This window comes from Bradyrhizobium sp. 149, assembly GCF_023073915.1.
Taxonomy (GTDB): Bacteria; Pseudomonadota; Alphaproteobacteria; order Rhizobiales; family Xanthobacteraceae; genus Bradyrhizobium.
In genome coordinates, this window is sequence record NZ_JADPKK010000022.1 from 725,169 (window position 1) to 782,839 (window position 57,671).

The following is a 57,671-nucleotide window of genomic DNA, read 5'->3' on the forward strand; positions in this document are numbered from 1 at the left end:
CCGAGAAGCTCGGTTTCCATCAGGGTCTGCGCGAAGCCTATCGCAAGATCGCGGCGGACGATCCCGCACGTTGCGTGCTGATCGACGCTAATTCCGATCCCGACACGGTCGCCGGACGCGTCTGGACCGCGCTGCGCGATCGCCTCCTTCCGACGCCGGCATCGGTGGTGTCCTTATGAGCCCGCGTCAGACCGAGCGCGAAACCGCCATTCCTCATCCGCGCGAGACGAGCCTTCTGTTCGGCCATCGCGAGGCCGAGACCGCGCTGCTTGCCGCCTATCGCAGCGGACGCATCCCGCATGCCTGGCTGATCGGCGGGCCGCAAGGCATCGGCAAGGCCACGCTGGCGTATCGGATGGCGCGCTTCGTGCTCGCTCACAGCCAGCCGCTGGCGCCTTCCGTGCAGCGCGCCGAAGACCTCGCAATCAATTCGGACCATGCCGTGGCGCGGCAGGTTGCGGCCAGCTCGCATGGCGGCCTGCTGACGCTGGAGCGCACCGCGAATGACCGCGGCGTGATGCGCACCGTGATTACCGTGGACGAGACGCGCGAGACGATTGGCTTCTTCGGCTCGACTGCAGCGGCCGAAGGCTGGCGCGTCTGCATCGTCGACACAGTCGACGAGCTCAATCCGAACGCAGCCAACGCGCTGCTGAAGATTCTCGAGGAACCGCCGCAGCAATCGCTGTTCTTGTTGGTGAGCCACGCGCCCGCACGCGTGCTCGCCACGATCCAGTCGCGCTGCCGCAAGCTGCGCCTGCGCGCGCTCGCGACCGACGACGTGATCGGTGCAGCCGCCGCAACCTCCGATCTCAACCCGAACGATCCGGCGTTGCGCGAGGCGGCGGAGGCCTCCGAGGGCAGCGTCGCGCGGACACTGACGCTGCTCGGCGGCGACGCCCTGAAGCTCCAGCAACGCACGGCCGCACTGCTCGCGCGACTGCCGCAGGTCGATCCGCGCGAATTGCACACGCTCGGCGAGTCACTTGGCACCAGTGACCGCGTTGCGCTTGCCGCCTTCATCGACGGCATCGATCGCTGGATCGCGGAACGCCTGCACGCCGACGAGGCCAATGCCAACCAAAACCTGCCGCGCCTTGCGCGCCTAGCTGAGGTATGGGAAAAGATCGTCCGCGCCGCGCGCGATACCGAAATCTACAATCTGGAGCGAAAGCCCTTGGTTTTCTCGGTGTTCGGCTGGCTGGCGGACGCAACGCGCTAGAGCATGATCCGGAAAAGTGTCCAGCGGTTTTCCGATGGGATCATGCTCAAGACAATAAACTAACGCAGGTTCGTTTCCAAATTTCGAGAAGCCGGTAAAGGAATTTGTCGTGGCAACGCGAGCTAAGAAAAACGCTAAAGGCAAGAGCAGCAAGAAGAAGGCTGCCAAGAAGCCCGTAAACAAAGCCGGGAAAAAGGCTGTGAAGGCGCTCGCGCGCAAAGCTGCCAAGAAGGTCAAGAAAGCCACTAAGACCAAGAAGACGGCCGCCAAGAAGGCAGTGAAGAAGAGCGCTGCAAAGACGGCAAAGAAGGCCGGCAAGAAGGTTGCGAAGAAGGTCGTTGCCGAGAAGACGGTGAAGAAAGCAGTCAAAAAGCCAGCCAAGGCTTCGGCGAAAAACAAGGCTCCTGCGAAGAAGGTAACCAAGAAGGCGAGGGTGGCAGCGCCTGCCGTGACCGCCGCACCGGCTCCTGTTGCCACGCCGCCAAAGGCTGCGAAGCCCAATGTATTGAAACCCAAAGTCCTCCGCGCGCCGAAGCCGGTCGTAGCGCCGCAGGCCAGCACGCCCGTGGCCGCTCCCGCGCGTGACAACGTCTTCTACATCACGACTGCGATCGCCTATCCCAATGGAAGCCCGCATATCGGCCACGCCTATGAGGCGATCGCCACCGATACGTTGGCGCGCTTCGCGCGACTCGACGGCAAGGATGTGTTCTTCCTGACCGGCACCGACGAGCACGGCCAGAAGATGGTGCAGACCGCGGCCAGCGAAAAAATGTCCGTCTCGGAGCTCGCCGCCCGCAATGCCGACCGTTTCAAGCAAATGGACGAGCGCCTGAACGTGTCGTTCGATCGCTTCATCCGCACCACCGAGGAGCAGCATCACCGCTCCAGCCAGGAGATTTGGCGGCGCATGGAAGCGAACGGCGACATCTATGCCGACACCTATGCCGGCTGGTATTCCGTGCGCGACGAAGCCTATTACGCCGAGGACGAGACGCGCCTGAACGACGACGGCGTGCGGCGCGGGCCGCAGGGCACGCCGGTCGAATGGGTCGAGGAGAAGAGCTACTTCTTCCGCCTGTCGGCCTATCAGGACAAGCTGCTCAAGCTCTACGCGGATCGCCCCGATTTCATCGGGCCTGACTCCCGCAAGAACGAGGTGGTGAGCTTCGTCAAGGGCGGCCTGCGCGATCTCTCGATCTCGCGCACGACGTTCGACTGGGGTGTCAAGGTGCCCGGCGACGAAGAGCACGTGATGTATGTCTGGGTCGACGCGCTCACCAACTACATCACCGGCGTCGGCTTCCCCGACGAGAGCGACGAGAATTGGCGCTACTGGCCTGCCGATGTGCACATCATCGGCAAGGACATCATCCGCTTCCATGCGGTGTACTGGCCCGCGTTCCTGCTGTCGGCCGGGATCCCACTACCGAAGCGGGTCTATGCGCATGGCTTCCTGTTCAGCAGGGGCGAGAAGATGTCGAAGTCGGTCGGCAACGTGGTCGATCCCTTCAACCTCGCCGACCAGTACGGCGTCGACCAGATGCGCTATTTCTTCCTGCGTGAGGTGCCGTTCGGTCAGGACGGCAACTACAATCACGAGGCCATCGTCGCGCGCATCAATGCCGATCTCGCCAACGATCTCGGCAACCTCGCGCAGCGTTCGCTGTCGATGATCGCCAAGCAGCTCGGCGGCGTGCTCCCGGAGCCCGGCGAGTTCAGCGACAACGACAAGGCGATCTTGGCGATGGCCGACGGCATGATCGCCGCGTCACGCGAGGCCATGGCCAGCCAGCAGATCCATCACTGGCTCAATGCCGTCTGGGCCGTGGTCGCCGAAGCCAACCGCTATTTCGCGGGCGAGGCGCCGTGGGCGCTCGCCAAGACCGATCCTGTCAGGCAGAGGACGGTGCTCTACGTCGCCGCCGAAGTCGTGCGCCAGATCGCGATCCTGGCCCAGCCGGTGATGCCGACCGCCTCGGGATTGCTGCTGAACAGCCTCGGTATCCCCGAAGGGGAGCGCAACTTCGCCGCACTCGGCGGCGCCACGCGCATCGCGCCAGGCTCGACGCTGCCCGCGCCGACGCCGGCCTTCCCGCGCTACATCGAGCCGGCAGCCTAGAGGCGTTCGCACCATGCTGGTCGACAGCCACTGCCATCTGGATTTTCCGGACTTTGCGGACGATCTCGACGGGATCGTGTCGCGTGCACGCGCGGCCGGCATCGGCCGCATGGTCACGATCTCGACGCGGGTGAGAAAGCTGAACCAGCTTCTCTCCATCGCCGAGCGCTACGACGACGTCTATTGCTCGGTCGGCACCCATCCGCACAACGCGGATGAGGAAGACGGCATCGCGCCGGACGAGCTGATCGCGCTGACGCAGCATCCCAGGGTCGTCGCGCTCGGGGAGGCCGGGCTCGACTATTTCTACGACAACGGCTCGCCGGAAGCGCAGGCGAGGGGCTTTCGCGCCCACATCGCCGCCGCCCGCGCCACCGGCCTGCCGCTGGTGATCCACACCCGCGAGGCGGACCAGGATTGCGGCCGCATCCTTGAGGAAGAGGCTGCGAAAGGATCGTTTCGCGCCGTACTGCATTGTTACACCGGCGGGCGCGAGCTGGCGCTGAAGGCGGTGTCGCTCGGGTTCTACATCGGTTTCACGGGCATCCTGACCTTCAAGAAGTCCGAGGCCCTGCGCGCGCTTGCGGCCGAACTGCCGTCCGACCGTATTCTGGTTGAAACAGACTCGCCCTACCTTGCGCCCGGCAAGTTCCGGGGCAAGCGCAACGAACCTGCCTACGTGGTCGAGGTCGCAAAAGTGCTCGCCGAAACACGCGGTGTGTCGTTTGACGAGATCTCGCGCCAGACAAGCGAAAATTTCTTTCGCCTGTTCTCCAGGGTGAAAGCTTAGGATTGGGAGCCGCATGACGCTGACGCTGACAATCCTGGGTTGCGGCTCCTCCGCCGGCGTGCCGCGCCCGGCACTCGGCTGGGGCGCCTGCGATCCCAACAATCCCAAGAACCGCCGCCGCCGCTGTTCGTTGCTGGTCGAGCAGACATCGGCCGACGGCACCACGCGCATCGTGATCGACACCTCGCCGGACCTGCGCGAGCAATTGCTCTCGACCAATGTCGACCACATCGATGCAGTGTTCCTGACCCACGAGCACGCCGACCAGACCCACGGGATGGACGATCTGCGTTCGGTCGTGATGCACATGCGCCGGCGGATTCCGACCTATCTCAACCAGACGACTGCGAACGACATCATGTCGCGATTCGCCTATTGCTTCGTCTCGCCGGCGGGCAGCGACTACCCGCCGATCCTGACGGCGCAGTCGATCGAGGCCGGTGAAAGCCAGACCATCCATGGGAAGGGTGGGGCGGTGACGATGACGGCTTTCCTGGTGCAGCACGGCAACATTCCCGCGCTCGGCTATCGTATCGGCGATGCCGCCTACACGCCCGACCTCAACGACATCCCGCGCGAGAGCTGGGGTGCGCTGGAAAATCTGGACCTCTGGATCGTCGACGGCTTGCGATATACCAGCCATGTCAGCCATTTCAGCATCAACGACGCGTTGTCCTGGATCGAGCGCTTCAAGCCGAAGCGCGCGGTCATCACCAACATGACCGCCGACGTCGATTACGAGGTGATCCGGCAGTCGCTGCCGGCGGGAGTAGTACCCGCCTATGACGGGCTGCGGCTGGAGACGCGCTGAACCTGCGGGGGGAATTTCCGGCACAGGCCGGCATACTCCTTGCTTGCGCCGGCCCCATCATGTTGATCTAACGTCTGAAAGACAGGCGCTAGGGCAGGGGCGATATTCAAGCAGGACTGGCACGCGATCTGTAATGGCCAGGACCGTTTGAATCGCCTCGTGTGAGGATGGGGATCGCGTTGGCAGCGGACGATGTAACGAACCGGCGACTGGTGCGACGCGCCCTGGATCTCCTCTATCTCGGTGCGGGCTACGCCGCCGGCGTCTTCATGGTTGCGATCTTCGCAATCATGATGATCATGTCGGTCGGGCGCCAGTTTGCGGTCAACATTCCCGCCGGCGATGATTTCGCGTCCTGGTGCATGGCCGCGATGGCTTTCCTCGGGCTCGCTCACACCTTCAAGCGCGGAGAGATGATCCGCGTCGGCCTGCTGCTGGAGCGTCTGCGCGGGCGCACCAAGCAGGTCGCGGAGGTCGTGGCGCTCGGGATTTCCACCGCCTTCGTTCTCTATTTCACCCGGCATGCCGTGCAGATGACCTACGATTCCTGGCGCTTCAACGACGTGGCGCAGGGCGTCGTCGCGCTTCCACTCTGGATTCCGCAGCTCGGCTTTGCCGGCGGTCTTGTGATCCTGTCGATCGCGCTCATCGATGAAATGATCAGTGTCGTCGGCGGCAACCGGCCCAGCTACGAGAAGGGCTCGCCGGATGAGACACCGGACGAATTCATCGAGCGCATCTCGCAGGGCGGCGGAGGTTGACGATGGCCAATCTCGGCATGATCGAGCTGTCGTTCGTCCTGCTCGGCGTCATGATTCTGCTGCTGGGAAGCGGCATCTGGATCGCGGTCTCTCTCGGCCTCGTTGGATTCGTGGCGATGGCGCTGACGACGAGTCTGCCGCTCGGCGCGGTGCTCGCGACCACAACATGGAGCGCCAGCTCGTCGTGGACACTGGCCGCGCTGCCGCTGTTCATCTGGATGGGCGAGATCCTGTTCCGCACCAAATTGTCCGAAGAAATGTTTCGCGGCCTGTCGCCCTGGGTTCAGTGGCTGCCCGGGCGCCTCACCCATGTCAACGTGATCGGTTGCGGCATCTTCGCGGCGGTGTCGGGCTCGTCGGCGGCGACCTGCGCGACCATCGGCAAGATCGCGCTGCCCGAGCTCGACAAGCGTGGCTACGACAAAGGCTTAAGTCTCGGCTCGCTCGCGGGCTCCGGCACGCTCGGACTCCTGATCCCGCCGTCGATCCCGATGGTGGTCTATGCGGTCACGGCGAATGTCTCCGTGCTTCAGGTCTTCCTGGGCGGTTTTCTGCCGGGGGTGCTCGTGATGGTGCTTTATTCCGGCTACATCATCATCTGGTCGTTGTTGAACCCGAAGAAGATTCCGCCGCGCGATCCCCCGATGCCGCTTCGCCAGAAGCTGCGCGAGTCGGCCAGGCTTGCGCCCTGCCTGTTGCTGATCCTGGCGGTCTTCCTCTCGCTCGTGCTCGGCTTTGCGACGGCGACGGAATGCGCCGCGTGGGGTGTCACGGGCGCGCTGCTGCTGGCGTGGTGGAGCGGCACGCTTACGCGCAGGAACTTCCTCGAAAGCATCATGAGCGCGACGCGCCTGACCTGCATGATCATGCTGATCCTGGCGGGTGCGGCCTACACCACGGCTGCGATGGCCTATACGGGCATTCCGGCGGCACTCGCCACCTGGGTCCAGGGCCAACAGCTCACGCCGGGCATGCTCGCGCTGTATCTGAGCATCATGTACATCATCCTGGGATGCCTGATCGACGGCATTTCGATGATCGTCCTGACCGCCGTGATCGTGCTGCCGATGGTCCGGCAGGCCGGTCTCGACCTGGTCTGGTTCGGCGTCTACCTTATCATCCATGTCGAGATGGCGCAGATCACGCCGCCGGTCGGCTTCAATCTGTTCGTGCTCCAGAACATGAGCGGGCGCGACACTTTCACTGTTGCGCGGGCGGCATTCCCGTTCTTTGTCCTCCTGCTCGGCGCCGTGTTCATCATCACGGAGTATCCGCAGATCGTTCTGTTTCTGCCCAAGCTCGCTTTCCCCGACTGATCGCGCCAAGTTTCAAATTGACCGTGAGGAGAAGTCCGATGAAGTCTCGTTTAGCCGCAGGCCTGATAGGCGGTGTCATGCTGGCCGCGACACCCGCTTTGGCTCAAACCAAATGGAATCTGCCGGCAGCGTATCCCGCCGACAATCCGCACTCGGAGAATCTGGTCGCGTTCGCCAAGGACGTCGAAGCCGCCACGTCCGGCAAGCTCCAGATCACAGTTCATCCCGGCGCCTCGCTGTTCAAGGCGCCCGACATCAAGCGCGCGGTGATGACCGGGCAGGCGCAGATGGGCGAAGTATTGCTGTCAATCCACGAGAACGAGGATCCGGTATTCGGGGTGGACGTGGTGCCGTTTCTGGCCACCAGCTTCCCGGACGCGATGAAGCTGTATCAGGCGTCGAAGCCGTTGATTGCCAAGAAGCTCGATGCGCAGGGTCTCAAGCTCCTGTTCGTCGTGCCGTGGGCGCCGCAGGGCGTCTACGTCGGCAAGCCGCTTGCAATGATCGAAGACATGAAGGGCCTGAAATGGCGGGCCTACAACGTTGGAACCGCGCGCATTGGCGAGCTGGTTGGCGCGCAGTCCGTCACCATCCAGGCCGCCGAGCTGCCGCAGGCACTTGCGACCGGTGTGGTGAACTCCTTCATGTCGTCGGGCGGCACGGGCTACGACGCGAAGGCATGGGAGTCGCTGAAGTACTTCTACGACGTGCAGGCCTGGATCCCGAAGGACTACACCTTCGTCAACAAGGCCGCGTTCGACGCGCTCGACAAGCCGACCCAGGAGGCCATTCTCAAGGCCGCCGCGACCGCGGAAACGCGCGGCTGGAAGGCCTGGCAGGACAAGAGCACCTGGTACATCGACCAGCTCAAGGCCAAGGGCATGACTGTCGAGCCGCCGACGCCCGCGCTCAAGGCCGGCTTCCAGAAGATCGGCGAACAGCTCACCGCCGACTGGCTCAAGAAAGCAGGGCCCGACGGCCAGGCGCTGATCGACGCCTACAAGAAGATGTAGCGGCGCAGAGGCCTTTCGCCCGCCGCCTTCGGGCGTGCGGGCGTCTGAGCCCGGACAGACTCAGGCCGAGATCGCCTTCGCCGATCCCGCTGCGTTGCGCAGCAGGAATTTCTGGATCTTTCCCGTCGACGTTTTCGGGATCGGCCCGAACACGACGGCCTTTGGCGTCTTGAAGCCGCTCATATGCGAGCGGCAGAAGGCGATGATCTCGGCTTCGCTCGCGCTCGCGCCATCCTTCAATTCGATGAAGGCGCAGGGCACTTCGCCCCATTTCGGATCGGGCTTTGCGACCACGGCGGCGAACAGCACGGCGGGGTGCTTGTAGAGGATGTCCTCGACCTCGACAGAGGAAATGTTCTCGCCGCCGGAAATGATGATGTCCTTGGAGCGATCCTTGATGATGACATAGCCGTGCGCGTCGAGCACGCCGAGGTCGCCGGTGTGAAACCAGCCGCCCTCGAAGGCTTCCTTCGTCGCCTTTTCGTTCTTGAGATAGCCCTTCATCACGATATTGCCGCGGAACATGACCTCGCCGATGGTCTCGCCGTCGCGCGGCACTTCCTTCATGGTCTGGGGATCGATGACGGTGACGCCTTCCTCGAGCGGATAGGACACGCCCTGCCGCCGCTTCAAGCTGGCGCGCTCGGCTGCGGGCAGATCGTCCCAGCCGGGCTGCTCGGCGCAGACGGAGGCGGGGCCGTAGACCTCGGTCAGGCCGTAGACGTGTGTCAGCTTGATCCCGATGCTCTCGGCCCCTTCGAGCACCGCGACGGGCGGCGCGGCACCGGCGATCAGGCCGACGACGCGGCGCGCGGCGGCGCCCTTCGGTGCGTCGGGCGCATTGATCAGCGTGTTGTAGACAATCGGCGCGCCGCACATATGCGTGACGCCATGCGTCTTGATCAGCTCGAAGATCTTGGTCGGCTCGACCTTGCGCAGGCAGACATTGATGCCGGCGGCGGCCGCGATAGTCCAGGGGAAGCACCAGCCGTTGCAATGGAACATCGGCAGCGTCCAGAGATAGACCGGATGCTGGCCGAGATTGCCGGCGAGGATGTTGCTGACCGCATTCAGATAGGCGCCGCGGTGATGGGTGACGACGCCTTTTGGATTGCCCGTCGTGCCCGAGGTGTAGCTCAGCGCGATCGCGTCCCATTCGTCGCCCGGCAGGATCGCCGCGAAGTCAGGATCGCCTTGCGCGAGCGCGGCCTCGTATTCGATCTCGCCGATGCGCCGGCCGCCCTTGAACGCGGCATCGTCGACGTCGATCACGAACGGTTTCGGGCCACTCATTTGTGACAGCGCATCGGTGATGACGCCGGAAAATTCGGGGTCGACCAGAATGATTTTTGCCCCGCCATGGTCGAGCTGAAACGCGATCGAGGGCGCATCGAGCCGGATGTTCAGTGCGTTGAGCACGGCACCCGTCATGGGGACGGCGAAGTGCACCTCGTTCATCGCCGGAATGTTCGGCAGCATCGCCGCAACGGTGTCGCCGACGCCGATGCCCTTGCCGGCAAGGTACGAAGCAAAGCGCTTGCAGCGCTCATGCGTCTGGCGCCAGGTGAAGCTGCGCCCCTCGTAGACCGCGCTGACATGATCGGGATAGACGGCGGCGCTGCGCGCGAGGAAGCTCAACGGGCTCAGCGGCACGTAGTTGGCCGGCGTCTTGTCCAGGCCGATATTGTACTGGTTCTGCCGCTCGCTCATCGACACCTCCCTTACGCGCCGGCTTACAGGAAACCAATCGAGATCCACGGAAACACGGCGACGACGATCAATCCCGCCAGCAGCGCCAGCAGATAGCCCCAGATCGGCCTGATGCCCTCGGCCGGATCGACGCGTCCGATGGCGCAGGCGGCATAATAGCCGACGCCGAAGGGCGGTGCGAATAGTCCGATGCCCATGGCGAGAATGATCACCATGGCATAGTGCACCTCGTGCACGCCGACGGCCCGGGCGATCGGAAACAGCAGTGGCCCGAACAGCACGATCGCCGGAATGCCCTCCAGCACGCTGCCGAGGATGGTGAAGGCCACGATCGAGACGGCGATGAAGGTCGCTGCGCCGCCCGGCAATCCGGTCATGGCGGACGCCAGCGAGCGCGAGAAGCCGGACTGGGTCAGGCCCCATGCCATGCCGGTGGCCGTGCCGATGATCAGCAGGATCGCGCCCGACAGCGCCGCGGTCTCGACCAGCATCGGAAACAGCCGCCGCCAGTCGAAGCGGCGGTAGACGAGGAGGCCGACCAGGGCTCCATAGACGATGCCGATGGTGGAGACTTCGGTTGCGGTCGCGATGCCTTCGACCACGGCGTAGCGGATCACGAAGGGCAGCGCGAGCGCGGGCAGGGCGATGACGAAGGTCTTGCCGATCTCACTGGGGCTGGCGCGTCGGACATGGCTCATGTCCTCGTGGCGATAGCGCCACCGCACCAGCGTGCACAGCGTGATCGCGAGCACCACGCCGGGCAACAGGCCGCCGGTGAACAGCGCGGCGATCGAGACGCCGGTGACCGAGCCGATCGTGATCAGCACGAGGCTCGGCGGGATGGTCTCGGTCTGCGCGCCCGTGGCCGCAAGAAGTGCGACGAGATCGCCGGGCTTGGCGCCGCGCTGCTTCATCTCCGGAAACAGCACAGGCGCGACCGCCGCCATGTCGGCCGCCTTGGCGCCCGAGATGCCGGAGACCAGGTACATCGCGCCGACAAGGACATAATGCAGCCCGCCGCGGACATGGCCGAGCAGGCTCGCCAGGAACGCCACCATGGCCCGCGCCATGCCGGTCATCTCAATCAGGAGGCCCAAAAATACAAACAGGGGAACAGAGAGCAAAATGAGGTGGCTCATGCCCTCGTCCATCCGCCCGACCAGCACCATGACCGGCGTGCGCGTGGTCAGCGCCAGATAGCCGAAGATGGCGAGCCCGAAGCCGAACGCGATGGGAACGCCGGCAAAGACGCAGAAGCCGGCGACGCCGACGAAGAAGATGACGAGGTTCAGGTTGCCGAGCGGTCGCAGATAAGGCTGCGCCAGCCAGAACAAACCGACGACGACAACAACGGACACCATGGCCGTCAGCACCGTGCGGTAATCGGCTGCGCGCAGCAGCCGCAGCAGCGCGAACGCCGCCATCAAGCAGATGCCGGCCGGCAGCGCCGCGGCGCGCCACATATTGGAGATCTGCAGCGCCGGCGTGGTGATGAAGCTTTCCTCGTAGGCGTAGTCGCAGGACGGCCAGACGATCAGCCCCAGGAAGGCCAGCGCCGCGCAGGTCGCGACCAGATCGAGCCACGCCCGCATCGCGGGCTTGGCGCTGGCGACGACCGCGGTCATGCGCATGTGCTCGGAGCGGCGGAACGCCACCGCCGCGCCCAGCATGGCGAGCCACAGGAACAGGATCGAGGCAAGCTCGTCCGACCAGATCAACGGGCGGTGCACGCCGTAGCGCGCGACCACGCCGGCAAACAGGATCACGATCTCGGCGACCACCAAAATGGCCGCCGGGATTTCGACGAGCAGGCCGAGTGCGCGCTCCGTTGAGGCCAGCAACGAAGGTCGGCGAGGGGGCCGAACAGTCGCCTCGCCCGCCACTCCGCTCACCTCGACCTCGATATGAGCCATGACGGCTCCAACGCGTTACGACAGCTTGCCGACGGCCTTTTCCAGCAGGTCCCAAGCCTGGTCGCCATATTTGCCCTTCCACTCGGCATAGAAGCCGGCGGACCGCAGCTTGTCGCGGAACGGCGCGACCGCGGGCTGGTTGAAGGTCAGGCCCTTGGCTGCGAGCTCCTGCTGGAGATTGGCATTGAGCTTGGCGGTGTCCTCACGTTCCCTAACCGCCGCGGCATTGATGTTCTTGGCGACGATGGTGCGCACGTCCTCGGGCAGGCTGCTCCACGCCCGGCGGTTGGCCAGGAACCAGAAGCCGTCCCACATGTGGTTGGTCAGCGAGCAGTATTTCTGCACCTCGTAGAGCTTGGCGGTCGAGATGATCGCCAGCGGGTTCTCCTGGCCCTCGACGATCCTGGTCTGCAGCGCGGAATAGACCTCGGCGAAATTGATCGAGGCGGGCGCCGCATCGAACGCCTTGAACATCGAGGTCCACAGCGGCGACACCGGGACGCGGATCTTGAAACCCTTGAGATCGTCCGGACCGGTGATCGGCTTGCTCGACGACGTGGTCTGGCGGAAGCCGTTGTCCCAGATCTTGTCCATGACCTCGAGCCCGGCCTTCTTGATCTCGCCGCGGACGAAGGCACCGAGATCGCCGTCCATGGCCTTCCAGACCGTGTCGTAATCCGGGAACGCGAAGCCGATGCCGTTGATCGAGGCCGCAGGCACCAGGGTCGACAGGATCAGGCCCGACAGCGTGAAGAACTCGACGCCGCCGGAGCGGATCTGGCTCAGCATGTCGGTGTCGGACCCGAGCTGGTTGTTCGGGAAGATCTGGAGGTCGAACTTGCCGTTGGTCTCGGCCTTGATCGCCGCGGCCATCTCCTTGGCGCGCACGTTCAGCGGATGGGTGTCCGGCAGGTTGTTGGCGTATTTGTAGGTGAACTCGGCGCTCTGGGCGCGGGCCACATGGGGCGCACTGAGGCCGCCCAGGACCGCGGTCGCGGCGGAGGCCTTGAGAAGCGTGCGACGGGAAAAGCTCATGGGTCTGCTTCCTCGGAGTTTGTTGTTGTTCTGAGATGCAAACCTATACGGACGGAAGGTCAGAAGGTCATCTGCGATCTCGCGAAGCTTCGCTTATTGCAGCCGGACATCGTCACGGCAATATCGGCTTTCGGAGGCATCGGCCGGATTCAAAACTGCGAAAACAACCCCATGCACAGTACCCGTCGAGACGTGCATGGCCGAACCGAAAACCGGCGGTGAGCGAAGGCTTGGTGGTAGGAATTCCACCTAAACAACTGATCTGATTGTATATAAATATATTCCATAATATAGCTTATGCGAATCACGGATATGGCCGTGCAGATCAGGCCAGATAAATCCGCACCTACCCAGAACCCCTCTCTCGGATCACACTTGCAGGCAGCAAGGTCCGGGCAAACCGACGCAGCGGTTGAGGCCACGGCAGCATTGGGAGGTTCGACATGCAGGAGAACGTCGCCCGCGCAGACCGCTCGCGCGCCATTCCATTCGACGCCGCCAAGCTCGACCGTCTGATGGAGGCCGCCGGCCTCGACATTCTGGTCGCGACCTCCAAGCACAATGTGCAGTACCTGCTGGGTGCCGAGCGCGCGATCTTCTTCGACTACATGGATGCGCTGGGCGTCAGCCGCTATCTACCGGTCCTGGTCTATCCCAAGGGTGCGCCGGAGCATGCGGTCTATGTCGGGCATCGGCTGGAGACCCATCAGCGCGCCGTTGCGCCGCCATGGGTGGCGCAGGTCCGGACCGAGTCCAACGGCTCGGTCGATGCGATCACGCGGGCCGTAAGCCTGATCCGCGACGCCGGCGTGCCCTTGAAGCGGGTTGGGGTCGAGATGGCGTTCCTGCCGATGGATGCCGGTCGGGCGCTCAGTGACGCCCTGCCCGGCGCCGAGCTCAAGGACGCGCTGCTGGTGCTCGAGCGGCTACGCGCGGTCAAGTCGGCGGACGAGCTTGCAAAACTCAAGACGGCGTCCGAGCTCGTCATCGCCTCGATGCTGGAGGTGATCGCCGGGCACGGGCCGGGCACGACCAAGCAGCAATTGTCGGACGCCTTGCGGATCGCCGAAGCCAATCGCGGCCTGACCTTCGAATACTGCCTGCTCGCCTGCGGCAACAGCCACAACCGGGCGCCGTCGGCCCAGCGCTGGGAGCAAGGCGACGTGCTGTCGCTCGATTCCGGCGGCAATTATCACGGCTATATCGGCGATCTCGCGCGCATGGCCGTGCTCGGCGATCCTGATACCGAGCTCAGGGACTGTCTGGCCGAAATCGAGGCGGTCCAGCGCGCCGCCTTCGCCGCGGTCCGGCCGGGCGCGTTGGGCGGCGACATCTACGTCGCGGCCGAGCGGCAGCTCGCGAAGCTTACCCAACGGGACTGCACGGAGTTTTTGGCCCACGGCATGGGCCTTGTCAGCCACGAGGCCCCTCGCCTGACCGCCAAAGGTCCGGTTCCCTACGACGATCCCGACGCCCGCCTGCCGCTCGAAGCAGGCATGGTGGTGTCGATCGAGACCACGATGAAGCATCCGAAGCGCGGCTTTATCAAGCTTGAGGATACGGTTGCAGTGACGCCGACGGGCCATCAGATTTTCGGCGAGGGTGGCCGCGGCTGGAATTTGGGGCGCAGCGCGCTATAGGTTGGCACCACCCGCCGCGCTTACAGGAGACATTTCGCCCTCGGCCCGAGCCCAGGCCGGGTCGTCAACGCCCTGACCTACACCGTCATGACCTAGACTTCCGCGGAAGCAGTAGCTCGCGGCATTCGCATGACTTGCTCAAGGGCGTGCCGGTGCTTCAGCACGGCAAGGGTCTCGCGTGCGCTGAGGCTGCTGACGACTTCCTCGAAATCATCGCTCTGCTCAATCTTGGCACGGGCGATCGCGAGGTCTATGTCGATCTGGCCCGATTTGCGAGGCGGCGTTTCGAGGGACTCAATGTGCGGTCCCAGCAACGCGCGGTTCTGCCTAAGCTCGATCAGAGCCCCATGGGCTTCGATCCGATCCAGGCCCGCAAGCACTCTCGCCCTCTGCAGCAGCGCCGGCGCGCGATTGTCCTCCGGGGTCGCAAACAGGTGCGCTATTCGCGGTGATGTCGATGTGACGATACCGATCGGAATGGCACAAACCAGGCCGATGATCACCGGCGACATCCAGAGCAGCAGCGGAAGCGACACGGCGTAGGCGCTTGCCGCCATTGCCAGACCGCATAGGGTCGGCAGCGTGAATTTGCGATAGACTTCATCGCGCGTGATCCTGCCATCGCTTCGCCGTTGCACTTGCCAGCCCGCGTCACGGCCCAGCAGGATCTCCGCAACGGCGGTGGATTGAAAGATCATCATGGATGGGGCGATCAAGGCGGCAAGCAGGCTCTCGGCGACCACCGCCAGCAGCACGCGAAATCCGCCGCCGAATCCTTGCCGTTCCGCGCGCCTGGTGAGCAGGACGAGGTAGGCCAGCAATTTGGGCACGATGAGGAGGCCCATTGTCGCGGCGAAGACCCAGGCGGCAAGCACGGGATCCTGTGCGGGCCAGGTAGGAAACAACGAAAAGCCCTTGGGAAAGTACTCCGGCTTGACGAAATAGGCCTGCAACGAGATCAGGATTCCGAGCAGTAGAAACAGTAGCCAAAGCGGGGCGGTCAGGTAAGAGCCGATCCCGGTCAACAGGTGAAGCCTGGAGACCCAGTGCAGGCCTCGGGCCGGCAGAACGGCAAGATGCTGGAGATTGCCCTGACACCAGCGACGGTCTCGCGCCGCGAAATCCAGCAGGGACGGTGGCACCTCTTCGAAACTCCCGCCGAGACCCGGGGCCATGAAAATCCCCCACCCCGCGCGTCGCATCAGTGCGGCTTCCACAAAGTCGTGGCTGAGGATGTGCCCGCCGAAAGGCTTCCTCCCGCGCAATTCGGGCAAGCCCGCCTCTTGCGCAAAAGCCTGCACCCGGATGATTGCATTATGTCCCCAGTAGTTGCCCTCGGAGGCATGCCACCAGGCGTTCCCGGCCGCAATCAGGGGACCGTACAGACGACCCGAGAACTGCTGAAGCCGGCTGATCAGGGTCCGCGCATTGACGACGATCGGAAGCGTTTGAATCAGCGCGGCTTGCGGATTTGCTTCCATCGCGCCCGCCAACCGAACGATGGTCTCCCCGCTCATCAGACTGTCCGCGTCGAGAATGATCATGTAGTCGTAGGCGCCCCCGAACCGCCTCACCCATTCGGCGATGTTGCCGGATTTTCGGGCGGTGTTGTCGGATCGGTGACGGTAGTACAGGTGGCCGGGGCCGCAATTGCGCTGCAGTTCCAGGAATGCAAGCTCCTCAGCAATCCAGATGTCCGGGTCTGTCGTGTCACTGAGCAGAAACCAATCGAACAATTGTGCCTGTCCGGTTTCGCCGACCGACTCGTACATGGCGCGGAGTCGCGCCATCAGATGGTGCTGATCCTCGTTGTAGGTCGGTAACAGCATGGCTGTTCGGCCGGAGATCGCTGGCAGTGGACCGTCGCTGTCAATTGGAAGCACATCCGGCCGGCCCCGTAGGAGCACAAAAAAACCAGCCAATGAAGACACGAACGAAAACGCGATCCAGGCGAGCAACACGAGAAACAACCCAAACACCATGCCTTCGAGGACTGTGACCCCACCAACCTTGAGAACATCGTACATCTCAAGGGCGCCCGCAGCGGTAATCGCGACCGTTCCGCCGAGAATGAACGCGCGCCGCGCTGCAACGGCTAAGGTGGTCCGCAGTCGCGCCGGATCGGCACTGTTGGTCCTGTCCAAGCGGCAAGGCCGCATCGGGAGAGGCGTTTCATCGGGAAGATAGCGAACGCCAAGGTCAGGCGAGAGCGCAGGCGACGTCGTCAAGGCGCCCATCGGTAAACCCAGACTTCGGATATGGCTTGATCGCCCTGCATCAAGACCGCCCTCAACTCGATCGGTGCATCCTTCACGGCGCATTGGAAACTCAGGCGCCAGCCGCCGGTTTCCGGGTTTGGCTGTGTGACGACGTTCTTGATCTCGGATTTGTCGGCGCTGACGGCCCCCCTCACCTTGTCAGGATCGACCTCCTTCAATCTGTCGCCGGCGAGTTCGAGCACGAACAATTTGCTGTCGTCGCCGCGCGCGCCAACGCCTGTGCGGGTGAACCGGGCCAGCGAATTGGGCTTCGGCGCGTCCGGACCCCAGTGCAGACGATAGGTGTAGTTGTTTTCGCTCTTGGCCTGGAGAGCCGTTTTCGGGCGCCAGAAGGCCGCGATGTTGTCGTGAACTTCCTCCTTGGTCGGGATCTCAAACAGGACCACGCTGCCCTCTCCCCAATCTCCGATCGGTTCGACCCAGAGGCTCGGGCGACGCTCAAAGCGCGATTCGATGTCCTCGTAGGCAAAGAAGTTTCTCTCCCGCTGCATCAGGCCGAAGCCGCGAGGATTGAGGTCATTGAATGTGCTGGCCTGCAGATCGCGTGGATTGTTGAGAGGACGCCAGAGTTGCTCGCCCTTTCCATTGAACACGGCAAGCCCATCGGAGTCGTGCACCGCGGGGCGGAAATCGTCGACATCGTGTCGGTCGTTCGGACCGAAAAAGAACATGCTCGTCATGGGCGCCAGGCCGGCATGTTGCAGTTCGACCCGCGGATAAAGCGACATTTCCACGTCGAAGACCGTCGGTGCGCCCGGCCTGATCGTGAAGCGATAACTTGCCGCGGCGCTCTTGCTGTCGAGCAGCGCATGGACCACGACGGATGTGGCGCCCGGCGCGGGCTTCTCCAGCCAGAAGGCCTTGAACACGGGAAATTCTTCTCCCTTGCTCTCACCGGTATCGATCGACAGACCGCGCGCGGACAGGCCGTAGGTCTCGCCTTTGGCAACGGCACGGAAGTAGCTGGCGCCAAGAAAGGCGCAAACCTCGTCGTAATAGTCGGCCCGATTGATCGGAGCGTGAATGCGAAAGCCGGCAAATCCGAGATCGACGTCCGGTACCTGCCCGATCTCGCCGCCGAATGCAAAATCATCGCGCCGGTACCTGATCGGTACGGCTCGTCCGCCGGAGACCTCGTAGATGTCGACCCTGCTTTTATAGAAAAAGCCACGGTGGAAAAACTGGACCTCGAAGGGCAGCTTCTCGTTGCGCCAAAGCGCGCGCTCCGGCAGAAAGCGGATTGAGCGGTACTGATCGTAGGTGAGATCCTTGAGCGCGTCCGGGACCTTTTCCTCTGGTGGCGCAAAGGGCTTGCTCGCCAAATTGCGGGCAAGCTCGCGGACATAGGACGGGCCGAACGGCAACTCCGCCGCCGATGCCGCAGAGACTGCGCCAGGTAGTAATGTCGCCAACGGCGTCAATGCCGAGGCTTCCAGGAATTGTCGGCGATTCAAGTGTTCTACCCGTTCGGTTCCAACCGCAATGCAACCCCCTCGTCGCGATCGAGTTCCACGGGCGTTGCCGAATCCGAGCATTGCGTGCCGACGACCTCGTCGATGCGGACCTGGGGCAATATCGCGCTGCTCCGGCCTTGGTCGCGTCTGCAAGAAAAGGTGCAATTTCCGATTGCGCATTCTTGGACCATGGCGCGCCGCGCAACGCTGTAGGGCTCAAGCAACAGGATGATCGCGTTAGGGCAGCGGCAGCAGCTCCAACTGGCTCTGCGCCTTGTTGACGACCGCTGCGAACCAGCTCTGGCTTGGCGCTCCTTGGCAAAGCACAGGGTGAAAGCCGTCATTGCGATGTCTTCGTGGGTCATGTCGCCGCGCGGGTCCTTGTTGTCGATCGACCTCGCCATCATCTGCGTCCAGACTTTTTCGCAGGCCGGGATCTCGACGGTCTTTGCGGCGTCGCTTGCAGCGATGAAGAACACTTTCTCGCCCTGGATCGCGACGACGTCGATTTCATGCAGCGGCCCCTTCAGATCGCCATTGCCGCGCACGCCCAGCACGGCGACCGCGGCGCTCGTTCCCGCGGGCTTCGCGATCGGCAGCTCGGCATATTTGGCGAAGGCGGAGTCCTGGATCGCGTAATAGTAGAAGCGGTCCGACTTGAACGCGGCGCCGATCTCCTGCGGCATGCCGTCCTCGCCGTACCCGCGCAGCCAGTGCTTGAGCCGCACGGTGGTGGTCACGACGGCCTGCATCTTGTCGCCTTCGGAGGCGAAGCCCAGCCCCTCGAGATGGCCGAAGCCGGAGTCGCCCTTGAACAGCGTGTCGGCGTTCGACTTGCCGACCGCCGGCAGCCCCTTGATTGTGGCCGGTCCACCAGCCCGCGCAGCACACATGTCAATTCCTTCAGGGCCGCATCGTGCTGCCGGAAGGTCTCGTCGTTCTCCTTGGCTTTTGAAAATTTTGCGATGTAGCGATCGCGCAAATCGCGATAATAATGCTCGGGGCCGGCCGCATGGGCGGGTGTGGCGAAAACGAGCAGGCAGAGCAAGGCAAGCGATCTCATGCGATTTCCGGCAAGTCTGGGACAATCTCCAGGCTTTGTGCCGGTGCCGCCGGGAAGGTTCACCGGGCCTTCGGGCCACCTTTCCTGCCGCGCTTCGCAGGCGCTTTCCGCTTTTTGACAGCCTTCTTGGTGGCCTTTTTGGCAGCTTTTTTGACTCCGTTGGCTTTCTTGGCTGCCCTTGCCTTTTTTTCCCGCCCTATCCGTTCCGGCCTTGCCTGACGTGAGGCTCGGACTGCCATGTCAGTCAGCGCCGCTGTCTCCGCGACGATCTGGTGCTCGGCGTCGGCCCCGGGCACGGCCATCACAGTCTGGACCTCCTCGGCGGTATAGGCCGGGTCCCAATGTGAATTCTCCGGAACATGGCAGTGCCCGTAATGGCCCCCAAGCGTTCGCCAGTTCGGTTCGTTGCGGTTGTGATGGCCCGGGTCGCGGCCGCGATCGGGCGGATTGGGAAGGCCGTTCGGCCAGATCGCCGGGACATTGTGTGTGCTTTCGATCCATCGGCACAGCCGGCCGACATTGGTCAGACTGGCGTGACTCTTGGGTCTGCCGGCAAAGCCAACCAGCTCGAACTGGATCGCGGAGTACTTGTTTGTCTGAACCGTTCCTGACGGGTGAGCCAATGCTCGTGCCGCGACATCGGTGTCGAGATGCTGGTAGATGAACTGATCGTCGATGGTGAAGTGCGGAATGTCGTGGCCTTGCTGATAGGTCGCGAACGCACCGGCCGCTGTCGATCCTTCGGTGGTGTGATGGATAATCCTGAAAGGTCGGGCGGTGTATTGACCCGCGCTCCAGGGCAAGGGCATCCATCGTGCGAAAGGACATCTGGCCATTTTCCAACTCCGGGTTCGCTTGCTGCAATGGCAGTACGCCGATCAGGTGCGAGTCTTGCTCTTCTTGATCCCTTTCTTGTCTTCCTTCTTGCCACGCTTCCTGGCGCGCTTTTGAACGGCCTTCCGGCTGCGCTTTTTCGGCGCCGCTTTGGTCTTGCGCGACTTGGCTGCCGAGTTCTTTTTCGCGGACTTCTTCTTCGCTGATGTCTTCTGCACCGACGTTTTGGCTGACGGCCGCTTGGCTGCGGCCGCGGCCTTCTTGCGCGGCTTGGCCTTCTTCGATGCGTTCGCGCGTCCACCTGTCCGCGGCTTGGTCCGCCGCGCACGCGTGGCGATTCCTTCTGCTGACGGCGCGGCCATGCCCATCGCTACGGCAACAACAGCAGGCTCGGGCTGTTCGGCGCGGACCTTGGCAAGGGCCGTCTGGAGCGCCGCATCCCAGGCCGCTAGGTCGAAATGCTGGGGGTCGTCGTGGTCGCCAATGCCCAGATCCAGAACGCAGTGGAAGACCGGCACCATCCACGCGCCGCGCCTGACGCCGGCGATGACATATTGAAGCGCGAGCCTTGCATATTGGACGGGCGTGAAGCCAGGATCGGGTGACTCAAAGTCATGGTTGCCGGGACCCATACGCGGCTGCACCAGTTCGTGATGCAGGAACAGTCCCCTGAAGCGGGTACTCGGTTTTTCGAACTGGGTCGCGCGCCAAGGCGTTCCGTAGGTCCGGTCCGTCAGCGTCTCGCCGAGAGGCGTGATGTAGATGTGGGTCTTGCCGTCTGGCAGACCCGAAAGCTTGTTGCCGGACCAGGCGGCCGTGTTGATGAAATGCGGGTCAAAGTCTTGTCCGGCCTCCAGTTTGAAGCTTGTGTCGTGAATGACGAAATAGCGCGCAAGCGGTGCGCTCGGGTCGTCGGAGTTGGCGTGGCAAATGCGATCCGTCACCGAGCCGCCAACCTTGCTCTCGGCGATGCCCTGCTTCTGGAGGGACGATCTCACCTGCGCCTTGGTCACCCCTAGAGCGGGGGGATTGGCGAGGAGGCTAGACAGGACCGGCGGCAAATTGGCCCTGGCTTCGTCGACATTGCCGGCGCGCTTGACGGTGCGAAGCAGGCAGCGGGCCTGTTCGATCGGCGATCCCGCGAACGTCAACTGAGCTGAGTCGAAGTGACAAGGTGTGGTCATGGGACGCCCCCGGCAGAATGATCACCTGCGCCGCTCGGCAGCGCTCACCCGTGCAACCTTAGGAAATGTCGCGTGACGCCACAACTTTTATTTGAACACGTTGGCGGCGGAGACGAGCGGCCGGCAGCCCTACTCCGCCGGCCTGAGCTGCCGGCCGAGGCGCATTGCCGCCGTCTCGCGGACGCGGAGACGCGCGCGGCGCTTACGCCACCAGATCACGATTCCGGTGACCGAGAGTGCCGCCACCACCAGCCCCATGATCGAGATCAGGATGCGGCCGAACAGCCCGACGATGCGGCCCGAATGCAGCGGGAATTGCGCCTGCACGAAGACGTCGGCGGCCGTGCCGACCCAGGGCAGCCGTTCGCCGATCGGACGGCCGTCCTCGCTGTCGTAATAGAGCTGCGCCGGGCCGACGCCGCCGGCGCCGTGATCGTCGCCCGGATGGAAGAAGGCGGCGGCATAGACGCCATGGGCCGGGCCGTAATTGACCGAGCCGACCGGGATGGTCCACCCTCGTGCCTTGCCGTCGGCCGCCGCGCGCGCGGCGATGTCGGCGAAGCTGACCTTGGGCTCGATGGGATCGTCGAGATCGCGATACGGCCGCTGCTCATAAGGCGTCGGCGTGTAGTTCGACACCATCTTCATCAGCGGCGAGAACACCTCGAAATAGAGGTTCAGCGAGAACGCCGTGAAGGCGATGATGAACAGCACGCCCCAGGTCCACAGGCTGAAGGCGCGGTGGATGTCGAAATTGATCCGGTAGGCACTGCCCGAGGTCTTGATGGTCCAGGCCGGCGCCCAGCGCGCCCAGAAGCCGCGTTCGAGCTGGCGCGTGACTTGGGGTGCCCGTGCCGCCCTGGCGCGCCGCCGCGAGGGCAGCGTCAGATAGAAGCCGACGAAGCAATCGATGGTCCAGATGATGGCGATCACGCCAAGCACGCGCATGCCCCAGCGGTCGCTGCCCCAGAACTCCGGAATGTGCATCGTGTAGTGCAGCTTGTAGAGAAACGAGACGAAGTTTTCCCGCGTCACAGGCCAGACAGCGCCCCAGTAGCGGCGACCAAGCTCCGCGCCGGTGTTGGGGTCGAGGAAGATCTGATTATAGTCGAGCGTGTAACGCTTTCCGGTCGCGGGATCGATCCGCGGCATGACGAAGAACCAGAGCGAGTGACCCTCCTCCGGCGTCATGAAGAGGTAGACCACGCGCGCGCGGGGATCGCGCTGCTCGATCATCTTCGCGAGATCGATCGAGGGAATGGCCGGTCCCTTGCTGGTGACGTCGAACAGATGGCTGTTCAAGACGTCGTCGATCTCGTGATCCCACGAGATGATCGCGCCGGTGATGCCGGAGAAAAACAGGAAGCCGGCCGTGAGCAGTCCCGCCCAGCGATGCAATCTGCCGAATATCGCTCTCATCGTGCGATTGCCCTGCTCACCAGCGGTACGTCAGCTTGCCGATCGCCTTGCGCCCCTCGGCATACATGCAGCCGGACAGGCCGTAGCAGGCCGCGACATAGCGTGTGTCGGCGAAGTTGGTGACGTTCAGCGACAGACGCCAATTGTCCCTGGTATAGGCAACGAGCGCATCCAGCACGGTTGCCGATCCCACCTTGAACGTGTTGGCATCATCGCCCCAGGTCGCGCCGACATAGCGAATGCCGCCGCCGAATTGAAGGCCGGCGGCCGGCCCGGTCTGGAGCGTGTAATCGCTCCACAGCGAAGCACGGTTGAGCGGCACCGTGACCGGCGCCTTGTCGACATTCACCGGATCCTGGGTGACCATGGCATCGACATAGGCGTAGGCGGCACGCAGGTTCCAGCCGTCGGCCAGCGACATCGTGCCTTCGAGTTCGATGCCGCGCGATTTCACCTGCCCGGTCTGCTCGGCAAAGGTGCTTGCAGGCACGTAGACGACGACGTTGTCGCGTGTCAGGTCGAAGGCCGCGAAGGTAAACAGCGCGTTCCATCCGAGCGGCTGGTATTTGACGCCCACTTCGTACTGCACGCCGGTCTCGGGATTGAGCATCTGTCCCGACGCGCTGGTTGCGAGCACCGGCAGGAACGATTCCGAGTAGCTGAAATAGGGAGCGATGCCGCTGTCGAAATTGTACATCACGGCGGCGCGGCCGGTGAAGGCCGAGGCATCCTTCGAGGACGAGGTGTTGGTGATACCGCTGTCGAGCTGCGTCGTCACGAAATCCTGACGGCCGCCGAGCTGGAATGACAGCCGGCCGAGCTTGATCTGGTCCTGCGCGTAGAGGCCGACCTGCGACTGCTTGACGCCGGTGTTGTCGTACATGCCGCCGAGGGTCCAGTCGTTGCTGTAGACCGGGTTGAAGACGTTGATCTCCGGCGATGATGTCGAGACGGCAAAGGCGGTGTCGCGAAATGTGGTGTTGCGATAGTCGAGCCCGACCAGCGTGGTATGGCTGAGGATGCCGGTTACGAACTTGCCCTGGAGCTGGTTGTCCACCGCGAAGGAGTTGATGTACGAGTTGCTGTAGCTGCCAAAACGCCCCAGCTGCCCCGCCGCCTGGTCGGTATATCCAGTGCCGTAGAAGGTCTTTTCCTCGTTGTGCTGATAGGCGTAACGCAGATTCTGCCGGAACGTGATGTTGTCGGTGAAATTGTGCGAGAGCTGGTAGCCGGCCGTCGCGATCTCTGTGTTGAACGCGTTGAAGCCCGGTACGCCCGCGAAGAACGAGACCGGGATGGTGCGGCCGTTGTTCGGCCATACCGTGCCCGAAGCCGGCAGGAACTGGAGCCCCCATCCCGCCCGGTCCCTCTGGTAGTTGGCGAGGATCGTGATGGTGGTGTCGTCGTTCGGCTTGAACGTGACGGCGGGCGCGATGAAGACACGGTTGTCCTTGGTGAAATCGACCTGGGTCTCGCCGTCGCGGACGACGCCAGTCAGGCGCCACAATACGGCGCCGTCCTTGTTGGCGGCACCGCCCATGTCGAACTGGCCCTGATAGCGGTTGAAGCTGCCGCCGGAGATCGAGACCTCGCCGAACTGCTGCGCCGTGGGCAGCTTGGTCACATAGTTGAGGATGCCGCCAGTGCCGCTGCCGCCATACATCGCCGAGGACGGGCCCTTGAGAACCTCGAGGCGCTCGGCGCCGTAGGGATCGAGGCCGTTGAAGTGCACGTAATTGCTGGAGGGAATCCGCAAGCCATCGACATAGAGGCCTGACATGGTCGTGTCGAAGCCGCGGATCTGGAGGGCGCCGAAGCGGGTGTCCGAACCGCCATTGACGTCGCCGCTGACACCGGCGGTGTAGCGCAGCGCCTCGCCGATCGAGACCGCGCCCTGGTTTCTGACCTGGTCGGTCGTGACGACGGATACCGACTGCGGGGTTTCGATCAGCGGCGTATCCGTCTTGGTCGCGGTGCCGCTGCGCGTCGCAACGAAACCGCGCACGGGACCATTGGCGCGTTCACCCGTGGCGCCGTTCGATGATGCCGATTGGGTTGGCGCGGCTTGCTGCGCCGGAGAGCGACGATTGGCGCGCGCGGTACGTGTTGGCCCTGACTGTCGCGACGAAGCGACCGCCGCAGGACGGACGCGCTGAGCCGGGGCTTCGACGGTGACGGCGGGAATCTGCGTCTGCGCCTCCACGGCACCGAGGGGAACGACGAGAGCGAATGCGCCGGCCGCGCCGCGGAAAAGCACCAGTATCTGTCGACGACGCGCGTCGGAGCGCGAAAGAAATTGGAAGTCGGTCACGTCGTCGAGGCCCCACGCACTGCCGGCTTCGCCGGTATGGTTTTTGATGCCTCGCCCTAACGCAGGCGTTTTCAGAGTGCGATAGGAACAGCGTTAGAATTTCTCCAGACACGTGCGCAACGCATGCGACGAATGCGCTCAGTCGTGTCTCTGAGATTGGACTGTTTCCAAACGGACAAGAATCTTCTTGTCCGAAATGTCTCGAATGGCGTCAGCGATGCCGCAGCCGGCGATTGACCCTGCGCGCGAGATAATCGCCGGCGCTCTGGACCAGCTGCACCAGCGCGATCAAAACCACGACCACGGCGAGCATCATCTCCGGCATGAAGCGCTGATAGCCGTAGCGGATGCCGAGATCGCCCAGGCCTCCGCCTCCGACGGCGCCGACCATGGCGGAATAGCCGAGCAGGCTGACCACTGCGAGCGTCAGCGCCAGCAGGAGCCCCGGCAGTGCTTCGGGGATCAGCACCTTGAGCACAATCTGGATCGGCGAGGCCCCGAACGAGGAAGCCGTCTCGATCAGGCCGCCATCGACCTCGCGGATCGCGGCCTCGACCAGGCGCGCGATGAACGGTGCCGATGCGATCGTCAACGGCACGATCGCGGCCGTCGAGCCGATCGAGGTGCCGGCAACGAAGCGCGTGAACGGGATGATGGCGACGACCAGGATGATGAAGGGCGTGGACCGCGTCGCATTGACGACGATGCCGAGGACGCGATTGACAACGGGCGCCGCGAACAGCTCGCCTTTCCGGCTGGTGGCGAGAAAGACGCCGAGCGGCAGACCGAAGGCGGTGCCGATCAACGCCGCGAGGCCGACCATGTACAGGCTCTCGCCGGTGGCCTGGATGATCAGGTTGATGAGTTCAGGCGACATAGCCGAGGCGCTCCGCGGGAAGTTGATATTGTGAGAGCCAGGCCAGCGTCCGCGTTGTTGCGTCCTCGCCGGAAACGCCGAGAGGGATACCAAGCGTCAGCGAGCCCACATGCTGGCCGCCGATCTCGTCGATGCGGGCCGACAGCAGCGAGACGTCGAGGCCGAGCTCGCGCGCCAGCCGTGCCACCAGCGTGTCGCCAGCCCCTGCCCCGCGCACATGGACGCGGATCACGGCCTGTCCGCCCGCAGGCGGCTCTGAAACGATCCGGCTCGCCAGCGACACCGGCAGGGTGTCGCCGATGACCTCTGCGAGGAAGGATTGCGTGATCGGATGTTTGGGATGGGTGAAGATATCCGCGACATGGCCGCTCTCGACGACGTGGCCGGCGTCGAGCACCACGACGTCCCTGGCGAGCTGGCGCACCACCGACATCTCGTGAGTGATCAGCACGATGGTCACGCCGAGCTCGCAGTTGATGTTCGCGAGCAGATCGAGGATCGCCCGCGTGGTCTGCGGATCGAGCGCCGAGGTCGCCTCGTCCGACAGCAGCACGCTCGGCCGCGTCGCGAGCGCACGGGCAATGCCGACGCGCTGCTTCTGGCCGCCGGAGAGTTCTGACGGGTAGCGGTCGTGCTTGTCGGCGATGCCCACCAGCTCAAGCAGCTCGGCCACGCGCGCGCGGATGTCCGCCTTGGCCCAGCCGGCGATCTCGAGCGGCAGCGCGATGTTGGCGGCTGCCGTGCGTGAGGACAGCAAGTTGAAGTGCTGGAAGATCATGCCGATCGAGCGCTGCGCCAGCCGCAAGTCGCGGCCCGTGAGCGCCGAGATATCTCTGTTATCAACGACGACGCGGCCCGTGGTCGGCCTCTCCAGCCCGTTGATGAGCCGGACCAGGCTCGATTTGCCGGCACCGGAGCGACCGATGACGCCGGTGATCGAACCGCGCGGGATCGCGAAGTCGATGTTTTGCAGGGCATTGACGCCGGGCTTTCCGCGATAGGCTGGATAGGTTTTCGAGATGCCTTCGAAACGGACCATCGCGTCAGGCGCAGTCGCGGCAGGTGAAGTCGCGTCAGGTGAGATAGCGTCAAGCGTTTCGATCGGCTGTCCGATCGCGAGCGACGGGTGGACGTTCATGGAGGCGGCCTTCATGCACAATAGTTCCGCCTGCCGTGGGACATCCGGTAACCGGGTCGCATCACGCGACGGAGGGTGAAACCGCGATGAGGGCTCGGGTCGGGCGCGCTGCATCGCAGCACACACCATCGCCCTTCCAGGTCTGTCTTGCAATGTCAGATATTTGCGTGGGTTTGGACGAAGTTTTCCAAATCCCGCCCCGGTGAAGAAAATTCATCTGCCGCCGGATCGGCCTCGCGCCCTGCTCAGTGGACCTGCAACCACGGTAATACGATCAGCAGCAGCCCCGCGAAATAGAGCACGCCGAAGATCAGCCCAAAAGCCCAGAACTGGCCCTTCCCGATATAGCCGCTGCCGAAATACATCGGCGCCGGTCCCGTCGCGTAAGGCGAGATCACGCCCATCAGGCCGAGCGAATACATGCAGAGCATGGCGAGCGTCGTGACCGGAAGGTCGGGGATGCCGGATCCGACCGCGAGCACCACGGGCAGCACGGCGGCGGCATGCGAGGTGATGCTCGAGAAGAAATAGTGGATCCAGAAGAACAGCGCGACCAGCAGGAGCATCGCGGTCGAGGGCGACAGCCCGGCGAGCGGTTTTGCGTATTCGGTTGCGAACCATTTGATGAAGCCGATTTCGTTGAGACCCGAAGCCAGCGTCAACAGCGAGGTGAAATAGAAGAACACCTCCCACGCGCTCTTCTCGGCGACGATGTCGGCAAACTCTATCACGCCCGTCACCAGCATCAGCGAGATCACGATGAACACCACCGTGGTGGCGTTGACGAAGTTCGAGCCCAACAGCGGCACGCGGATGTCCGGGCTCGAGCCCGCGATCCACAGGAACATCGCGAGCACGATCAGCGCCAGCATGATCCACTCGTTGCGCGACATCGGGCCCATCTCCGCGAGCTCCCTTGCCGCCCATTCGGAAATTTCCGGGCTGCTCTTCACCTCGGGACGGCAGACCAGATAGCTCAGCAGCGGAACCAGCACCATCAGGAGGAGCCCCAGCGGCGCAAAGCCCAAGAACCACTGCGCCCAGCTCACCTCGACCCCGACGGTCTTCTTGGCGATGGCCAGCGCCGCCGCATTGGGCGCGAGCGCGGTGAAAAAGAGCGAGCTGGTGACGGCGGTTGACGCGAACGCGGTCCACATCACGTAGGTCCCGATCCTGCCAGCGGTCGGCCCCGGCTCCGAGCCGTAGATGCGCGGGATGTTGCTGATGATGGGATAGACGATGCCGCCGCTGCGGGCGGTGTTGGATGGTGTCGCCGGCGCCAGCAAAAAGTCCGACATCGCCACCGCATAGCCGAGGCCGAGCGTGTTGCGGCCGAGCTTTTGCACCAGCACCAGTGCAATGCGCCGGCCAAGCTGGCTCTTGCGATAGCCGATCGAGAACACGAAGGCGCCGACGATCAGCCACACGGTGCTCTCGGCAAAGCCCGCCAGCATCCAGCGCAACGACTTGGTCGGATCGGGATCGATATAGCCGCTGACGCCGGCAACCGTCAGCCCGATCAGGCCGACCGCGCCGACCGGCATCGATTCCAGGATGAGCCCAGTGATGACGGCCGCGAAGACGGCAAAATAGTGCCACTGATTGACATTGAGCCCAGCCGGCACCGGCCACAGATAGATCACCAGCCACACCGCGATCGGCGCGATTAGCTTCCAGCGAGACCCTTTCGCCTCAGGCGCCTCCGAGCTAGCGGTCATGGGCCCTCCCCCTCGATTGCCGTCGTGTTCATCCGGCCCGTTGACCGAGCCGCTATTGTCGCAACGCGGCGTATACGGACTGTCCGCGGCGCGATCAATGCCTTGGCCGGCCTTCTGCCGCCCTGGCCCTGATTTTCCTCGCGCTCACAAATGCCCGTTGCGGTGATGCTCGGGCTCGCCGCCGCGGACCGGAAACCGGATCGTGGTCCCGATGGTGATCCAGTTGGCATTTTCGCCGGTGATGTTGCGGCCGTAGATCACGTCGACGGAGAATATCTCGTTCGGTCGGCAGCGGACACCAGTCTGGAAACGCGGCTGCACGACGCTTGCGATCTCGGAGGCGCCGGCCTGCCCGTACGCCTCGATCGTCCATTGCAAGGTGTCGGTGAATTTCCAATCGAAACCGATGCCGTAGGTCAGGTAGTGGCGATCCACCGTGCGATCCCAGAGCCAGCCGCCGTTGACGTTGATGCGCATGGTCTCCGACAGGCGGAAGGTCGCGGGGATGACGGCAAAGGCGGACAGGGCATCGCCGGTCGCCGCGTCGAATGATCCGGCGCCATACGCCGACAATCCCCACCGCCCTATTCCGGTCGGGACGAAATTCGTCTTGGCTTTTGGAGCAACCGTCGTGCTCAAGTCGCCATCGCTCCGGGCCCGAATGGTCTGCAGGCTGAGCTCGATCGGCCTGAAGGGGTCGATGACGCAGGAGGGATTGGCGACCGCAGAAAAATCGGTGTTGGTCGCGGCCGACATCCAGCTTTCCACCTTGCAGGAGCCCACCTCGGAAATGTCGGCGGCATCGACCGCATAGGCGCCATTCGCGGCGCGCGCATCCTGCGCTGCGAGTACGCCAAAAGCCGCGATTGCGGCGGTTATTCCGGTTCTTGCAGCCCAGCCCATGGTGCGATGTTAGCAGAGTCTTCGCCTCGACAAGGCCCGGATTCTGGGACTATCTTTGCCCCATGAGCGACCATCATCATCACCACGATCACGATCATTCCGAGCTGTCGGAGACCGAGCTGCGCGTGCGCGCGCTCGAAACGATCCTGACCGAAAAAGGCTATGTCGAGCCGGCCGCGCTCGATGCCATCATCGAGGCCTATGAGACCAGGATCGGCCCCCATAACGGCGCGCGCGTCGTCGCCAAGGCCTGGAGCGATCCGGCGTTCAAGAAGGCACTGCTGGAGGACGGCTCGAAGGCGATCGGCACGCTCGGCCATGTCAGCCGCGTCGGCGACCATCTCGTCGTCGTCGAGAACACGCCGCAGCGTCACAACATGGTCGTATGCACGCTGTGCTCCTGCTACCCTTGGGAAATGCTGGGGCTGCCGCCGGTCTGGTACAAGGCCGCGCCCTACCGCTCCCGCGCAGTGAAGGACCCGCGCGGCGTGCTCGCCGATTTCGGCGTGCAGGTCGCCAGGGAAATAGAGATCCGGGTGTGGGATTCCACCGCAGAAACGCGCTTCCTGGTGCTGCCGATGCGCCCCGACGGCACGGACGGCTGGAGCGAGGAGCAGCTCGCCGGGCTTGTCACGCGGGATTCCATGATCGGCACCGGCTTTCCAAAGGCGCCCGGGGCGCCGTCATGAACGGCGTGCACGACATGGGCGGCATGGACGGCTTCGGCAAGGTCGAGCCCGAGCCGAACGAGCCGGTGTTCCACGAGGAATGGGAGTCGCGTGTTCTCGCCATGGTGCGCGCGATGGGCGCGGCCGGCGCCTTCAACATCGACACCTCGCGCTTCTATCGCGAGACGATCCCGCCGCATGTCTATCTCTCGAGCTCCTACTACACGAAGTGGTTTCTCGGGCTCGAGGAGATGCTGGTCGAGAAGGGCTATCTCACCCGGGAGGACGTCGCCGCCGGACATGCGGTGCAGCCGGCGAAGGCGCTCAAGCACGGCAGGCTGGAGCGCGACGATGTCGAGCGCATCATGGTGCGCGGCAAGTTCGCCCGCCCTGCTCCGGTCCCGGCCAAATTTAGGATCGGCGACCGCGTGCGCGCGAAAAACATCCATCCGGCGACCCACACGCGGCTGCCGCGTTACGTGCGCGGCCATGCCGGTGTCGTCGAGCTCAACCATGGCTGTCACGTGTTTCCGGATTCGGCCGCGATGGAGCTCGGCGAGAATCCGCAATGGCTCTACACGGTGGTGTTCGAGGGCCGCGATCTCTGGGGCGCGGACGGTGATCCGACCCTGAAGGTGTCCATCGACGCGTTCGAGCCCTATCTGGACCCGGCATGATGAGCAGCACGGCTGCTACCGCCGCGACGGCAGCGATCCCGAGCATTCCCCGCGATGACGACGGCCCCGTGTTCCGCGCCCCCTGGGAGGCGCACGCGTTTGCAATGGCGCTGACGCTGCACGAGCGCGGCGTATTCACCTGGCCCGAATGGGCGGCGGCCCTGGCCTCCGAGATCAAGCGCGCGCAGGCGGCCGGCGATCCCGATACGGCCGAGACCTACTATCTCCATTGGCTCGCCACGCTGGAAGCACTGGTTGCGCGCAAGGGCGTCGCCTCGACGGAAACCCTGCACCGCTATCGCGATGCTTGGGATCACGCCGCGGATCGCACCCCGCACGGCAAGCCGGTCGAGCTGCGGGACGAGGATTTTGCGCGGTAGTCGCCCCAAACAGCGCTGTCATTCCCCGCGAAGGCGGGGAATCCAGTACGCCGCGGCGTCTCGGCTCAAGCGTGCTCTCCGGGATACTGGATCGCCCGCCTTCGCGGACGATGACAGCGGAGATCGGGCGCTATTTGCGTCTCGCCACGTACTCCCGCCATCCCTTCGCCCGCAGGCTGCACGCCGGGCACTCGCCGCAGCCATAGCCCCAATCATGCTGCGCGCCGCGTTCGCCGAGATAGCAGGTGTGCGACTGCTCGCGAATGAGATCGACCAGCCCCTCGCCGCCGAGATCATGCGCGAGCTGCCACGTCGCGGCCTTGTCGATCCACATCAGCGGCGTATGCAGCTCGAACTTGCGGGCCATGCCGAGCGACAACGCGGCCTGCATGGCGCGGATGGTGTCGTCGCGGCAATCGGGATAGCCGGAATAGTCGGTCTCGCACATGCCGCCGACGATGTGACTGATGCCGCGCCGGTAGGCCAGTGCCGCGGCGAAGGTCAAGAACACCAGATTGCGGCCGGGCACGAACGTATTCGGCAGGCCGTCGGCGCCCATCGCAATCGCAACGTCGCGCGTCAGCGCCGTCTCGGACACGGCGGCGAGCGTCGGGATCGACAGCGTGTGGTTCTCACCAAGCCTGGACGCCCAATCCGTGCCCAGGCCCTTGATGCCCTCGAACAGCTGATCGCGGCAGGCAAGCTCGATGGCATGGCGCTGGCCGTAATCGAACCCCAGCGTCTCCACGCGCGCAAAACGGCCTAACGCCCAGGCGAGGCAGGTGGTGGAATCCTGGCCGCCGGAAAACAGCACCAACGCGGTTTCTGATGAAAATACGTCGCTCATGGTCCGCGCTTTAGCACTGCGCACGCTGCTCGCCAATCTGGCCCGCCAACCCGTGGAAATCGGCCCGTTCCGCCGCGCTACGCTGGGAACGGCGGCCCGCTTTTGGCATAAGGCTTGAGAGCCAGGAGACCGCCCCGCAATGACCCCTTCCCGCGACATTTCCCGCCTGATCGAAATCATGGCGGCGCTGCGCACGCCGGTGACCGGCTGCCCCTGGGACCTCGAGCAGAATTTTGCGACGATCGCGCCGTACACGATCGAGGAAGCCTATGAGGTGGTCGAGGCCATCAGCCGCGGCGATCTCGACGACCTCTGCGAGGAGCTCGGTGATCTCCTGCTGCAGGTGGTGTTCCACGCCCGCATGGCCGAGGAGCAGAAGGCTTTCGCTTTTGGAGATGTCGTCGAGGCCATCACCCGCAAGATGATCCGGCGCCATCCTCACGTCTTCGCCGACACGAACGGCAATCTCGCCTCCTCCCACGTCAAGGAAGTCTGGGACCGCATCAAGGCTGAGGAAAAAGCCGAGCGCGCCGCGCGGCGGCCGCCGGAGGAGATTTCGCACAAATCGCTGTTGTCAGGCGTCAAGGCCGGCCAGCCCGCGCTGACACGCGCCATGGAGCTGCAGCGCAAGGCTTCTGCCGTCGGCTTCGACTGGAACGATCCGCGCGCAGTGCTGGCAAAAATCCGCGAGGAAGCCGACGAGATCGAGGCCGCCCTCGACCGCAATGACAGCGAGGGGCTTGCGGAAGAGACCGGCGACCTGATGTTCGCGCTGGTCAATCTCGCCCGCCATGTTGACGCCGATCCGGAAGCCGCGCTGCGCGCGACCAACGCGAAGTTCGAGCGGCGCTTTGCGTTCATCGAACGGGCGCTGGCGGCGCAAGGACGGACGCTGGAGCAAGCATCGCTGGCGGAGATGGACGCATTGTGGAACGCGGCGAAGGGCGACGAGAGGCCGGTACCAGACGGACGCGAGGAAGCCCGCAGCTAACTCCGCCCTTCCCCGGGGACGACACCTGTTATGCAGATGCGCGCGGCACGGCGTCGAAGCGGTTCACCACGATATCCCGCTTGGTCTCGTCCACCCGCACGGTCATGTCGAACCTGCCGTCGTGCAGTTCCTTGACCAGCACTTCGGCATTGCGATGCAGCCAGCTGATGCCGGCGCCGTCGGAGGCATCGATAGAGAGGTCGAGCGTGATGCGCTTGGCGGCGAGCCGCTCCTCGATTGCGGCGAGCAGCGTGTCGATCCCCTCACCCGAGACGGCTGAGACCAGCATCGCCGGATGATCTTCGGGTCTGCGCGCGGCGATGTTCAAAAGTTCTTCGCGCTGTTCGGCATCGTAACGGTCGATCTTGTTCCAAACCTCGATGATGCGGCTGCTGTCATCGGGGTTGATGCCGAGCTGGCGCAGCACGGCGTCGACGTCGCTCTGCTGCGCCTCGGCGTCGTCGTGCGAGATGTCGCGCACATGCAGGATGACGTCGGCCTCCAGCACCTCCTCCAGCGTGGCGCGGAAGGCGGCGACGAGCTGCGTCGGCAAGTTGGAGATGAAACCGACGGTGTCCGACAGCATCGCCTTGCCGCCGTGCGGCAGGGTGAGCGCGCGCAGGGTCGGATCCAGCGTGGCGAACAGCATGTCGGCGGCCTGCACCTCGGCACGGGTCAGGCGGTTGAACAGCGTCGACTTGCCGGCATTGGTGTAGCCGACCAGCGCGACCACGCGATACGGCACGCGCTGGCGTCCCGCACGATGCAGGCGCCGCGTCGCCTGCACCTTCTTCAGCTCGCCCTCGAGTTTCGAGATGCGCTCCTGGATCAGGCGGCGGTCGGCTTCAATCTGCGTCTCGCCGGGACCGCCCATGAATCCAAAGCCGCCGCGCTGGCGTTCGAGATGGGTCCATGAGCGCACCAGGCGCGAACGTTGGTAGTTGAGGTGCGCGAGCTCGACCTGGAGCGAGCCTTCCTTGGTCTTGGCGCGGCGGCCGAAGATTTCGAGGATGAGCCCGGTGCGGTCGAGCACCTTTGCATGCAACTCCTTCTCGAGATTGCGCTGCTGGATCGGTGCAAGCGCGCAATCCATCACCACGAGCTCGACGTCGAGACTCTTGGCGAGCCCGGCGATCTCCTCGACCTTACCCTTGCCGATGTAGGTCGCTGGGCGGATCTGGTTGATCGGCGCGATGATGGCGTCGGCAACGACGAGATCGATCGCGCGCGCGAGGCCGGCGGCTTCGTCGAGCCGGGCTTCTGCGTCACGCAGGACATGAGCTTCCGATTGCGCGTCGGCGTTGCCTGCGCGCACCCGCAAATAGGGGCCGATGACCAGCACCCGCCCCGTCTGCCTATCCCCTGCCGACCGCGGGCGGTCGGCCTCCCCGTCGAAATTCCGGGGTTCCAATCAGATCACTCTCAAGCCGGCTGATCCTCGCCGCCTTCGAACAACTGGATCGGAGCGCCCGGCATGATGGTCGAGATCGCATGCTTGTAGACGAGCTGCGAGTGACCGTCGCGCCGAAGCAGCAAACAGAAATTGTCGAACCAGGTCACGATGCCCTGGAGCTTGACTCCGTTGACCAGAAAGATCGTCAGTGGCGTTTTGGTTTTGCGAACGTGATTAAGGAAGGTGTCCTGCAGGTTTTGTGCGCGGTCTGCCGCCATTGTTTTTTTCTCGCTTTGAGTTTCTTTTTATTGCGCCGGTTGCGGCCCTCTTTTGAAGATTCGGGTCCTCGTCCGGTTGCCGTCCCTCATGAGATCCCCCTCGGAGGGACAGCGGTCCAATTAGAGGACAGGTGGGCTTATTAGGCAAGCCGCTTCACAGGGCAGGCGACGCCGTATTGCCCCGAAAAACTACGGAAATCGATGAGTTTCCTCGCCTATCCGCGCGACGTCGCGGCGTTAGCCAACGCCGAGCGCCTTCAGTTTCCGGTGCAACGCCGAGCGTTCCATGCCAACAAACTCGGCCGTGCGAGAAATATTTCCTGAAAAGCGGCTGATCTGTGCAATCAAATAGTCGCGCTCGAACACTTCGCGCGCTTCGCGCAGCGGCAGGCCCATGATGTGCTCGCCATTGTTGCTGGTCGGCATCGCCGGCACCATTGAGCCGACGTCTTGCGGCAGCATGTCGGCCGTGATGATGACCTCCGGCCCGCCCGCGGCCAGAATCATGACTCTCTCAACGTTGTTGCGGAGCTGGCGCACATTGCCCGGCCAGACATGGGACTGCAGCACCGCCATCGCGTCCTGCCCGATCTGCCGCTTCGGCAGACCGCTACCCGACGAGATCTGGTCCATGAAGTAGTCGATCAATTCCGGGATGTCCTCACGTCGCTCCGACAGCGCGGGCACGCGGATCGGCACCACCGAGAGCCGATGATAGAGATCCTCGCGGAAATGGCCGGCCGCGATCTCCTCTTCCAGATTGCGCGCGGTGGAGGAGATGATGCGAACGTCGACCTGGACTTTGCCGGTGCCGCCAACCCGCTGGAACGACTGCTCGACCAGCACGCGCAAGATCTTGTTCTGGGTCTCGCGCGGCATGTCCGCGATCTCGTCGATGAACAGCGTGCCACCATGGGCCTCTTCGAGCGCGCCGGGCTTGCGCGCGTGCTCGCCGTTGGACTGCTCGATGCCGAACAGCTCGTGCTCCATCCGCTCGGGCGTGATCGCGGCGGCGTTGATGACGACGAAGGGACCGTCGGCGCGGCCCGAGGCCGTGTGCAGCGTGCGCGCGGTCAGTTCCTTGCCGGCGCCGGCGGGGCCGACGATCAGGATGCGGCTGTTGGCCTTGGCCGCACGCTCGATGGTCTGGCGCAGCTGGTTCATGCTGGGCGAGCGGCCGACCAGCGAGCTTGCGCTCGGCGCGAGCTGCTTCAGCTCCTTGACCTCGCGCTTGAGCCGCGAGTTCTCCAGTGCACGGTTCGCGACCAGGATCAGCCGGTCGGTCTTGAACGGCTTCTCGATGAAGTCGTAGGCGCCCCGCTTGATCGCGGCGACCGCGGTCTCGATGTTGCCGTGGCCGGAGATCATCACGACCGGCAGATCGGGGTTGTCCTTCTTGACCTGCTCCAGCAGCTGCAAGCCGTCGAGCTTGGAGCCCTGCAGCCAGATGTCGAGAAACACCAGATGCGGCCTGCGGTTGGCGATCTCGGCGAGCGCCGTATCGCTGTCGCGCGCGGTCCGGGTCACGAAACCCTCGTCTTCGAGGATGCCCGCAACGAGATCCCGAATATCGGCCTCATCATCGACAATCAGAATTTCACTTGCCATGGGTCGCGCCTGTTTTCTCAGCTGCCTGTTGAGGCTTCGATCTTCGTTGAATCATTGGTCTTTTCAGCGGCCTCTTTGGTTTCGGCGGCCGCCTCTTTTGTTTCCGGATCATTGACGGATTGCGTGACCGTTTCCTTGATTTCCGGCTTGGTCGTTGCCTCGGCCGCCGGTTCGGCGCCCTCGCTTTTCGCGGGAGCGCCGGAGATCGCAAAACGCATCCGCATCCAGGCGCCGCGCTGGCCCTCGCGGAAGTCGGAGGCGTCCTTCAGTTCGATGCGCCCGCCATGGTCTTCAAGCACGCGGCCGACGATCGCCAGCCCAAGGCCGGTGCCCTTGGCGCGTGTTGTCACATAGGGCTCAAGAAGGCGCGAGCGCGCCACCTTGGGCAGGCCGATGCCGTTGTCGACGACGTCGATCAGCACGTCCTCGCCCTCGCGCGAGACCACGACGTCGATCCGGCCTTTTCCGAGCTCCTCCAGGGGGACCTGCTCGATTGCTTCGGTGGCGTTCTTGACAATGTTGGTGACCGCCTGCGAGATCAGCCGCCGGTCGAACTGGGCGCGCAGCGGGTCTTCCTTGAACTCGGCTTCGATATCGATCTCGGGATGGGCGACCTTCATCAGGAACACCGCCTGCCGCACGGCGTCGGCGACGTCCTCACCCTCCATCACCGGCTTCGGCATCCGCGCAAAGCGCGAGAATTCGTCGACCATGCGGCGGATATCATCGACCTGACGCACGATGGTGTCGGTGCACTGTTCGAAGATCTGCTTGTCCTTTCCCTCGGTGATGTCCTTGCCGAACTTGCGTCGGATACGCTCGGCCGAGAGCTGGATCGGGGTCAGCGGGTTCTTGATCTCGTGCGCGATGCGGCGCGCGACGTCGCCCCAGGCCGAGGTGCGCTGCGCCGACACCAAGTCGGTGATGTCGTCGAGCGTAATGATGTAGCTGTCGTGCGGTTGGCTGGTCTTCTCGGCGCTGACGCGGACCGACAGATTGCGTTCCTGCCCGTCCCGCGTGATCGTGATCTGACCCTGCACCAGGCGCTGGGTCCCTTCCCGCGCCGTCTTCATCATCTCTTCGAGCTCGGGCAGCACGTCGGAGAGCGGATGACCGAGCGTCTCGGCTTCGGAGTGCCCGATCAGCTTTTCGGCGGAACGGTTGAGAATGCCGACGCTGCCTGAGGTATCCACGCCGATAATACCGGCACTTGCGGACGACAGCACCGCCTCGATGAAGCGGCGGCGGCTGTCGATGAGCTCACTGGCATTGACGAGCTCGTCGCGCTGGCTGCGCAGTTCCTCCGTCATCTTGTTGAAGGTCTCACCCAGCTGGGCGAGATCGCCTTCGGACTGGTGCACCGGCACTTTCACATGGAGATCGCCGGTCGAGACCGTCTGGGCCGCATTCATCAACCGGCGGATCGGCGAGACCAGCGAGTTGGCGAAGTTGAGGCCGATCAACACCGAGGCCATCAGGATGGTCAACGCGATCACCGCGAACATCAGCGCGAACGCGACCTGGATGCCGAGCCGGCGCGACTCGATCTGGGCGTATTCGGCGACGCTGACCTCCGTCTGCTTGAGCTGGTTGACGACATTCGGATCGAGCGGCCGCGCGACGTAGAGGAAGGTGTCGCTGAAGGCGCGCAAGCGGACCACCGCGGCGACGAAGCTCGCATCGGGCAGCACCGCGATCTCGGGCTCGGATTCGTTGACGTTGCTGAGGAAGTCCGGCGCCGGCGGCGAGTAGGCCAGCCGCATGCCGGTGTCGGCGGATTCGAGAATGTTGGTGTTCTTGTCGATGATCATCGCGCCCGGCAAATTGCGCGAGCCGGCGCTGGAGGTCAGCAACTCGCGGAACGAACGGCGATCCTGGTCGTAAAGCGGCCGCGCGTGGGCGATGTCGTTGGCCATGCCGAGAATGTCGCCGCGGATCAGCTGCGCATGGTCCTGCATGTAGGCCCGCGCGATCGTCAGCGAGTTCTGGATCACCTCCTTGGTCGGTCCGGAGAACAGGCGGTCGAGGCCGCGCTCGATGGTGACGTTGGCGACGACGGCGACCAGTACGGCGGGCAGCACCGCCACGATCGAGAACAGACTGACGATCTGGACATGGAGGCGCGCCGCCGCCCTGCCCCGCCGTCGCGCCAGGATCAGCTGCCAGAGCTCGCGGATGATGATGCCGACCAGCAGCAGGATCGTGCCCGCATTGATCAGATAGAACGAACGGACAACCGCCGGAGTCGGCTCGATCGACGTGAGGCCGGTCAGGACCAGGAAGGTGAGCAAGGCCGACAGCAGGGCCAGCGCCACGGCAAAGGGCGCCAGCCAGCGTCGCGCCGACCAACGCCGGGGCTCTTCCGCTAGGGCCGTGTCAAAGGATGCGGCCGAGGTGTCTGCGCTGGTCATTCCGGCAATGGGTGCTGAAAACGGGTCCGCGGCGGGCGGATACTGATGTATTCGTACCACATTGTTGCCAAATTGCGACAATTCCGCGGCGCCCCGCCGCGAGCGACCGGCGAATCCACAGCCGCATGCCGCTGGCGGGAACGGATTCCCGCCCCGGCGGCTTGACCGATATGGACAGGTTCTTTCTCGCAATGATGGTGTCGGCCGTGCTGCTGCTGATCGTCGCCGCCGACCTCCTGGTCAATGGCCTCGGGGTGCAGGAGCCGGCGGCGAATGTCGCCAGCGCGATGCCGGTATCGGGCTTATTTGTCAGATAGGTACCAAGCCGCGTCGCGCGGCTGAATGACCATCTGAAGGTTCCGGAGGAACATTTCAGTCCGGTCAGGACTTCTGCCCACCGCGTCAGCCACAACGGCCAGCGCGATCCGGACAGGCTCAGCTCCGCCTTGACAGGCGGAGCTGAGCCACCGTCAGCTCCGCGAAGACTAGGCCCCGCTCCGATAGACCTGGATATCGAGATCCCGGATCTTCTTCCGCAAGGTGTTGCGGTTGAGGCCGAGCAGATCGGCCGCGCGGATCTGGTTGCCGCGGGTGGCGGCGAGCGCGGCCGTGAGCAACGGCACCTCGATCTCCTTCAGGATGCGGTGATAGAGGCCCGGCGGCGGCACGCCGTTCGGGAAGCCCTGGAAGTGCGAGGAGAGATACGCTTCCACGGCGCCGCCGAGATTGTCGACGCCATGCTGGACTGCGGCACCCGGGCTGACCGTGGGTGGCGCCAGCTCGCCGTCGATGACGGAGCCCGTGATCACGTCCTGCGGATAGAGCGCCGCGAGGCGTCGGGCGAGGTTCTCGAGCTCGCGCACGTTGCCCGGCCAGCGGTGCTGCTTCATCCGCTCGAGTGCCAGCGTGTCGAGCTTTTTCGGCGGCAGACCATCCTTCTCGGCGAGCGCGAAGAAATGACGGATGAGATCGGGCAGATCCTCGATGCGCTCGCGCAAGGGGGGCAGCCGCAGCGGCACGACGTTGAGACGGAAGAACAGATCTTCGCGGAACAGGCCCTGCTGGATCAGGACGCGCAGATCCTTGTTGGAAGCCGCGACGATCCGCACGTCCGTCTTGATCGGGGTGCGGCCGCCGACCGTGGTGTATTCGCCCTGCTGAAGCACGCGCAACAGGCGGGTCTGGGCCTCCATCGGCATGTCGCCGATCTCGTCGAGGAACAGCGTGCCGCCTTCGGCCTGCTCGAACCGGCCGGAGGCACGGGTGTTGGCGCCGGTGAACGCACCGCGCTCATGGCCGAACAGTTCCGATTCGATCAAGTCGCGCGGGATCGCGGCCATGTTCACCGCGACGAAGGGGCCATTGCGGCGCTTGCCGTAGTCGTGCAGCGCGCGCGCCACCAACTCCTTGCCGGTACCGGACTCGCCCGTGATCATCACGGTGAGGTCGGTCTGCATCAGGCGCGCCAGCACGCGATAGATTTCCTGCATCGCCGGCGAGCGGCCGACCAGCGGGATCGCCTCCATCTCGGCGTCCTCGTCCGGCGTCGAGATCCGCTCCTTCGGCTCGGCCAGCGCGCGGCCGACGATGGCGATCAGCTCCTTCAGATCAAAGGGCTTTGGCAGATATTCATAGGCGCCGCGCTCGGAGGCCCGGATCGCCGTCATGAAGGTGTTTTGCGCGCTCATGACGATGACCGGCAAGTTCGGCCGCATCTTCTTGATCCGCGGCAGCAGGTCGAAGGCATTCTCGTCGGGCATCACCACGTCGGTGATGACGAGATCGCCCTCCCCCTGGCTGACCCAGCGCCATAGCGTCGCGGCATTGCCGGTCAGCCGCACTTCGTAGCCGGCGCGCGATAGTGCCTGATTGAGAACCGTGCGGATGGCGGTGTCGTCATCAGCAACGAGAATGCTACCTGCGGGCATCGTTAATCCTCATTTCGCCCCCTGTGACGCAGACGACGACTTCCCGGCAGAGCCGTCGCGACTGCTTTGATCGGCATGTTTCACCGATGTGGAATACATCGGCATCAGCACGCGGAAGGTGGTCTTGCGCGGCTGAGATTCGCATTCGATGATGCCTCCGTGATCCCCGATGATCTTTGCGACCAGCGCGAGGCCCAGACCCGAGCCGGTCTGCTTGGTGGTCACGAAGGGATCGAACAGGTTGGGCAGAAGATCGTCAGGCACGCCTGGTCCGTTGTCCTTCACGCAGAATTCGAGCGGAAGGGATACACGGGATTTTTGACCGGGGACTGACAGGCGCACGCCGGGGCGGAATGCGGTGGTGAGCTGGATTTCGCCGTCGGGAACGTCGATCAGCGCTTCGGCGGCGTTCTTCACGAGGTTGAGGAACACCTGGATGAGCTGGTCCTGGTTCGCCAGCACCGGCGGCAGCGACGGATCATAGTCCTCGACGAAGCGGATGTTGCGGGCAAAGCCCGACTGCGCCAGTCGTTTGACGTGATCGAGCACCGAATGGATGTTGACGGGGCCGCGCACCACGGGACGTTCGTCGCCGAACACCTCCATGCGGTCGACCAGTGTCACGATGCGATCGGCCTCGTCGCAGATCAGCCGCGTCAGCATGCGGTCTTCCGAGGAGGCCTGCTGCTCCAGGAGCTGCGCCGCGCCGCGGATGCCCGAGAGCGGGTTCTTGATCTCGTGCGCCAGCATCGCGGCGAGCGCGATCACCGAGCGCGCGGCGCTGCGATGGGTGAGCTGGCGGTCCATCTTGTCGGCGATGGAGCGCTCCTGGAGCATCACCACGATATGGCCGGGCCGCTCCGTGACGGGAGCAACGTGCAGATCGACCTGGCGGTCTCCGCCCATGCGCGGCGTGCCCAGATCGACCTTGTATTCGTTGACCGGCGCGTTCGACGAACGCACCTGGTCGATCAGCGCCAGCAAGGGGCTGCCGAACGGCACCAGCTCTTTCAGCGACTGGCGCTTCAAAAACTGCGTCGAGATATCGAAGAAGGCTTCGGTTGCGATGTTGGCGGCGACGATCTTGCCGTCCGGCCCGATCATGAGCACGGGATTGGGCAGTGCGTCCAGGATGGCATCGCTGTCGGACGGAAACGGCCGACGATGTTCAGCGGCTGAGCTCATGCAGCAGCGCTCCATGCGAAGTCGTCGAAGGCATCTTGCAGTGACCGGTGGACGAGGCGCGGATCCTCCGAGGTGAGGATTTTCTGACGCCAGGATTTCAGCTTCTCGGCCGGCGTACGACTCGCATCAGCGGCGACGTCGAGCGCCCAGCCGAGATGTTTTCGCGCGTGCCGTAGACCAATGCGCAGACCGTAGAGCGCGCAGACGCCTTCATAGAGCGTGCGGACATAATGTAGCTGTGTCTCGAGCGACGGCGTGGCTTCCGCCGCCCCGCCCTTCAGGCGTCGGCCGATCTCACCGGGCAGCCAGGGCTGTCCCTGCGCTCCGCGGCCGATCATCACGGCGTCGGCGCCGGAGGCTTCGAGCGCCGCGAGCGCCTTCTCAAAAGTGGTGATGTCGCCATTGACGACGAGCGGAATGGAGATGGCGTCGCGCACGGCGCGGATCGCGTCCCAATCGGCCTCGCCCTTGTAGAACTGGCAGCGGGTGCGGCCGTGCACGGTGACGAGCTTGATGCCTGATGCCTGCGCGCGCCGCGCCAGTTCCGGCGCGTTGCGGCTGCGGTCGTCCCAGCCGAGCCGCATCTTCAGCGTCACCGGCACCTTCACCGCCGCGATCGTCGCTTCGATCAGGCTGACGGCGTGGTCGAGGTCGCGCATCAAGGCTGAACCGGACTGGCCGCCGGTGACGTGACGGGCCGGACAGCCCATGTTGATGTCGATGATGTCAGCGCCCTCGGCTTCGGCGATCCGGGCGCCCTCCGCCATCCAATGCGTCTCGCAACCGGCGAGCTGGACCACGTGCGGACCGATTCCGGTGGCTTCGCAGCGCAACCGGGACATCCGATGGCCGTTGGCGAGTTCGTCGCTGGCGGTCATTTCGGATACGACCAGACCGGCCCCCAGCTCGGCGGCAAGCCGGCGGACGGGCGAGTCCGTCACCCCCGACATCGGCGCCAGGAAGACCGGGGTGGCGACATCAATATCGCCTATCTTCAACGGCTTAGTGCCTGATACTGCCGGGCCGGTCACAGGGGTCTCGTTGCGTTGGCAGGGCCTCATTGCGCCTCCCATGACCTATCTTGCGCACAATTCTTGTGCAGTCAAGCGTCATGCCTACAGTTTAGACAGTTCTGCAGATCTTTCAAGTGCAGTGCAGCAAAATGCTGTTTCCCACAATCCGGGGAAACCCCTTTTTTTGCGGGCCTGTCGTGCTAGAGGCATGCGGCAATCACCCCACTCCCCGACTCTCTCTTCATTCTCAATTGAGTATTTGAGTCCTATGGCGAAATCACAGCGCACCGCAGTCGTTCTCGTCGCGGCCGGACGCGGCCTGCGCGCAGGCGCCGGTGGTCCCAAGCAATATCGCGAGATCGGCGGCGTGCCGGTGATCTATCGCGCCATGGAGGCCTTCAGCCGCCACGCGGACGTGTTTGCGGTTCAGCCGGTCGTGAACCCCGACGACAGCGCCATATTCACGGCAGCGGTCGCAGGACTCAGCCACGAGCCGCCGGTCAATGGCGGCGCGACCCGGCAGGCCTCGGTGCTCGCCGGTCTCGAAGCGCTCGCCAAGCACAAGCCCGACGTCGTCCTGATCCACGACGCCGCGCGCCCCTTCGTCTCGGAAGGCGTGATCACCCGCGCGATCGATGCGGCCGGCCGCACCGGCGCCGCGATCCCCGTTGTTCCCGTCACCGACACGATCAAGGTCACCGGCGAGAACGGCAATGTCGAGGACACGCCGGACCGGTCGCGGTTGCGAATTGCGCAGACGCCGCAATCCTTTCGTTTCGACACCATCCTCGAAGCGCATCGTCGCGCGGCTAGGGACGGGCGCCGCGATTTCACCGACGATGCCGCGATTGCCGAATGGGCGGGATTGACGGTTGCAACCTTTGAAGGCGATGTTGCCAATATGAAGCTCACCACTCCCGAGGATTTCGTGCGCGAGGAAGCGCGGCTGGCCAGCCTGCTCGGCGACATCAGGACGGGCACGGGCTACGATGTGCACGCCTTCGGCGAGGGCGACCATCTCATGATCTGCGGCGTGCGCGTGCCGCACACCAAAGGCTTTCTGGCCCATTCCGACGGCGATGTCGGCCTGCATGCGCTGGTCGACGCCATCCTCGGCGCGCTCGCCGACGGCGATATCGGCTCGCACTTCCCGCCGAGCGATCTGAAATGGAAGGGCGCTTCCTCCGACCAGTTTTTGAAATACGCCATCGAGCGCGTCACCCAGCGCGGCGGACGCGTCGCAAATCTCGAGGTGACGATGATCTGCGAACGGCCGAAGATCGGCCCCTTGCGCGACACCATGCGCGCGCGCATCGCCGAGATTTCCGGCGTCGACATCTCCCGCGTCGCGGTCAAGGCGACCACCAGCGAGCGGCTCGGCTTCACCGGCCGCGAGGAAGGCATCGCGGCCACCGCGAGCGCCACCATCCGCCTGCCGTTTAACGAGAAGACTTGGAGTGCTTAGGCCATGGCCGGCAGCGACGCACGCGCCCTCTCCCGCTCGCTGCTCGACCTGTGCCGGATGCGCAAGCTGACGATCGCGACCGCTGAGTCCTGCACCGGCGGCCTCGTTGCCGGCGCGCTGACCGACATCCCCGGCTCCTCTGATGTCATCGATCGCGGCTTCGTCACGTATTCCAACGACGCCAAGCGCGCGATGTTAGGGGTCGAGGCGAGCACGCTCACGAATTTCGGCGCCGTCAGCAAGGAGACCGCAACAGCGATGGCGGTCGGCGCGCTGGAGCGTGCCGGCGTTGATCTTGCGGTCGCCATCACCGGCATTGCCGGCCCCGGCGGCGCCACGCCGGGCAAGCCGGTTGGCCTCGTCCATTTTGCCGTTGCCGCGCGCGACGGCCGCATCGTCCACCGCGAGCATCGCTTTGGCGCCATCGGCCGCACCGCGGTGCGTCAGCGCTCGGTGGTCGAGGCGCTGCGCATGCTGATGGACCTCGCCCGCGGCCCAGCCCAAGCCAAGCCGCGCCGTGAAGCCGCCGTAACCCGCCTTCGCCCCCGCGTGACACGCTCGCCGCGCCGGCACGCGGTGAAGCGCAGGACCCCGCCGCGGGGGTGAGAGCCTGCGCAACATCGCTGTGGACAATCCTGCCCGACTTGCTGCCGCAATCCGCGAGGCACTGCGTCAAAGCCAATAGCCGAGAGCATGGCCGGGCGGTCGTCGGCCGACAGCGATAGTTAGTTGGCTCGGATGAAGCGGAGTGTGCCTGCTCGGCGCGTTGGCTTGCCGGTGTCGTTAGTGTGATTGATGCCATCCATGACAGGCACCTCAGGAAAATCGAATGGGCTTACCCCGTCGAGGCAAGCCACGTTGACGGCATAGAGAGTCTGATCAGATCGTCGCTGATGATGTGTGTATATTCCACAGCGGGAACAGAAGAAGTGCTGCGCTGATCCGGTATGGAAGCGGTAGCTTGTGAGCTCATCCTCGCCCTGAAGGAACTTGATCCCGCCCATTTCCGCCATGACGACGACGGCACCTCGCATCCTGCAGTAAGAGCAAGTGCAACGGCGGATCGAATTGAAACCGTCACTGAGCGTCACCTCGAAACGCACCGCTCCGCAATGGCACTGGCCAGCCCGAACGTTGGGGTTGCTCACCATGTTGCCCATGTCTCCTGTTCAGGCTGCTTGTTCGTCGCAAGGGCTCCTCGCAATGACCGCGGAGGGAGTGCGCCCTTCGCAACCGCTACGACGACGCCAGCTTCCGCCGTCCGTAGATCGCGTCCGCCCGCCTCTCGAACGCGATGGAAAATCGCGCGAACGCGGCGTCGAACATCGAGCCCATCAGCAACGCCAGCATGCGGCTCTTGAACTCGTAGGCGAGGAAGAACCCGACGTCACAGACGCCCTCACCTTTGGGCTCGAAGGTCCAACGGTTTTCCAGATTGCTGAAGGGACCTTGCAGATATTCGACCAGGATCTTCAGATTGGCGCGGTCGAGCGTCACGCGGCTGGTGAAGGATTCCTTGACCAGCTTGAACGACACCGTCATGTCCGCGACCAGCACCTCGGTGCCGTCGGGTTTCGCCATGCGCTGACGGACCTTCAGCGCGCTGCACAGCGGCACGAATTCCGGGTAGCGCTCGACATCGGCGACCAGATCGAACATCTCGGACGCGCTGTGATCAACACGGCGCTTGCTCGAAAAATTGGGCATGGCGGTTCAGCGGGCCGTCGCGGCCCGCGCAGCCTTCAGTTTCGCAAAATCCTCGCCGGCATGGTGCGACGAACGGGTGAGCGGGCTCGCCGACACCATCAGGAAGCCCTTGGTGTAGGCGACCTTCTCGTAGGACGAAAATTCGTCCGGCGGCACGTAGCGCATCACAGCGTGATGCTTGCGGGTCGGCTGGAGATATTGCCCGATGGTCAGGAAATCGACGTCGGCGGAACGCAGATCGTCCATCACCTGCTGCACCTCGTGGCGCTCCTCGCCGAGGCCGACCATGATGCCGGACTTGGTGAAGATGGTGGGATCGAGTTCCTTGACCCGCTGCAACAGCCGGATCGAGTGGAAATAGCGCGCGCCCGGTCGCACCGTGAGATAGCACGACGGCACGGTCTCGAGATTGTGGTTGAACACGTCGGGCTTCGCCGCGACGACGGCCTCCAGCGCGCCCTCCTTGCGCAGGAAGTCGGGCGTCAGGATCTCGATCGTGGCCGAGGAGCACGCGGTGCGGATCGCGCGGATGGTCTGGGCGAAATGCTCGGCGCCGCCATCAGCAAGATCGTCGCGGTCGACGGACGTGATGACGACATGGGCAAGCCCGAGCTTGGCCACGGCCTCGGCGACGTTCTGCGGCTCGGCGGCGTCGAGCGCATTCGGCATGCCGGTCTTGACGTTGCAGAACGCGCAGGCCCGGGTGCAGGTGTCACCCATGATCATGAAGGTCGCGTGCTTTTTGTCCCAGCACTCGCCGATATTCGGGCAGCCCGCTTCCTCGCACACCGTGTGCAGGCCGTTGGCGCGCACGATGTTGCGGGTGTCGGCATAGCCGCGGGTGTTGGGCGCGCGCACACGGATCCAGTCCGGCTTCGGCGGCGAAGCGGAATCGGGCCGGTTCACCTTTTCGGGGTGACGCGGGCGCAGCGGGTTCGAGATGGTATCGACAATAACGACCATGGGGTGTCCGGTCTGTTCAGTTCCTACCTAGTCGGTCTCGCCAGGCATCGCAACCCGGCTCGCGCGGCTTCAGGGAACATGGCAGATATGGGCAATATCCTGCTCTGTTCTCTGGCGACTCTCACCTCGAATGGCTCCAGTCTCGAAGACCTCTATTCCCCGGCTTGGCAAAGCCTTGAAGCGTGCCTTTTTCGCGCGCAGCGTCCACGAGGTCGCGCACGACTTGATCGGCGCGACCATGCTGGTCGAAGGCGTCGGCGGCCTCATTGTCGAAGTCGAAGCCTATCATCATACCGAGCCGGCGGCGCACTCCTACAACGGCCCGACGCCGCGGAACCAGGTGATGTTTGGTCCGCCCGGCTTTGCCTATGTCTACCGCTCCTATGGCATCCACTGGTGCGTGAATTTCGTCTGCGAGGAAGAAGGCTCGGCCAGCGCCGTCCTGATCCGCGCGCTGGAGCCGACCCACGGCATCGCCGCGATGCGGCGCCGACGCCATCTGCAGGATCTGCGCGCGCTGTGCTCAGGCCCGGGCAAGCTGACCGAAGCGCTCGGCATCACCATCGCGCACAATGCCCTGCCGCTGGACCGTCCGCCGATCGCGCTGCATGCGCGGACGGAGCACGTAGAGGTGGTGGCCGGCATCCGGATCGGCATCACCAAGGCCGTCGAGCTGCCCTGGCGCTATGGCGTCAAGGGCTCCAAGTTTTTGAGCAAGCCGTTCCCGAAGTAGCGAGGCTATGACGCCTGCTTCAGCCGCTCCAGCGCCTCGAGCAGCTTGGCCTTGCGCGCCAGCGCCGCCTCACGCTTCTCGCGCTCCTCCTCGACGACCTCCTCGGCCGCGTTGGCGATGAATTTCTCGTTCGCCAGCTTGGATTCGGCGCGCTTGATGTCGGCGTCGGCCTTCCCGATCTCCTTGTCGAGACGCGTGCGCTCGGCGGCGACGTCGATCACGCCCTTCAGCGGCAGCGCAGCCACCTCACCGCGCACCAGGAGCTGGACGGCGCCGTCGGGCGCACGATCGGCGAAGGAGATGTCCGACAGCCGTGCCATGCGCTTGATGACGTCGCTCCAGCGAGGCGCACGCTCCCTGGTCTCGGCCGAGGCGCCCGCGAGCACCAGCGCCGTCAGGGTCGCCGGCGGAATGTTCATCTCGGCGCGCACCGAACGGATCTGCGTGACGAGGTCGATCACCCAGCCGATCTCGGCCTCGGCCGCGGGATCAGTGAAGTCGGCATGGTCGAAGACCGGCAGCACCCAAACCGGCGAGACGAGCCCATCGGTTGGCCCGGTGGTCGCCGCGAGCATCGCAAGCTGCTCCGGCGTCGGTTCGGCCGGCTTCAGCGGCCAAGGTGCCAGTGCGAGCAGACCATCGCGCTTGGCCGTCACCTCCCACAACTCCTCGGTGATGAAGGGCATGAAGGGGTGCAGCAGTTTCAGGATCTCGTCGCGCGCCCATGCGACCATGGCACGGGTCTCGGCCTTGGCAGGGCTGTCGGGACCGAGCAGCACGGGTTTTGCGAGCTCGACATACCAGTCGCAATAGACGTTCCAGACGAAGCGGTAGATGCTGCCGGCGGCATCGTTGAAGCGATAGGCCTCGATCGCCTCGGTCACCTCGCGCGTGGTGTGCGCGCTCTCATGCGCGATCCAGCGGTTCAGCGTCTCCTTGACCTTGGCCGGCTCGAAACCCTCAGGCACGGCGCAGTGGTTCATCTCGGCGAAGCGCGATGCATTCCAGAGCTTGGTCGCGAAATTGCGATAACCCTCGACACGGCTGGTGGCGAGCTTGATGTCGCGGCCCTGCGCGGCCATCGCGGCCAGTGTGAAGCGCAGCGCGTCCGCGCCATATTCGTCGATCAGGCTGAGCGGATCGATGACGTTGCCCTTCGACTTCGACATCTTGGCGCCCTTCTCGTCGCGGACGAGGGCGTGGATGTAGATCGTCGAGAACGGCACCTCCTTCATGAAGTGCAGCCCCATCATCATCATCCGGGCCACCCAGAAGAAGATGATGTCGAAGCCGGTCACCAGCGCATTGGTCGGGTAGTAGCGCTGCACTTCCGGCGCGTCTGCGGGCCAGCCGAGAGTCGAGAACGGCCACAACGCCGAGGAGAACCAGGTGTCGAGCACGTCCTCGTCGCGCGTGATGAAGCCGTCACGCTTGTTGCGGTCGAGCGCCATCTCGCGGCCCTGCTCGACCGTGATGACTTCCTGCTCAACGTAATAGCCGAGGGCGTGGCTGACGGCCTCCTCCTCGGTCTCGGCGACGAACACCTTGCCGTCAGGGCCGTACCAGGCCGGGATCTGGTGACCCCACCAGAGCTGGCGCGAGATGCACCAGGGCTGGATGTTCTCCATCCACTCGAAATAGGTCTTTTCCCAGTTCTTCGGCACGAAGGTGGTTTCACCCGAGCGTACCGCGGCCATCGCGGGCTTCGCCAGCGTCTTGGCGTCGACATACCATTGGTCGGTGAGATAGGGCTCGATCACCGTGCCCGAACGGTCGCCATGAGGCACCATGTGGGTGTGGGGCTCGATCCGCTCGACGAAGCCGAACGATTCCAGTCGCTCGACGATGCGCTTGCGCGCGGCGAAGCGGTCGAGCTTGTTGAACTCCTCGGCGAACTGCGAGGCACCTTCCGGCAGGTCGCGCAGATAATCCTCGTTGTCGAGGAGATCGAGGCAACCCTCCTTGTCGATGACGCTGATCCGGCGCAGGCCGTGGCGATTGCCGACTTCGAAGTCATTGAAGTCGTGCGCCGGTGTCACCTTGACCGCGCCAGACCCCTTCTCCGGATCGGAATAGTCGTCGGCGACGATCTGGATCTTGCGGCCGACCAGCGGCAGGATCACGTTCTTGCCGACCAGCTTCTGATAGCGCTCGTCATCAGGATGCACGGCGACGCCGGTATCGCCGAGCATGGTCTCCGGGCGCGTCGTGGCAACGACGATGAAGCTCGAGGGATTCTCAGGGTTGAAAATCTTGCCTTCGATCGGATAGCGCAGGTACCAGAGGCTGCCCTTGACCTCGGTCTGCTGCACTTCGAGATCGGAGATCGCGGTGAGCAGCTTGGTGTCCCAGTTCACCAGCCGCTTGTCCTTGTAGATCAGGCCGTCGCGGTGCAGCTCGACGAACACCTTGACCACGGCCTTGGACAGGCCCTCGTCCATGGTGAAGCGTTCGCGTGACCAGTCGCAGGAGGCACCGAGCCGCTTGAGCTGGTTGATGATCGTGTCGCCGCTCTCGGCCTTCCACTGCCAGACCCGTTCCAGAAATTTCTCGCGGCCCATCTCGCGGCGTCCGGGCTGCTGGCGCTCCATCAGCTGCCGCTCGACCACCATCTGGGTGGCGATGCCGGCATGGTCGGTTCCGGGCTGCCACAGCACGTCGCGGCCGCGCATGCGCTCGAAGCGGCACAGGATGTCCTGGAGCGTGTTGTTGAGGGCGTGGCCCATGTGCAGCGAGCCCGTCACGTTCGGCGGCGGGATCACGATGGTAAAGGGCACCGCGTCGCGGCGGTCGGGGCGGCCGGCCTTGAAGGCAAGGCTGTCCTCCCACACGACGGACATGCGGGCTTCGATATCGGCGGGCTGGTAATTTTTCTCGATCATGGGGCCGTTAGAAAGCCGCGCGCGGGGTCCAAGTCAACGGAAAGGTCAAAGGAAAGCCAGGCGGCAACAGGGCTTTCCGGTCCGGTCGGGAGACCGAATATAGTGCACAAGCAGGGCTTTATGAGGGCTCTGCGGCCCGATCTACCTGCCGCCGCGCGATACCCGCTCGATTTCGGCCTTCACGATGCGTTCCACGAGGCCCGGCAAATTGTCGTCGAGCCAGGACTTCAGCATCGGACGCAGCATCTCCTTGACCAGATCCTCCAGCGTTCGCGCATTGCTGCTGAGCACCGTGTGGGCCAGGGAATTGAATGCGGATTCGACCGCCGACACCGTCGATTGCGCCAGGATCGGCTGCTGGGGCGGCACTGGCGGCGCATCGAAGTCCACGGGCGCATACGATGGGGGCGGCGTCGGACGTGGCGGCGGCGATTCGGCGAATTCGAGATCATCCCGCGGCTCGACCTTGCGGAAGCTAGGTGGCGGCGGAGACGACGTCGGCTCCATCGCCAGCGCCATATCGTCGGTCAATTCCAGCACGTCGGGCTCAGGTTCGGGCTCCGGCTCGGGAGCACGGATTTCCGGCTCAGGCGTGGCTGAGTCGAGCCCCGCCAGCAGCGCGTCGATATCGTCCTGATTGTTGGATGCATCCGCCTCGGGTGCGGGCGGCGGCGGCGGCGCCGGCTTTGCGGCCGGAGGCGGTACGGGCTTCTCAGCGGCCGGTTTGGCCGGCGCGACCTTGGATGCCGGAATATCGTTGATCGCCTGCGGCTTCGGCGGCGCGGCCGCAGCCTTCTCGGGCTTGGCAGCCTCAGTCGGCGGCGGCTTGGCCTCATCGTCGGCAATGATGCGCCGGATCGAGGCCAGAATCTCCTCCATCGAGGGTTCTGTGACCTTTGCAGGCTGCGTCATCTCCGACTCCACATCCTCAACGCCCTCGCATGCGTTATTTTACACCAAGCACGCCAGGATTGGCCGGTTCCGGACCGACGGCCCGACATTTTCGTCGTGACAGCCAGACTTGTCCCCAGATCACAGCGCAACGTACGGCCGTGCCGCCCTACCTGCGGGCCCGAGCTTTACGCAAACGACATCGGATGCGAGGCGAATCGACCCGCAGCTTCTTCGCAAGGCTATGTCAGGGAATTTGACGATTGCAAGCAAAGCACCAGTCGGCCTCGATTATTCGCGAGGCCGACCTGATCGCGGCAATCAGCGTCCGTCCGGCGTGCGCACGCCGGCCCAGCTGTCACGCACCTGATGATAGTGCACACTGGGATCATAAACCGTGGTCGAGAGACCGAGCACCTGGGGCGCGAGACGGCCGACTGCACTGAGCACGGAGTAGGACGCAACTACACGATCGTGCTGCGCGGTCACCAGTGCGACGCGCGCATTGACCAGCGCCTGCTGGGCATTGAGCACGTCGAGCGTGGTGCGTTGTCCGGCCTTGGCCTCTTCGCGCACGCCGTTCAGCGCGATCTCGGAGGCGGTGACCTGCGCCTGCGCGGAGGACACCTGCGCCTTGCCGGCGACCAGCTGTCCCCACGCCTGCACCACGGTGGCGCGGGCCTGGTCGCGGGTCGTTTCGAGATTCAGGCGCTGCTGCGCCAGGTTTTCCTTGGATTGGCGAATCAGCGCGTATTCAGCGCCGCCCTGGTAGATCGGAGCATTGACCGAAGCGACCGCCGAGGCTCCGAACGAGCGGAAGACGGTCATGGTCTGCTCGTAGGATTGCGTCGCCGCGACCTGGAAGTTGATCGTCGGCAGCAGCGCGCCCTCGTTGATCTTGACCTGTAGATAGTTGACGTCGATGCCGTACATCGACGCCGTGACATTCGGGTTCTCGACCAAGCTGAGACTGACCGCAGAGGGAAGCGTCCCCGGCAGGAAGCGATCGACCGGCGAACCCGGGGCGAGGGCTACAGGCTCATTACCGATGATGCGGCGGAAGTTCGCGCGCGTGGTGGTCAGATTCGATTCGGCTGTAAGCTCCTGCGTCTTGCCGGCAGCTAGCTGCGCCTCGGATTGCGCGACGTCCGTCCGCGTCACTTCACCAACGTTGAAGCGGTCCCGCGTCTGCTTCAGCGTCTGCTCGAGCACGCGCACGTTGCTGCGCTGGACTTCCAGCGTCGCCGAGTCACGCAGATAGTCCATGTAAACACTGGCGGCCTGGAGCAGGACGCTCTGCTCGAGCACGCGCAAGGCTTCCCGGGCGCCGGAGACCTGGCTCTCGGCGGCGCGCGTCCTGTTGGCGGTCTGGTTGCCGTTGAAGAGGTTCTGCGACACCGTCACGCCCGCACTGCGCGGCGCGTTGGTGCCGTGAGTCTCGGTGCGTACGATCGTGGTCGGCGTCCCACCTGCGGTGGTGTTCGTATCGGTGTATTGATAGCCGACGCTCGCCGTTACCGCGACCTTGGGGCGATAGCCCGACAAGGCCTGAGGCACATTTTCGTCCGTCGAGCGCACCTGGGCACGCTGCGCGTTGAGCTGCGGATTGTTCTGATAGGCGCGCACCAGCGCGGCCTCGATCGTGTCCGCCAAGGCAGGCGTCGGCGCGGCAAGCGCCAGCAGCAGGACCGAAACCGCTGCTCCGGTGAAGAGCTTCACCCCATGCATCCCAAAAAATCCGTTCATTCTAACGCCCGGCTCGTGCCCGCGAGCTGGGTTACCGTCTACCGAGTGGAGTCGTTGCCCCGCCGCAACATAGGACGCGGTCAAGCGGGACGGAACTACCTGAGGGTAGTTCGTAGTGGAAACTCTTCACGTGCAGCATCCCGGCCACACTTCTGATTCAGAACGGGATTTTAACGGGCCAAAGCCGCTATCGGGGCGTCAGAACACGAAGGCGGCGGCGCGTTCCAGCCCGGGAAGGACCGGGGCTGCGGCATCGAACAGCGCCCGATGGCCGAATTCGCCGTGGGTATGGGTCACGATCATGGCTCGCGGCGGCCTCGATTCGGCCGAGACCCCCACCAGGCGCCCCCCCTCCTTGAGCTGCCCGAGCAGCCCTGCCGGCGTCACCTCGGTGGCGCCGTTGAGGACGATCACATCATAAGGGGCGGCAGCGGCATCACCTTCGCTGCAGGCCGCGGCCTTGCAGGCCACGTTGGCAAGCCCGAGGGCGGCGAAGGTGTCCCTGGCCTTCGCGGCCAGGGCCGAATCGCATTCCGTCGCGGTGACCTGGCGCGCGAGCTTAGCGGTCAGCGCGGCGAGATAGCCCGTAGCGCAGCCGACGACCAGCACGTTGTCACCCTCGCCGATTTCGGCGGCCTGGAGCAGCTTGCCGGTCAGCTGCGGCTTGATCAGGAACCGCTTGGCGCCGCCCTCGCTGACGTCGAGATCGAGGTCGAGATACGCCAGTGCCTGCCGGCTCGCCGGCACGAAGGCCTCGCGCGGAACCATGAGCATGGCATCGAGAACACGACGATCGGTGACGTCACTGGTGCGCACCTGGCCATCGACCATTTTTAGGCGCGCCGTCGGGAAAACGGACATTTGCGGACCCTGCAAGGCGGACGATGCCGCGGACGAAAGTTGGCGGCATCTTTGGAACAGGCCCTTCGAAAACGCAACATGGCTTTGGCCCGCAAACCGGGCCCTTCCGCAACTCGCAACGTCGAGGGTGAGTCGGCCTATTCGATCGTGACGGCCAGACGGCCGATCAGTGCCGCGACTTCATCCAGCCGTGCCGAATCGTGTGTCTCGACCGCACGGGCAAGGCAGGCGAGGCATTCATCGTCGCTGAGTTCGGGGATGTCCGCCGGCAGGATTGAAGGCGCCAGCGGGGAACGGTCGACCTGGATGTCTCGCATGGGAATCAGCTCCGTAAGGGACCGGCTTCTGGAGGCTCGATTTCAATTGAGTCGTTTTGGCGTCGCCGCACCGAATGTGGCCGCGCCACCGTACACATCCACTTGAGAACTTGCCGCAACGAGATCGCAAGTCAGATCAGAGTCTGAAGCAAATCATTGAAAATGAAGCGGAATTTGGCTCCCCGGGCTGGATTCGAACCAGCGACCATCCGATTAACAGTCGGATGCTCTACCGCTGAGCTACCGAGGAAAAGGGCGAACCCGTCGTTCGCGCGCGGCTGCGTATAACAAAGCCGCTTGCGCTTGCAAAGGACGAATTCGCTATCTTGCACATTGCGGCGAGAAAGGGCACGCGGCCCGTCCTCCGCCTGACCTCGGATTAGGTTACTCGGCAACGAACGAAGTGGTCTTGGTGCCGGAATCGTAGCGCAGCCGAAGCGCGGTGAACTTGCAGAGGTTGACGTTCTTCCAGAGCACGGTCTCATCATAGTTCTGCCAGTCGACACGGACGTTCCAGACACACCCCTCGTCGTCATCGTCGAACTCGACATAGGTGCTCGCCTGGTTCTGCAAAACCTTGTCGAGCTCGTTGTCCCATTCGTCCATGCCGTCGTCCGGAGCATTGAAGCCGAGGAATTTGATGGCATAGCCGGTCTCGTTGACGACCGTGACGTTGCGGGCATCAGCCGCGAACGACGGCGCGGCGGCGATCGACAGACCGATCGCGATCAGTGCAGACAGAAAATACTTCATTTGAAATTCCCCCGATCGAAACAGGGCTTTCGGTGCCTGACGTCGATCGGCGCAGGCGCCGCGGCAACCCATGGCGTTGCCTTGAAGGATTCGTCCGAAGCGCAATCCAAAGGTTCAAGACGCGATCGATCCACGCTCCGGCTCGCTGCGCGACGCGAGACGCGCAACGAACCAGTTCTTATCGATTCGAATTCTCCGCAGCAATGAACCGGGGTTCATAGGTCGGCGGTGGTTGTCGTGTCGGGCGTCAATGTCCGCGACGCTGACGCGGCCCGGCGGCCCCTGCTCGAGCGGACCGACGACGACCTCTCCCGTCGCAGTCATTGCAAGGAGCCCTTGCGACGAAACAATCCAGAGCCGTTCCGCGGAGGGACTCTGGATTGCTTCGCTTCGCTCGCAATGACGGTGTGCAGACACGCCTTCGCATCCTCGCGGCTGGCTTCGCCCGAGCTTTGCTTCGTCACGCACACCCCCCTCCGTCAGAGGGTGCAGGGAAGACCGGGTGCCGGCCGGGCACCCACGGTCCACTGTGCGAAAGGTGGCTGCAAAAAGCTGCACAGCGGCATACAGGTGAAGCCAAACAACCGGCCTTCCCTGCGCAGCGGTTTTACGGCTTATGCCGTGCTCTCCCCGGGGAGCGATGCACTATTGCCCCCGTCGCCTTGCGGATGGCTGATGCGCGGGCCCGGTCGGGCAGCTCACATCACCACAAGACTTGACGCACAGACCCCGGGCGTCAGGACGACACGGTTTTGCCGTACGCTGATAGCACCGGTCGTGTGCGCGACGCCTTCGCTCACGGTTGCCCGCCCTGCGAAGCCCTTCGCGCCGATGCTGCCTGCGTCCACCACGGCTCATCCCGCATTTCGTGACGATCGCGATACGCCCCTCTGACAGGGATGAGGTGGGGCACAACTACGCCAAACCCGAATTTCGGTAAAGTGGAATCTTTTCACCCGAGCGGATTGACCCGTTGTTTGTGTGTTTTGCCCGTCGGGTAACGCAAGGGATTGTAGCATCGCCTCACGGCCGCCGGCACACCAGGTCGATCTCGATCAGCGCGTCGTAGGCAAGACCGGTGACGCCGACACAGGTGCGGGCCGGCAGCCGTCCGGGCGCGAAGTACGTGCGGTAGGTCTCGTTCATTGCGGTGTAATCTTCCTTGAAACGCGTGAGATAAATGCGCGTCATCACGACATGCTCGAGGCCGAGATCGAGACCTCCCAGCACCACTTTCAGATTCTCCATCACCGCGCGGGTCTGCGCGACGATGCCGTCGGGTAAGACGCCCGGCGTTTGCGGCGTGTCCGGCATCTGTCCCGTGACGAAGACAAAGCCGTCGGTCTCGACCGCGTGGCTGAAGGGCGCGACCGGCTTCGGTCCGCCGCTGATCATGTGGAATTTCACCGGGATTTCCTTGCTATGGCGCGTCGTTTAAAGGCGGCCTTGTCTAAGGGAAGGCCTGAAACAGGCGCTTGCTGATGATCGCGTGCACGCCCCAATTGCCGTCGACCACCTGTGTGACGCCGAAATCGACGGCGGCCGACATCAGCGCGATCGCCTCGTCCTCGCTGAGACCCTTCACGTTCATCAGGAAGCGCCGCATCTTGCGGAAGGCATCTTTCATGGCGAGGTCGAGCGAGGACTTTGCGTAGACCTCACTTTGGCCCTGAGCGCCGAATTCGGCGAGGTAGTTGGGATGGCTGAAGCCGGTCAGCACCCAGTCGGACTCGGTCTCGATCAGCGGATAAGAGAGATCGGCGAAGGGCTGGCCGGCAAGGTCGGCCTTCTTGTGCAGGATCACCTCGAACGTTCCGGTCATTGAGCATTCAATCGCGGTGCCGCTCAATTCGCCGTCGCCTTGCGTGGCATGGGGATCGCCGACCGATAGCAGCGCGCCGGGAACTGAGACTGGAAGATAGATCGTCGATCCCTTCCCCAGCCGCCAATTGTCGAGATTGCCGCCGAAATAGGACGGCGGCACGGAGTCGATGAAGTCGACTTCGCGCGGCGCCAACGCGATCACGCCGAAATGCGGGCGCAAGGGAATGCGGATGCCGTCGAGCACGGCGTGGCGGCGCTTCACCGTGCCGGGCAAGACCGGAATGCCGGGATAGTCGTAGGTGGGGTGCACCACGCCAGACGGGTCAGTCTGCGGCTCCCATCGGTAGGAATACAGCGCGCGGGCGTGCGGCGCATCGGCGTCGTCGACGATCTCGTAGATCGTCACGACCTCGCGCGGCTTCGGCCCTGAAAGAAACTCGTCGTAATGATATCCCCACCAGGCCGCGACCGAGGAGCCGAACACGCGCCCCGGATGTTTCGGATGACGGCTTGCGCGCGGTACGATGTCGAGGATCCGCAGTTCCAGCACGTCGCCGGGCTGGGCGTCCTTCACCGACACGGGCCCGGTGCAGATGTGCACGCCAAAGCCTTCGCCGGCGCCGCGACCGAATACGCT

General features: G+C 64.1%; 49 protein-coding genes, 1 tRNA gene and 1 pseudogene (2 of these 51 cut by a window edge). 17 read left to right on the forward strand and 34 right to left on the reverse strand.

What is annotated here, in order from left to right:
- The 8 genes from tmk to IVA88_RS21185 form a co-directional block, all read left to right on the forward strand.
- Positions 1-179: the end of a dTMP kinase gene (gene tmk / locus IVA88_RS21150; protein ID WP_247499119.1), read on the forward strand. Its footprint begins 508 nt before the window's first position; 179 of the gene's 687 nt are visible here — the last part of the coding sequence; its start codon lies off the left edge, out of view; its stop codon occupies positions 177-179.
- Positions 176-1,222, forward strand: a complete 1,047-nt coding sequence (locus IVA88_RS21155) for a DNA polymerase III subunit delta' (protein ID WP_247499120.1) — start codon at positions 176-178, stop codon at positions 1,220-1,222. Before tmk ends, IVA88_RS21155 begins: the two co-directional genes overlap by 4 nt.
- A gap of 109 nt (positions 1,223-1,331) precedes the next feature.
- Positions 1,332-3,344: a methionine--tRNA ligase gene (metG, locus tag IVA88_RS21160; protein WP_247499121.1), complete on the forward strand. Its 2,013-nt coding sequence runs from the start codon at positions 1,332-1,334 to the stop codon at positions 3,342-3,344.
- A 13-nt stretch (positions 3,345-3,357) separates the two neighbouring features.
- Positions 3,358-4,134 carry a TatD family hydrolase gene (locus IVA88_RS21165; protein WP_247499122.1) on the forward strand — a complete coding sequence of 259 codons (777 nt, stop codon included), beginning with the start codon at positions 3,358-3,360 and terminating at the stop codon, positions 4,132-4,134.
- Positions 4,135-4,147: 13 nt separating this feature from the next.
- Positions 4,148-4,945 (forward strand): MBL fold metallo-hydrolase, encoded by a 798-nt coding sequence (locus tag IVA88_RS21170; RefSeq protein WP_247499123.1) that lies wholly within the window; start codon positions 4,148-4,150, stop codon positions 4,943-4,945.
- Positions 4,946-5,112: 167 nt separating this feature from the next.
- Positions 5,113-5,706, forward strand: coding sequence for a TRAP transporter small permease (locus tag IVA88_RS21175; RefSeq protein WP_247499124.1), 594 nt, complete (start codon positions 5,113-5,115; stop codon positions 5,704-5,706).
- A 2-nt stretch (positions 5,707-5,708) separates the two neighbouring features.
- Positions 5,709-7,022: a TRAP transporter large permease subunit gene (locus tag IVA88_RS21180; RefSeq protein ID WP_247499125.1), complete on the forward strand. Its 1,314-nt coding sequence runs from the start codon at positions 5,709-5,711 to the stop codon at positions 7,020-7,022.
- A gap of 38 nt (positions 7,023-7,060) precedes the next feature.
- Positions 7,061-8,035: a TRAP transporter substrate-binding protein gene (locus IVA88_RS21185; RefSeq protein WP_247499126.1), complete on the forward strand. Its 975-nt coding sequence runs from the start codon at positions 7,061-7,063 to the stop codon at positions 8,033-8,035.
- Positions 8,036-8,095: 60 nt separating this feature from the next.
- On the opposite strand, the gene IVA88_RS21190 is transcribed toward IVA88_RS21185, so the two are convergent.
- Genes IVA88_RS21190 through IVA88_RS21200 form a run of 3 tightly spaced genes read right to left on the reverse strand, consistent with a single transcriptional unit; the run spans position 8,096 to position 12,693 of the window.
- Positions 8,096-9,745, reverse strand: a complete 1,650-nt coding sequence (locus IVA88_RS21190; RefSeq protein ID WP_247499127.1) for an acyl-CoA synthetase — start codon at positions 9,743-9,745, stop codon at positions 8,096-8,098.
- Between the two features lie 23 nt (positions 9,746-9,768).
- Positions 9,769-11,658, reverse strand: a complete 1,890-nt coding sequence (locus IVA88_RS21195) for a TRAP transporter large permease subunit (RefSeq protein ID WP_247499128.1) — start codon at positions 11,656-11,658, stop codon at positions 9,769-9,771.
- A gap of 15 nt (positions 11,659-11,673) precedes the next feature.
- Positions 11,674-12,693: a TRAP transporter substrate-binding protein gene (locus IVA88_RS21200; protein WP_247499129.1), complete on the reverse strand. Its 1,020-nt coding sequence runs from the start codon at positions 12,691-12,693 to the stop codon at positions 11,674-11,676.
- A 443-nt stretch (positions 12,694-13,136) separates the two neighbouring features.
- Here IVA88_RS21200 and IVA88_RS21205 point away from each other — a divergent pair, with 443 nt between their 5' ends.
- Positions 13,137-14,333: a Xaa-Pro peptidase family protein gene (locus IVA88_RS21205; RefSeq protein WP_247499130.1), complete on the forward strand. Its 1,197-nt coding sequence runs from the start codon at positions 13,137-13,139 to the stop codon at positions 14,331-14,333.
- A gap of 92 nt (positions 14,334-14,425) precedes the next feature.
- On the opposite strand, the gene mdoH is transcribed toward IVA88_RS21205, so the two are convergent.
- From mdoH to IVA88_RS21260, 11 genes and pseudogenes are all read right to left on the reverse strand, one after another.
- The gene (gene mdoH, locus IVA88_RS21210) at positions 14,426-16,570 is read right to left on the reverse strand and encodes a glucans biosynthesis glucosyltransferase MdoH (RefSeq protein ID WP_256466816.1); all 2,145 of its coding nucleotides are present in this window, start codon (positions 16,568-16,570) and stop codon (positions 14,426-14,428) included.
- Entirely contained in the window at positions 16,558-18,066 is a 1,509-nt protein-coding gene (locus IVA88_RS21215) for a glucan biosynthesis protein G (RefSeq protein ID WP_247500374.1), read from the reverse strand. The genes mdoH and IVA88_RS21215 overlap by 13 nt, the downstream gene beginning before the upstream one ends.
- 237 nt (positions 18,067-18,303) lie before the next feature.
- A pseudogene (locus IVA88_RS21220) lies at positions 18,304-19,129 on the reverse strand (hypothetical protein).
- Positions 19,130-19,188: 59 nt separating this feature from the next.
- The gene (locus tag IVA88_RS21225) at positions 19,189-19,965 is read right to left on the reverse strand and encodes an N-acetylmuramoyl-L-alanine amidase (protein ID WP_247499131.1); all 777 of its coding nucleotides are present in this window, start codon (positions 19,963-19,965) and stop codon (positions 19,189-19,191) included.
- A gap of 42 nt (positions 19,966-20,007) precedes the next feature.
- The gene (locus IVA88_RS21230; RefSeq protein WP_247499132.1) at positions 20,008-21,024 is read right to left on the reverse strand and encodes a hypothetical protein; all 1,017 of its coding nucleotides are present in this window, start codon (positions 21,022-21,024) and stop codon (positions 20,008-20,010) included.
- 252 nt (positions 21,025-21,276) lie between these two features.
- On the reverse strand, positions 21,277-22,566 hold the full coding sequence (gene fsrB / locus IVA88_RS21235; protein ID WP_247499133.1) for a siderophore utilization protein FsrB: 1,290 nt from the start codon (positions 22,564-22,566) through the stop codon (positions 21,277-21,279).
- A gap of 16 nt (positions 22,567-22,582) precedes the next feature.
- Entirely contained in the window at positions 22,583-24,571 is a 1,989-nt protein-coding gene (locus tag IVA88_RS21240) for a TonB-dependent siderophore receptor (protein ID WP_247499134.1), read from the reverse strand.
- 517 nt (positions 24,572-25,088) lie between these two features.
- A complete protein-coding gene (locus tag IVA88_RS21245) occupies positions 25,089-25,754 on the reverse strand; it encodes a methionine ABC transporter permease (RefSeq protein ID WP_247499135.1) in 666 nt (221 codons plus the stop codon).
- A complete protein-coding gene (locus tag IVA88_RS21250; protein ID WP_247499136.1) occupies positions 25,744-26,907 on the reverse strand; it encodes a methionine ABC transporter ATP-binding protein in 1,164 nt (387 codons plus the stop codon). Before IVA88_RS21250 ends, IVA88_RS21245 begins: the two co-directional genes overlap by 11 nt.
- Positions 26,908-27,137: 230 nt before the next feature.
- Positions 27,138-28,610: a DASS family sodium-coupled anion symporter gene (locus IVA88_RS21255; RefSeq protein WP_247499137.1), complete on the reverse strand. Its 1,473-nt coding sequence runs from the start codon at positions 28,608-28,610 to the stop codon at positions 27,138-27,140.
- Positions 28,611-28,754: 144 nt separating this feature from the next.
- Positions 28,755-29,513, reverse strand: coding sequence for a hypothetical protein (locus IVA88_RS21260; RefSeq protein ID WP_247499138.1), 759 nt, complete (start codon positions 29,511-29,513; stop codon positions 28,755-28,757).
- Positions 29,514-29,575: 62 nt separating this feature from the next.
- Here IVA88_RS21260 and nthA point away from each other — a divergent pair, with 62 nt between their 5' ends.
- From nthA to IVA88_RS21275, 3 genes are read left to right on the forward strand one after another with little or no spacing between them, the layout of a single operon-like run.
- Positions 29,576-30,202 carry a nitrile hydratase subunit alpha gene (gene nthA, locus IVA88_RS21265; RefSeq protein ID WP_247499139.1) on the forward strand — a complete coding sequence of 209 codons (627 nt, stop codon included), beginning with the start codon at positions 29,576-29,578 and terminating at the stop codon, positions 30,200-30,202.
- Positions 30,199-30,858, forward strand: a complete 660-nt coding sequence (gene nthB, locus IVA88_RS21270; protein ID WP_247499140.1) for a nitrile hydratase subunit beta — start codon at positions 30,199-30,201, stop codon at positions 30,856-30,858. Before nthA ends, nthB begins: the two co-directional genes overlap by 4 nt.
- Positions 30,858-31,238 carry a nitrile hydratase accessory protein gene (locus IVA88_RS21275; RefSeq protein ID WP_247500375.1) on the forward strand — a complete coding sequence of 127 codons (381 nt, stop codon included), beginning with the start codon at positions 30,858-30,860 and terminating at the stop codon, positions 31,236-31,238. The genes nthB and IVA88_RS21275 overlap by 1 nt, the downstream gene beginning before the upstream one ends.
- A 130-nt stretch (positions 31,239-31,368) precedes the next feature.
- On the opposite strand, the gene queC is transcribed toward IVA88_RS21275, so the two are convergent.
- A complete protein-coding gene (queC, locus tag IVA88_RS21280) occupies positions 31,369-32,085 on the reverse strand; it encodes a 7-cyano-7-deazaguanine synthase QueC (protein ID WP_247499141.1) in 717 nt (238 codons plus the stop codon).
- Between the two features lie 139 nt (positions 32,086-32,224).
- Between queC and mazG the strand changes: the two genes are divergently transcribed.
- Positions 32,225-33,076 (forward strand): nucleoside triphosphate pyrophosphohydrolase, encoded by an 852-nt coding sequence (mazG, locus tag IVA88_RS21285; RefSeq protein ID WP_247499142.1) that lies wholly within the window; start codon positions 32,225-32,227, stop codon positions 33,074-33,076.
- Between the two features lie 28 nt (positions 33,077-33,104).
- Here mazG and hflX read toward each other — a convergent pair whose 3' ends face one another.
- From hflX to IVA88_RS21305, 4 genes are all read right to left on the reverse strand, one after another.
- Positions 33,105-34,487, reverse strand: a complete 1,383-nt coding sequence (gene hflX, locus IVA88_RS21290) for a GTPase HflX (protein ID WP_247499143.1) — start codon at positions 34,485-34,487, stop codon at positions 33,105-33,107.
- Between the two features lie 11 nt (positions 34,488-34,498).
- A complete protein-coding gene (gene hfq, locus IVA88_RS21295) occupies positions 34,499-34,747 on the reverse strand; it encodes an RNA chaperone Hfq (RefSeq protein WP_007591126.1) in 249 nt (82 codons plus the stop codon).
- 237 nt (positions 34,748-34,984) lie between these two features.
- Positions 34,985-36,355 carry a sigma-54 dependent transcriptional regulator gene (locus tag IVA88_RS21300; RefSeq protein ID WP_247499144.1) on the reverse strand — a complete coding sequence of 457 codons (1,371 nt, stop codon included), beginning with the start codon at positions 36,353-36,355 and terminating at the stop codon, positions 34,985-34,987.
- A 17-nt stretch (positions 36,356-36,372) separates the two neighbouring features.
- Positions 36,373-38,766 (reverse strand): PAS domain-containing sensor histidine kinase, encoded by a 2,394-nt coding sequence (locus IVA88_RS21305; RefSeq protein ID WP_247499145.1) that lies wholly within the window; start codon positions 38,764-38,766, stop codon positions 36,373-36,375.
- Between the two features lie 125 nt (positions 38,767-38,891).
- Between IVA88_RS21305 and IVA88_RS21310 the strand changes: the two genes are divergently transcribed.
- Positions 38,892-39,083 (forward strand): hypothetical protein, encoded by a 192-nt coding sequence (locus IVA88_RS21310; RefSeq protein WP_247499146.1) that lies wholly within the window; start codon positions 38,892-38,894, stop codon positions 39,081-39,083.
- Positions 39,084-39,251: 168 nt separating this feature from the next.
- Here the strand turns inward: IVA88_RS21310 and ntrC are convergent, their stop codons facing one another.
- The 3 genes from ntrC to dusB are packed head-to-tail and all read right to left on the reverse strand — an operon-like array spanning position 39,252 to position 42,877.
- A complete protein-coding gene (gene ntrC / locus IVA88_RS21315) occupies positions 39,252-40,694 on the reverse strand; it encodes a nitrogen regulation protein NR(I) (protein WP_247499147.1) in 1,443 nt (480 codons plus the stop codon).
- 9 nt (positions 40,695-40,703) lie between these two features.
- On the reverse strand, positions 40,704-41,879 hold the full coding sequence (locus IVA88_RS21320; protein ID WP_027566920.1) for a nitrogen regulation protein NR(II): 1,176 nt from the start codon (positions 41,877-41,879) through the stop codon (positions 40,704-40,706).
- On the reverse strand, positions 41,876-42,877 hold the full coding sequence (gene dusB / locus IVA88_RS21325; protein WP_247500376.1) for a tRNA dihydrouridine synthase DusB: 1,002 nt from the start codon (positions 42,875-42,877) through the stop codon (positions 41,876-41,878). Before dusB ends, IVA88_RS21320 begins: the two co-directional genes overlap by 4 nt.
- Before the next feature lie 283 nt (positions 42,878-43,160).
- Here dusB and IVA88_RS21330 point away from each other — a divergent pair, with 283 nt between their 5' ends.
- Together IVA88_RS21330 and IVA88_RS21335 are read left to right on the forward strand one after the other, a co-directional pair.
- Positions 43,161-44,357, forward strand: a complete 1,197-nt coding sequence (locus IVA88_RS21330; RefSeq protein WP_247499148.1) for a bifunctional 2-C-methyl-D-erythritol 4-phosphate cytidylyltransferase/2-C-methyl-D-erythritol 2,4-cyclodiphosphate synthase — start codon at positions 43,161-43,163, stop codon at positions 44,355-44,357.
- Positions 44,358-44,360: 3 nt separating this feature from the next.
- Complete coding sequence (locus IVA88_RS21335; protein ID WP_247499149.1) at positions 44,361-44,963, forward strand: CinA family protein; 603 nt, start codon at positions 44,361-44,363, stop codon at positions 44,961-44,963.
- 119 nt (positions 44,964-45,082) lie between these two features.
- On the opposite strand, the gene IVA88_RS21340 is transcribed toward IVA88_RS21335, so the two are convergent.
- From IVA88_RS21340 to lipA, 3 genes are all read right to left on the reverse strand, one after another.
- Positions 45,083-45,508, reverse strand: a complete 426-nt coding sequence (locus IVA88_RS21340) for a GFA family protein (RefSeq protein WP_247500377.1) — start codon at positions 45,506-45,508, stop codon at positions 45,083-45,085.
- A gap of 85 nt (positions 45,509-45,593) precedes the next feature.
- Complete coding sequence (locus IVA88_RS21345; RefSeq protein ID WP_247499150.1) at positions 45,594-46,064, reverse strand: SRPBCC family protein; 471 nt, start codon at positions 46,062-46,064, stop codon at positions 45,594-45,596.
- Positions 46,065-46,070: 6 nt separating this feature from the next.
- The gene (gene lipA / locus IVA88_RS21350; protein WP_247499151.1) at positions 46,071-47,027 is read right to left on the reverse strand and encodes a lipoyl synthase; all 957 of its coding nucleotides are present in this window, start codon (positions 47,025-47,027) and stop codon (positions 46,071-46,073) included.
- Between the two features lie 130 nt (positions 47,028-47,157).
- On the opposite strand from lipA, the gene IVA88_RS21355 reads away from it, so the two are divergent.
- Positions 47,158-47,760, forward strand: a complete 603-nt coding sequence (locus IVA88_RS21355) for a DNA-3-methyladenine glycosylase (protein ID WP_247499152.1) — start codon at positions 47,158-47,160, stop codon at positions 47,758-47,760.
- Positions 47,761-47,765: 5 nt separating this feature from the next.
- Here the strand turns inward: IVA88_RS21355 and IVA88_RS21360 are convergent, their stop codons facing one another.
- The 9 genes from IVA88_RS21360 to IVA88_RS21400 form a co-directional block, all read right to left on the reverse strand.
- Positions 47,766-50,642 carry a valine--tRNA ligase gene (locus tag IVA88_RS21360; protein WP_247499153.1) on the reverse strand — a complete coding sequence of 959 codons (2,877 nt, stop codon included), beginning with the start codon at positions 50,640-50,642 and terminating at the stop codon, positions 47,766-47,768.
- A 141-nt stretch (positions 50,643-50,783) separates the two neighbouring features.
- Positions 50,784-51,554 (reverse strand): DUF2497 domain-containing protein, encoded by a 771-nt coding sequence (locus IVA88_RS21365; protein ID WP_247499154.1) that lies wholly within the window; start codon positions 51,552-51,554, stop codon positions 50,784-50,786.
- A gap of 300 nt (positions 51,555-51,854) precedes the next feature.
- Positions 51,855-53,261, reverse strand: a complete 1,407-nt coding sequence (locus IVA88_RS21370; protein WP_247500378.1) for a TolC family outer membrane protein — start codon at positions 53,259-53,261, stop codon at positions 51,855-51,857.
- Positions 53,262-53,477: 216 nt separating this feature from the next.
- Positions 53,478-54,140, reverse strand: a complete 663-nt coding sequence (locus IVA88_RS21375; protein WP_247499155.1) for a protein-L-isoaspartate O-methyltransferase — start codon at positions 54,138-54,140, stop codon at positions 53,478-53,480.
- A 137-nt stretch (positions 54,141-54,277) separates the two neighbouring features.
- The gene (locus IVA88_RS21380; RefSeq protein ID WP_007591158.1) at positions 54,278-54,457 is read right to left on the reverse strand and encodes a hypothetical protein; all 180 of its coding nucleotides are present in this window, start codon (positions 54,455-54,457) and stop codon (positions 54,278-54,280) included.
- Between the two features lie 175 nt (positions 54,458-54,632).
- Positions 54,633-54,707, reverse strand: a tRNA-Asn gene (locus IVA88_RS21385).
- Positions 54,708-54,841: 134 nt separating this feature from the next.
- On the reverse strand, positions 54,842-55,210 hold the full coding sequence (locus IVA88_RS21390; protein WP_007591185.1) for a hypothetical protein: 369 nt from the start codon (positions 55,208-55,210) through the stop codon (positions 54,842-54,844).
- A gap of 1,023 nt (positions 55,211-56,233) precedes the next feature.
- A complete protein-coding gene (locus tag IVA88_RS21395; RefSeq protein ID WP_247499156.1) occupies positions 56,234-56,617 on the reverse strand; it encodes a RidA family protein in 384 nt (127 codons plus the stop codon).
- Positions 56,618-56,660: 43 nt separating this feature from the next.
- Positions 56,661-57,671 carry the 3' portion of an acetamidase/formamidase family protein gene (locus IVA88_RS21400; protein WP_247499157.1) on the reverse strand. 1,323 nt of this gene lie beyond the right edge of the window, so only the last 1,011 of its 2,334 coding nucleotides appear in the window; its start codon lies beyond the right edge, outside the window; its stop codon occupies positions 56,661-56,663.

Bases quoted from the DNA above. Each gene is read 5' to 3' on its own strand.
- IVA88_RS21155 (WP_247499120.1), top strand. From the start codon at position 176: ATGAGCCCGCGTCAGACCGAGCGCGAAACCGCCATTCCTCATCCGCGC.
- IVA88_RS21165 (WP_247499122.1), top strand. From the start codon at position 3,358: ATGCTGGTCGACAGCCACTGCCATCTGGATTTTCCGGACTTTGCGGAC.
- IVA88_RS21170 (WP_247499123.1), top strand. From the start codon at position 4,148: ATGACGCTGACGCTGACAATCCTGGGTTGCGGCTCCTCCGCCGGCGTG.
- IVA88_RS21175 (WP_247499124.1), top strand. From the start codon at position 5,113: ATGGGGATCGCGTTGGCAGCGGACGATGTAACGAACCGGCGACTGGTG.
- IVA88_RS21180 (WP_247499125.1), top strand. From the start codon at position 5,709: ATGGCCAATCTCGGCATGATCGAGCTGTCGTTCGTCCTGCTCGGCGTC.
- IVA88_RS21185 (WP_247499126.1), top strand. From the start codon at position 7,061: ATGAAGTCTCGTTTAGCCGCAGGCCTGATAGGCGGTGTCATGCTGGCC.
- IVA88_RS21190 (WP_247499127.1), bottom strand. From the start codon at position 9,745: ATGAGCGAGCGGCAGAACCAGTACAATATCGGCCTGGACAAGACGCCG.
- IVA88_RS21195 (WP_247499128.1), bottom strand. From the start codon at position 11,658: ATGGCTCATATCGAGGTCGAGGTGAGCGGAGTGGCGGGCGAGGCGACT.
- IVA88_RS21200 (WP_247499129.1), bottom strand. From the start codon at position 12,693: ATGAGCTTTTCCCGTCGCACGCTTCTCAAGGCCTCCGCCGCGACCGCG.
- IVA88_RS21205 (WP_247499130.1), top strand. From the start codon at position 13,137: ATGCAGGAGAACGTCGCCCGCGCAGACCGCTCGCGCGCCATTCCATTC.
- mdoH (WP_256466816.1), bottom strand. From the start codon at position 16,570: ATGGGCGCCTTGACGACGTCGCCTGCGCTCTCGCCTGACCTTGGCGTT.
- IVA88_RS21225 (WP_247499131.1), bottom strand. From the start codon at position 19,965: ATGGCCAGATGTCCTTTCGCACGATGGATGCCCTTGCCCTGGAGCGCG.
- fsrB (WP_247499133.1), bottom strand. From the start codon at position 22,566: ATGAGAGCGATATTCGGCAGATTGCATCGCTGGGCGGGACTGCTCACG.
- IVA88_RS21245 (WP_247499135.1), bottom strand. From the start codon at position 25,754: ATGTCGCCTGAACTCATCAACCTGATCATCCAGGCCACCGGCGAGAGC.
- IVA88_RS21250 (WP_247499136.1), bottom strand. From the start codon at position 26,907: ATGAAGGCCGCCTCCATGAACGTCCACCCGTCGCTCGCGATCGGACAG.
- IVA88_RS21255 (WP_247499137.1), bottom strand. From the start codon at position 28,610: ATGACCGCTAGCTCGGAGGCGCCTGAGGCGAAAGGGTCTCGCTGGAAG.
- IVA88_RS21260 (WP_247499138.1), bottom strand. From the start codon at position 29,513: ATGGGCTGGGCTGCAAGAACCGGAATAACCGCCGCAATCGCGGCTTTT.
- nthA (WP_247499139.1), top strand. From the start codon at position 29,576: ATGAGCGACCATCATCATCACCACGATCACGATCATTCCGAGCTGTCG.
- nthB (WP_247499140.1), top strand. From the start codon at position 30,199: ATGAACGGCGTGCACGACATGGGCGGCATGGACGGCTTCGGCAAGGTC.
- IVA88_RS21275 (WP_247500375.1), top strand. From the start codon at position 30,858: ATGAGCAGCACGGCTGCTACCGCCGCGACGGCAGCGATCCCGAGCATT.
- queC (WP_247499141.1), bottom strand. From the start codon at position 32,085: ATGAGCGACGTATTTTCATCAGAAACCGCGTTGGTGCTGTTTTCCGGC.
- mazG (WP_247499142.1), top strand. From the start codon at position 32,225: ATGACCCCTTCCCGCGACATTTCCCGCCTGATCGAAATCATGGCGGCG.
- hfq (WP_007591126.1), bottom strand. From the start codon at position 34,747: ATGGCGGCAGACCGCGCACAAAACCTGCAGGACACCTTCCTTAATCAC.
- IVA88_RS21300 (WP_247499144.1), bottom strand. From the start codon at position 36,355: ATGGCAAGTGAAATTCTGATTGTCGATGATGAGGCCGATATTCGGGAT.
- IVA88_RS21305 (WP_247499145.1), bottom strand. From the start codon at position 38,766: ATGACCAGCGCAGACACCTCGGCCGCATCCTTTGACACGGCCCTAGCG.
- IVA88_RS21310 (WP_247499146.1), top strand. From the start codon at position 38,892: ATGCCGCTGGCGGGAACGGATTCCCGCCCCGGCGGCTTGACCGATATG.
- ntrC (WP_247499147.1), bottom strand. From the start codon at position 40,694: ATGCCCGCAGGTAGCATTCTCGTTGCTGATGACGACACCGCCATCCGC.
- IVA88_RS21320 (WP_027566920.1), bottom strand. From the start codon at position 41,879: ATGAGCTCAGCCGCTGAACATCGTCGGCCGTTTCCGTCCGACAGCGAT.
- IVA88_RS21330 (WP_247499148.1), top strand. From the start codon at position 43,161: ATGGCGAAATCACAGCGCACCGCAGTCGTTCTCGTCGCGGCCGGACGC.
- IVA88_RS21335 (WP_247499149.1), top strand. From the start codon at position 44,361: ATGGCCGGCAGCGACGCACGCGCCCTCTCCCGCTCGCTGCTCGACCTG.
- IVA88_RS21340 (WP_247500377.1), bottom strand. From the start codon at position 45,508: ATGGTGAGCAACCCCAACGTTCGGGCTGGCCAGTGCCATTGCGGAGCG.
- IVA88_RS21345 (WP_247499150.1), bottom strand. From the start codon at position 46,064: ATGCCCAATTTTTCGAGCAAGCGCCGTGTTGATCACAGCGCGTCCGAG.
- lipA (WP_247499151.1), bottom strand. From the start codon at position 47,027: ATGGTCGTTATTGTCGATACCATCTCGAACCCGCTGCGCCCGCGTCAC.
- IVA88_RS21355 (WP_247499152.1), top strand. From the start codon at position 47,158: ATGGCTCCAGTCTCGAAGACCTCTATTCCCCGGCTTGGCAAAGCCTTG.
- IVA88_RS21360 (WP_247499153.1), bottom strand. From the start codon at position 50,642: ATGATCGAGAAAAATTACCAGCCCGCCGATATCGAAGCCCGCATGTCC.
- IVA88_RS21365 (WP_247499154.1), bottom strand. From the start codon at position 51,554: ATGACGCAGCCTGCAAAGGTCACAGAACCCTCGATGGAGGAGATTCTG.
- IVA88_RS21370 (WP_247500378.1), bottom strand. From the start codon at position 53,261: ATGCATGGGGTGAAGCTCTTCACCGGAGCAGCGGTTTCGGTCCTGCTG.
- IVA88_RS21375 (WP_247499155.1), bottom strand. From the start codon at position 54,140: ATGTCCGTTTTCCCGACGGCGCGCCTAAAAATGGTCGATGGCCAGGTG.
- IVA88_RS21380 (WP_007591158.1), bottom strand. From the start codon at position 54,457: ATGCGAGACATCCAGGTCGACCGTTCCCCGCTGGCGCCTTCAATCCTG.
- IVA88_RS21390 (WP_007591185.1), bottom strand. From the start codon at position 55,210: ATGAAGTATTTTCTGTCTGCACTGATCGCGATCGGTCTGTCGATCGCC.